The following is a 54,467-nucleotide window of genomic DNA, read 5'->3' on the forward strand; positions in this document are numbered from 1 at the left end:
AAACCTGCCGGGCTTGGAAGATATTGACTGGGCGCATAAGGTGCAAAAGCAGGGGTTTTACGTTTATTACCGGGCCGATGCCGTGATCGTCCACATCCACGATGAGAATTACCGGCGCATCTATAACCGCTTCAAGCGCGAATCGATCGCTTACACGGCGATTTTTCCTGACTCTATTTATGATAAAAGGCAGGCGGCGCTGCTGTTCGCCTTGCTTACTTGCCGCGATTTTTATTATGGGTTGGCCCGGGGAAAGTCGCCGCGCAAGATCGCCCAGGCGCCATTTTACCGCTTCTTTCAGATCAAGGGGCTTTATGACGGCCAGCACAGTGCCGGCCAGCTGACTAATGAATTAAAAACCGAGTTGTATTTCCCGGAGAGCAACCGGAGCGTAGTGATCACCGGGACAAACCGGCATCAGCTCCAGGTCAGGGATATCCCTACTGTCGACGGCGATGAAGTGCTCATCAATGTCAAATATGTCGGCGTCTGTTCGACCGATCTGGATATTCTTAGCGGTAAACTTGATTATTACAAGTCCGGCTGGGCTAAATATCCGATCGTGCCGGGCCACGAATTTTCCGGGCTAGTGGCTGGGAAAGGGAAAAACGTCAAAGACTTTGAGGTTGGCGATAAAGTTGTCGGTGAGTGCATCTTAGGCTGCGGCGACTGCCAGCCCTGCCAGGAGAATAATCCGCTTGGCTGTGCCGAAAGGAAAGAGGTCGGCGTCCTTAACTTTAACGGCGCCTACGCGCAGTATCTGAAGCTGGCCAGCCGGTTCGTCCACCGTCTTTCCCCGGGCGCCCAGCTGGAAAAAGCCTGCCTGATCGAGCCGCTGGCGGTATCCCTGCGCGGCGTCAGGAAGCTGACCGCTGGCGATGCCGGCCGATCCCGGAAGGTCGCGGTCGTCGGCTTTGGAACGATCGGCAACCTCTGCGCCCAACTGATCGTCCTGGCCGGTTATGAAGTTGATGTTTTTGACCGGAACAAATTAAAGACCGGCGCGATCCGGGACAAAAAGATCCGGGGTTTTAATGAGCTGGCCGGGCTTGACGCTTACGATTATTTGATCGAAGCGACCGGTCGGCCGGAAGCGCTCAACCGGGTACTTAACGAAAGCAAAGCCGGGGCAAAGATTTTATTGCTCGGTTTGCCTTACGCGAAACTGGAATATGATTTTGAATCGTTAGTTTGTTTCGATAAGAGCTTGATCGGTTCGGTCGGCAGTACCAAAGAGGATTTTGCCGAAGCGGTCAAAGTCTACGGCCGCCTGGACCTGAGCGCTTTGACGCAAAATATTTTCAGTCTTGATGATTACCATCTTGCTTGGGAAAAGCATCTGAAAGGCGCGATCGGCAAAGCGATCATTAAAGTCGGGTAGGAGGATTTATGGATAGTGAGCGCGATATTATTGGTATTATTCCCGCCCGGATGGCTTCTTCCCGTTTTCCCGGTAAACCTCTGGCGCCGATCCTTGGCGTCCCGATGCTGGGCCATGTTTTCCAACGGAGTAAAATGAGCCGGTCCTTAAAAGAAGTTTATGTCGCGACTTGTGACCAGGAGATAGTTGATTATATCGGCTCGCTCGGCGGCCAGGCGGTCATGACTTCGGCTAAGCATGAACGGGCTTCCGACCGGACCGCCGAATGTTTGCTCAAGGTCGAAGCCGAGACAAAGAAAAAAGTTGATATTGTGGTGATGATCCAGGGGGATGAGCCGATGATCCGGCCGGAGATGATCGATGCCGCTGTCACTCCTCTGCTTGAGGATGATTCGCTTCAGGTGGTTAATTTGATGACTACCTTGAAAGAACGGACCGAACATGATGACCCTAACGAGGTCAAGGTGGTTGTCGACCGGAATAACTTCGCTCTTTATTTTTCCCGTGAACCGATCCCGTCGTGGAAAAAGGGGGCCAAATCGCTCCTGATGCTGAAACAGGTCTGCGTGATCCCGTTTCGCCGGGATTTTCTGATCAAGTTCAACCAGCTGGCGCCAACGCCGCTGGAGATCGCCGAATCGGTCGACATGTTGCGGGTGCTGGAGCATGGCTATCAAGTTAAGATGGTCATGTCGGAGCATGAAACCTATAGTGTTGATAACATAGAGGACTTGAAAAAAGTCGAGAAAATCATGAGGAAGGAGAAAAATCAATGATCTTAGTGACTGGCGCGAACGGAATGGTCGGTTCCTACGTGCAAGAGGTCTTTAGGAATGAGGAATTGGCGCTGACCGATCTGCCCGAAATGGATGTGACCGACCGTGACAAAGTCTTTACCCTGATCTCAAGGCACAAGCCGGCCGTTGTGCTCCATCTGGCGGCGGAAACGGACGTTGACAAATGTGAAAGTGAGATCGACCACGCTTACCGGTCCAATACCATGGGAACGCAAAATATAGCTCTGGCTTGCCAGAAGTATAAAGCGGTCATGATCTATATCAGCACAGGCGGGGTTTTCAACGGGCGGGAGGGGCAGGTCCATACGGAATTCGACCGGCCCGAACCGCTTAACGTTTACAGCCAAGCAAAATACCAGGGGGAATTGATCGTCCGCGATCTGCTGACCGAGTTTTATATTTTTCGGGCGGGCTGGATGATCGGCGGCGGACCGGCCAAAGATAAAAAGTTTGTGGGGAAGATCATCGAACTCTGCCGGACCAGGCCGGAGATCGAGGTTGTCAATGACAAATTCGGCAGCCCGACTTTCGCCCGCGATTTTTTAGGCGGGATTAAAGAAATTATCGGCCTTGGCGCTTATGGTTGTTATCATCTGGTTAATACCGGGTGCTGTACGCGTTATGAGATAGCGCTGGAGATCGTCAAGGTCCTCGGCACGAAAACAAAGGTCAAACCGGTCGGTTCCGATCGTTTCCCGCTGCCGGCGCCGCGCTCTGCTTCGGAAGCGATGAGAAATTATAAACTAGACTTGCTGGGGATCAATCCGATGCCGGAGTGGAAAAGCGCGCTGGCTCAATACGTTAAAGAATGGCAGGAGAATGGATAAACCGGCCTTTTCGGTAATTATTCCGGTATATAACGGCGAGAAATTTATTGCCGCGGCACTCGACTCCGTTGCCGAACAAACTTTTCGCTCGTTTGAGATAGTCATTGTTAACGATGGTTCGCCGGACGGCTCGGAAGCGGTGATCGAACAATACCGGCGCGATCACCCGGAAATCAAAATTGTCTACCTAAAGCAAAAGAACAAAGGCCTGGGCGGGGCCAGGAATACCGCGATCAGGAACGCCAGTGGTCGGATCATCTCTTTGCTTGACCAGGACGATGCCTGGTATCCGGAAAAACTGCGCAGGGTGAATGAGATCTTTGCCGATCCAGGAATCACTCTTGTGTGTCACGATGAAGATGTTTGCGGGCAGGCCATAAAACCCAGGGTTGCTAGATATGGCCCAAACAGTCAAGATATCTTCCGCGAGCTGCTCTTTAAAGGGAATTGCCTCTCGACTTCGGCCACTTCATTCCGCAAAGAAATGATCGAAGCGGTCGGTTTTTTTTCCGAAGAGACAAATCGGGTCCATTTTACGGAAGATTACGACCTGTGGTTTAGGGCCGCCAAGGGCGGCTGCCGCTTTTATTTTCTTCACGAAGTCCTGGGAAAATACTTTATCCATAGCGGCAATTTTTCCTCCCTTAACGAAGAGATGATGTTGAAGCATACTATGAATGTGTTGGATTCCCAATTTGCCGATTACGCCGGGAAGCGATCGTTTGATTGGTTCAGGATAAACCGTCATAAGGGGCGGCTTTGTTTAAGCACGGCTTTTCGGATTTTGAAGAGCGGCAACTGGGGGAAGGGCCTGCAATATGCGGCTGGCGGCGTTTGGCTCGATCCACTATGCTGGGCCGGTCTTCCGGGAAAACTAATAAATAAAATGCACAATGTACATTCCTAACTACGCAGTAGCCAATACTTACGGGCCCAATACGTCCGTGATTTTTCGGGCAATGACCTTGACGGCCAGTGGCCGGGTCGCGATCGAAGAACTGCTTGAGCGCTTGAAATTATCCGGTGGAGGAGAAGCGCTTCTCCCGTCCTTTATCTGTGCCGCGGTGATTGAGGCCTTTAACAGGCAAAAGGTAAAAATTCGATATTATAGCGTTAATAAAAACCTTGAGATAAATATAAACGAGTTAAATTCAAGGATAAATAAGAGCACTAAATTGCTTTATCTTGTCCATTATTTCGGATTCCCGGATAAATTGTTTGAGCTCCAGGCGATGGCCAAAGCTAAAAATATTTTGCTGATCGAAGATTGTGCTCATGCTCTTTTTAGCAAAGCGGCAGGGAAATATCTGGGAACCATAGGCGACGGAGCCGTTTTTAGCCTGCGCAAATTCCTCCCGCTTCCTGACGGCGGCGGGTATATTTTACGGTCCGGTACCGGGTTAGGGGGCGCGAGCCGCTCCGCTCACAGCTTCACCGGCAATAACTGGCCGCACTTGAAGTTATTATTAAAAGAAGTCATGTTCCGTTTGGGGCTCAACCCGATGATCGTAAACGGCGGGCCGAAACCGGCGCGCCCGGACCCGGCCAATAAGTTCATCTCCTTTTCCTCCGTCAAAAAGATCGAGCAAACGGATGAAGCGCGGCTAGTTGCCGGCCGCAGAAGGAATTTCCAGTTCTATCTTATGAACATCGCTAATCTTGGGGGCGTTAGCCCGATCTTTAACAGCCTCCCCGCAGGGGTCGATCCGTTCGCCTTTCCCGTATTATTGAACGGCCGAGACCAAGTTGTTGATCGGCTGAAGAGAAAAGGGATCTATCTGGAAGCGACATTTTCCGACTCACCGTCTTCTGATCCTGGGGCAAAATATCTAGCCGATCATTTACTCTCTTTACCGGTCTATCAGGGCTTAGCGGATAGGCAATTGCGTTGTGTTTTGTCCGAATTGGGAAAAGCGGTTTGCTTAGTGGGTGCCGCTTAATGGAGCTGGAGATCAGGGATTTTCCTCGGGATGAATGGAATGAGCTAGTTGCTCGTTTTGACGGCCTTAGCCCGATCCAGACCTGGGAATACGCGGAAGCTAAAAGGATTACCGGCGGCTGGAAAGTAGCCCGCGCTATTTTCCGTAACGGCGATCGGATCGACGGAGTGGCTCAATGCCTGCTTAAAAGAGGGCTGGTCCGCATAAATCGCGGCCCTTTATGTGAAGACGCGTCGCTGGCAGCGATCCTGACCGAATTGAAGCGTTATTGGGCTGGCAATAAAAAGGCCTTTCTGCTGGTCGCTCCAGTCCTAGCTGATCGGGCTAGGAAAGACGCTCTTCTTAAAGCGACAGGTTTTTCGTCCTTTAGCGATCGGCCAAGCTGGTCATCAGCGATCATCGATCTGACTGGCAGCGAGGCAGCGATCAGGAGGGAATTGCGGCAGAAATGGCGCAATTGCCTGAATCGGGCCGAACACGCCGGCTTAACGTGTAAATTTGGGAACGACGAACCATTATTTGCCGGTTTTCTTTCGGATTACCGGCGATTACTGAAAGAAAAAAGACTGCGGACAGGCCTAACGCCGGAATTCTTAAAAGTCTGGCAGGACCTTTTGCCGGAAAATAGTAAGCTGGTGGTTTTTGAGGCGATCAGAGGGCGGGAAAGATTGGGCAGCATCTTGCTCGCGCAATATGGGCGATCAGTTATCTATCTTTGTGGGGCGGTCAGCGCGGCGGGAAAACAAATCAACGCGAATTACTTCCTCCTTTGGCGGGCGATTTGCGAGATGAAACGCTCGGGACGAAGGGCTTTTGATCTGGGGGGGATGGACGAGAAGCTGACGCCCCCTGGTATCTTTCACTTTAAGGCCGGTTTGGGCGGCAGGCCCTACCAACTGGTCGGCGAGATCGAGGCCCACGGAAGGAGCCTGATCAATAGCTTGATCGGCTTGGGCTTGAGGATATATGCGCACGCGAATAATTAACGATTTTCAATCATTAAATAAAGACGACTGGGATACGTTGCTGAAAAAGAGCGGCGCGGATAATCTTTTTTTGACTTATGAATGGCTCGCCGCTTGGTGGGAGACGTTTGGCGCTGGCCAGCAGCTCTTCATTGTCGTGGTAGAAGAAGAGAACAGCCTAGCGGCGATCGCCCCCCTGATGATCACCGCTCAAAGAAAACTACAGTTCATCGCGCCGGAGATCTCGGATTATCTGGATTTTATCGTTGTCGGTGATCCGGCCAAATGCTTCTCTCTAATCTTTAAGGTGCTGCTCGATAATTTGCGGGCCTGGGACTGGGCCGAATTTCTTTATCTCCCGGGCGATTCGTTGAATCTTCCGTACTGGGAAAAGAGCTTGGCCAAACTGCCGGTTTTCGGCCGGACCTTAAAAAAGGCCAGCCTGGCTGTCCCGCTCCAGATGTATCGGGGGACAAATAACTGGGAAGAACTGGAAAAAACATTACCGAGCAAACGGCGCTTGCGTTATGAGCTTAGGAGAAAATATTCGAAAATGGTCCGTGAACAGGGCGCACCGGTCCTCAACCGTATCAAAGATCTGCCGGGGATCCGCTCGGAATTTGATCACCTTATTAAACATCATTCGCTGCGTTGGGCGGCCGGGTCCGGCAGCCAATTCGTTGCCCCTTTAACGCTCAAGCATTATCTGAATGTCGCCGCTAAGTTCGCTCCCCGCGGCTGGGTCGAGCTTTCCGGCCTCAAATTGGGGGAAGAATATGTCGCCCTGGTCTTCGGTTTCAGCTATAACGGAAAGTACTATTATTACACGCCGGCCTATAATCATAATTTCTGGGAATATTCTCCCGGTAACCAGCTGATCAAACAATTATTGATTGCTTTTTACGCGGAAGGGAAGATCAAGGTCTTTGACCTGTTGCGGGGAGATGAAGCGTATAAGTTCGATTGGTCGAGGGATGAGTTGCCTCTTTACCGCGCTCGGATCTATCCTTTTAAGCCCAGAGGGGTATTTTACTTTTTGAGCCATTGGCTGATCTCAAAAATCCCCCGCCGGATAAAGCGGCTAAAAAGCCGGCTGCCCAAAGCGCTCAAGATTGATTTTGGCGATCTGTTGAGGCGGAGAGCAAAGGTCTTAGCCGGTTATTTATTTTCTTCTGACCTTTTTATCAGGCTCTACCTGATGATCAGGAAAAGAGGCCCGCAAATCTTGTTGTATCACGGAGTTTCCGACCGGACCAATGAGAAGATATCATGCGGGACGGTCGATTACAGTATGTTTGAGCGGCAATTAGAGTATTTAAAAAAGTATCATGTCAATCTGCCGCTGGCTGAAGTCGTTGCGGCCAGGCGGGAGGGGCGGAAACTTCCCGCCAATGGGATTTCCATCACTTTTGATGACGGCTATGATAATCATCACCGTTGTGCCGCTCCACTGCTTAAAGAATATGGATTTACAGCCGCATTTTTTATCTGTTCTGAATTCGCCGGAATGGCGCAAAAGGGAGGACCGGTCGTATTTTGGTGGGACATTATTGATTATATTATGAGCCGGGACAATCAGCGGGATTTTATCGCGGCCTATGAAAAGAACGGCCTTGTTCTCCCGCAAATTGAAGATTATTCAAAAATGAAACTATATTTGGAAAAGTCGATCAAGCTGGCGGAGCCAGCTGTCGCTCGGCGGATCGCCGCTGACCTGACCACAAGATTTAAAGAAGAAATCAGATCGGCCAACTTACCCGCGGTGCTGAATTGGGACAAGGTCAGGGCAATGAGAACAATGGGGATGGAGATCGGCGGACATACCGCTTCCCACGTTACCGCCTCAAAATTACCGGGTGAAAAATACCGGGAAGAATTAGTTGAATCTAAGGCCGAGATCGAAGCTCAACTTGGCGAGCCGATCGGCCTTTTTGCCTTTCCGTACGGCGGGCGGGACCATTATTCCCCGGAAGTTGTCCAGGCGGTAAAGGACGCGAACTACGATTGCGCTCTGCTCGCCCTGGGGATCAGTGATGCGGAAGAAACCGACCCTTTCTGCCTCAACCGGACGACGATCGCGAAAGATGACGATTTTCTTACCTTCAAAATAAAGGCGTCGGGAATATATAATGACCTCAAAATAATGTATAATTGGTCAAAGGGATTATGGGGAAAAAAACAAAAAAAGCTTTGATCCTGGCCGGGGGATTGGGCACTCGCTTGAGGCCGCTAACCTTCGCGGTCCCCAAGCCGCTTATCCCGGTTAGAGGCCGGCCGATACTTGATTATATTATCTCAAGATTGAGCCGCTTTGGTTTTAATGATATCTACATTTCGCTCAACTATCATGGGGACATGATCAAACTGTATTTGGCGCAAAAAAACTTCAAGAAACTCCAGTTAAATTATTTATCAGAATCTTCGCCGCTGGGGACGGCGGGCCCGCTTTCCCTGTTCAAGAAGAATGGCATCAAGATCGGGCGTGACGAATCGCTCCTGGTGATGAACGGTGATATTATGACCGACCTTTCTTTTGCCGATTTCCTCTCCTGCCATGAGCGTTCCGGAGCCGATCTCAGCGTAGCGATGATCAACTTTGCTCATCAGCTAAGCTACGGGATAATCGACCTGGATGACGATAACCGGATCGTTGACATCAGGGAAAAACCAACCTTAAATTACCGGGCTAGCGCCGGGATCTACTTGGTCAAGGGGAAGTGCGTTGAGCTGGTGCCAAGTAAACGTTATACGATGCCGGAATTGATCGAATCCGCCGCCCGGCAGGGACAGCTGGTCAAGGGATATTTGATCAAGGAACATTGGCTGGCGATCGAACAGATCAAAAATCTGGAAGAGGTTAATGACGAGAAAAAGGGTGATTGGATCTCAAAATTACGGAGGGAGAAATAATATGGATCTAAAAGGGAAAAAAGTATTAGTCACCGGAGGGGAGGGGTTTGTGGGGAGCCATCTGGTCGAGGAATTGGTCAGGCGAGGCGCCAAGGTAACAGCCTTCGTCCTTTATAACTCCCAAAATAAATTGGCGAACCTTGATTTTCTGCCAAAAGATATCCTCGCCCAGGTCAAGATATTTTCCGGTGACATCGTCGACTTTGGCGCCGTCAAGGAAGCGGTCAAAGGGCAGGAGGTCGTTTTCCATCTGGCGGCTTTGATCGCCATTCCCTATTCTTACCTGGCGCCCGAAGCGTACGTCATGACCAATGTCCTGGGGACGCTCCACGTGCTTCAGGCCTGCCGTGAGCACGGTGTAAAAAAGATCGTCCATACTTCGACCAGCGAGACCTACGGCACGGCCCTCTACACGCCAATCGATGAAAAACATCCGCTGCAGGCGCAGTCGCCTTATTCAGCGACCAAGATTGGCGCCGATAAGCTGGCGGAGAGCTTTTATTGCTCATTCAATCTGCCGGTGGCAACTATCAGGCCGTTCAATACTTATGGACCGAGGCAGTCGGCCAGGGCGGTGATCCCGACCGTTATTTGCCAGGCTTTAGCCGGCAAGGCGGAGATCAAACTGGGTTCGCTTTCACCGGTCCGGGATATGAATTACGTTAAAGATTCGGTGCTCGGTTATATCCAGATCGCGGAGAGCGAGGCTGCGGTGGGGGAGGTCTTCAATATTGGTTCGGGTCAGGGGATTACCATCGGCGACCTGGCCAAGAAGATACTGGAGCTGACCGGCAGTCAGGCCAAAATTATCAGCGATGAAGTCAGAATTCGGCCGGAGAAGAGTGAAGTCAAACAACTGCTTTGTGATTATACCAAGGCCAAAAACCTCTTTGGCTACCAACCACGCTATTCCCTGGAAAGCGGCCTCAAGGAAACCATCGAGTTCGTCAGGGAGAACCTCAATATTTACCGGCCGGAAGAATATACGATCTAGCTGATTATTATTATCAATGCGCCACAACGAAGCCAAAAGCAAAAAGACGAAGGTGCTGATCTTTTATTATGGCACTAACTATGGCGGGACGGACACTTTCTTACGAACTCTCTTGCCGGCTTTTTTACGAGAATTCGAGATAGTGATCGCTTCCACTATGGAAAGCAACGGCTTTAGCGAATTGAACGGCGGCCGGCCGATCAAGCATTATCAAGTACCCTTAAAAAAGTGGTATTTGGCTTTTGGCTCTTTTCATCTGATCAGCATAATTCTTAGGGAAAAAGTCGATGTTTTATTCACGCAGGAAATAATTACCAGTATCATGAGCCGGCATCTTAAGATCTTTTTTCCCCGGCTTAAGCACGCGACTTCCATCCTTTCCAACCTGCGCGCTTTTAAGCTGAATTCACCGCTCTACATCAACACCTGGCTGATGCTCAATCGGCTGACCTGGTTTTTGGTTGATAAATACATTTGTATTTCTAATTATTTGGTCAATGATTATCTCTTGAAAGAGGGGATACCTCGCGAGCGGATCGCTATGGCCTATTGCGGGCTGACCCCAGGTCGCACGGTGGTCAAGAAATCTGTTGTATCGCCGCAATGGAAAGTTGGCTATATTGGACGATTATCTTATGAAAAGGGCTTTGATCTCTTCTTACAGATCGCCAAGGAGTTTGTTCCTGTCCAGCGAGAATATCAATTTGAGGCCTTTGGGGGTTGGGGGTTTCAGGCCGATGAAGCGAAGGAAATGGGAGTGAAATTACCCGGTTTCTTTAAATATAACGGTTATGTGAAAGATATTGACCGTCATTTTTTCGAGTTAGATGCGATTATCATTCCCTCAAGAGACGAAGGGTTCTGTTATGTCGTGTTGGAGGCCTACAATTTTGGTGTTCCGGTGATCTGTTCCGATGTTGGCGCTCTGCCCGAACTGGTTACTGATGGCGAGACTGGAGTCCTTTGCCCGCCGGAAAACATTGGCGCTTTCGTGGCGGCGATAAAACAGCTGAAAAATGACCGGGTATTCCGTGAAAAGATCATTGACGGCGGACGGGAAAGAGCCAAGCTGTTCACCGCGCAAAAAATGCAAAACGAGTATGTCGCTTTGATCAAAGGGTTATTTGCTCATGATTGAAGTAATATCTGTAATATTATTCATGTTCGCCGTCATTGTTTTGGTGCTTGGTCGGCCAAAATATGTTTTATATGGGTTTCTTATCTTTGCGCCCCTTAGTTATTATTATGCTTATTTAACCCCAAATTCATATGAGGCCGGAACATTCCTGCAAAAGAGCTCTCGTGATATTTTTATCGGCCTAATATATCTGATCTGGTTGCTATATATCTTTGTTCGAAAAGAAACAAAATTGAAAATCATGAATGCCTCGATCGTTGCCATATTATTTTTGGCTATAATTATTATTCAATTATTTTTTGCTTTACCCAAAGAGAACTATTCCTTCATGATCGGGATGAGGAATGCGATCGAGTTTATCCCCTTAATGTTCATCGTCCCGTCATTTTTTGCCGCTAGTGACCTGAAGAAATTTACCAACATCATGTTATCCCTAAGTCTTATTGTCGCTTTGCTCGGCCTGATCCAATTGCTCTTCTTTTATATGGGTTTTGTTTTTATGTTTAATGAAATGGGCTCCGGGATAGCGATCGCGCGTATCTATTCGACTTTATTTAATCCGAACAATCTCGGTATTTATTTAGTCACATTCCTGCTGCTGTTCTTTGGATTATATGTGAATAATGTTTATCTTATCAATAAAATCTTTTCGCGTTTATCAATGATTTTGTTGGCCGTTTGCCTTTTTTTTACTTTTTCTCGCGGCGCACTCCTGGCTTTAATGCTGGGGGTTATTTTCCTTTTATTCCGAAAAAAATATTACCGGTCGATAATGCTGTCATTTATTGCCGGCTTGCTGATCATCTTCGCCGTGACGATTTATAATCCCGGCATTTTATTCAGATATGTCAGGGCGTTTTCTTCCGAAGGCGGTAAAAACGAGATCGCTTACCGGCTCATATCCATACCCCAAAAAGGTTGGGAACAAATGTCAAATAAGCCCCTCTCGATTATTACCGGAATAACGCCTGAGGATTGGGCTAATGGACCGGATAGTTTAGAATTTAAGAAAGATAATTACACGACTGGCAATGAGAAATGGAGCGGGCAGGGGATCAGCATGGATAATTACTATGTCCTGCTTTTCTTTACCAGCGGGCTTGTGCCGTTCATTACGTTTATTGTTTTGATCTATCTGTTGTTTAAAGAATCGAATCTAACGGCGAGTTTAACCCGGGATCCTTTTTATTCCGGCCTGATCGCGGGCATTCTCTCGGTTTTTATATCATATATTGTTCTTGGGTTTGTGACGGACCTGTGGAACCTTTTCCCTTCCAATTTTTATTTTTGGTTTTTGGCGGGAATGTTGGTTTTGATCAACAAAGTTGTAAAACAGGAAAGGGCCCAGTATGAAAATAGGGATTAACGCCCTCTCGGTAACTATCGGCGGCGGGGTGACTTTCATGCGGAACCTTGTGCCATTATTGGCCAAGCTGGACAGCGCTAACGAGTATTATCTTTTTGTGGCCGAAGAGAATTATATTAAGATATTTGACTTAATAACTTGGCCGGCAAACGTCAAGCTGGTCAAGATGAAAAAACACAATCTTCTTATTCGTATATTTCAGGAACAATTTGTCATTCCTTTTCTTGTTTGGCGATTGAAGATCGGTCTTTTAGTCTGTTCGGCCAATATCAGCTCTATTCTTGCCCCCTGCAAAAAAATGTTGTGGGTCTTGAATATTTATCCTTACTTTATCCTTAATATCAAGGGGGAGTCATTTATTGCCAGGCTGCGCTTTAAAGCCTTGAGGGTCCTAACTGATCTGTCGATCAGGCATAGCGACTTATCGGTCCATATCTCCAATTTTTCGCGATTATCCCTGCTGGCTAAATTAAAAGTGCCTGACAACCGCATGGTTACGATATATCTTGGCGCGGATACTGATGCTTTGCTGGTGAAAAGCCAGGCTGAACGTGAAACGGATTCCCCTTATATTCTTTCTGTCTCCAGCATTTCTAAAAGGAAGAATTATGAGGTTTTAATGAAAGCTTATAATAAATTGCCTCGAGAAATCAGAGACAGATACAAAATCGTCCTGGTTGGCGAGGTAACCGAAGAACTAAAGGCGTATCTCCAGAACTTTATCAGCGACCCGGCGGGCAGACCAAGGGTTGTCTTTACGGGCAAAACTACTTTTGCCGAGCTTTATGCTATTTATAAAAGGGCTTCGATCTTTGTCATGCCGTCGTTGGTGGAGGCTTTCGGACTACCGGTGATCGAGGCCATGGCGGCCGGACTGCCGGTCTTGGTCGCCGATGCTACGGCCCTACCAGAGATTGCCGGCGAAGCGGGGCTGATATTTGATCCGCATGACCCGGTTGACCTGGCCGGCAAGATCGAACTCATCTTGACCGATAAAAAACTTGCGGAGGATATGTCGGTTGCCGGGATCAAAAGGGCCAAGTTGTTCACCTGGGAAAGGACGGCCAAAGAAACCTTAGCTTGCTTTGCTGAGATCATGGCGAGAAACGAAAGGAAATGAGTTTATTATGATAAACTATCTATTAGCAAACCAGGGGAGGGAACGGCATGAGCCATAAAGTATTTATTGAAGCGCTTAAAAATGATGAATTAGAGAAGCTGGCTGCCGGCTTTAAGTGGGTAGGCCTCGACCAAGCGGTAAAACCGGGGATGACAGTGTTGTTGAAGCCAAACTTGACCTATCCAAAATTTAAGCCTGGTGTTACCACGACACCCAAGGTCCTGGAAGCGACCATCAAACTTCTCAAGGATCTCGGCGCGCGGATCGTGGTTGGCGAATCAGACGGCGGTTATGATTCGTATGAAGTCAAAGATGCTTTCCATGATTATGGCTTATATGATCTCGAAAAGAAATATGGGATTAAAGTCGTGAATTTCTCCCAGGATAAAAGTTCCTGGCGCTATTTGACTATTAACAAGTATTTCAAGCAATTCAAGGTCGAATACCCGGCTTTGCTTGAGGACTGTGACCACTTTATTACTTTCCCGGTGCCAAAGGTCCACGCGATGACCGGCATCAGTCTTTCTTACAAGAATCAATGGGGCTGCGTGCCGAATACGATGCGCCTGCGCTATCATCCGGTCTTTAACGAAGCGATCTTTGCCATTAATCAAATACCTAAAAGCAAATTTACGATCATTGACGGTACTTACGGCCTGACCCGCAGCGGTCCGATGGTTGGCGATGTTTTTGCCTGGGGTTTCATTTTGGTTGCCAATAATTTTGAAGCGGCTGACCTGGTTGTCAGCCAGATGATGGGGGTCGATCTAAAAAGGGTCCTTCACTACCGCTTGCCTTATAAGAACAAATTGGTTCCCAAAATCTCCGAGATCAGTTTGAACCAGGATTTCAAAAAGTTTGCTTCCGGTAAGTTCTATTTAAAACGTGATATCTGGAATTACCTGGCGCTTTCCGCCTGGCTCCATCCCTGGATCAACCACTTCTTTTATGAATCTTTTGCCGCCGATCTGCTGCATAAGATCATGTACACTTTCAGGAAAAGGCCGATCAGCGAATGAATGAACAGGCACTAGCTGGCGCTCTCGACAGGACTGCCGCCGAATTCGGTCACCCGGCGGAAGAAACAATTCGCCAGGAGAACTGGGGTAAGCATTTGTTGGAGATGAAGCTGATCCTTAAGTCAAAGGGCCGAAGGATACTTGATGTTGGAGGGGGAATGGGAGTCAATTTGATCGCGGTAGCAAAATTAGACAAGGAGATTGAAGCTCATTTGATCGACCGTTTTGAAGAATATAGCGCAGAGTTGGGAAATCGGATGGGGAACAGTGAGCAAGCGCTGAAATTGCTGAAACAATATGGGATCAAAAGTGAAACTGGGAATCTCTTAGCGGGTAAACTCCCATACAGCGACGGCTATTTTGATGCCGTGACCTGTTTTGACGTCCATTGAACATCTGCCCGTTAACCCGGTGGGCCTACTCAAGGAGATCAAGCGAGTCCTTAAAATAGGAGGGGAATTTATTCTCGGCGCGCCGAACGCCGTTTCTTTTTTTAAAGTTATGAAAATTATGCTGGGACAGCACCCCTATATCCCTTTTGCTGAATGGATGTCCGGTCATTATTATGGGCATTTTAGGGAATATAATGCTGATGAATATCGGTCATTGTTGGCGGCGGCCGGCTTCAAGAGGATTGAGGTCACGCTGGTAGCGGAACCAACCAGAACCAGGGCCAAAAGAGCGGTCAATCCGGTGACAAGAGTGGGGTTTTCACTGCTCTCCCTGTTGGAAAACTTGGTCCCTCGATTACGTCCCTCCGTGTATTGTGTTGGCAATAAATGAAAGGATCGGTCAAGGTCATATGAAACAAGTAATTCAGGATTATAAATCAGGAGAGTTGAGGGTTGTCGAAGTCCCCGCGCCGTTGGTCAGGCCGGGGGGGGTGCTCGTGCGAACCTTGAATTCCGCTGTTTCCGTCGGGACGGAAAAGCTGATGGTCAACCTGGCCCAGCAGAACCTGATCGAAAAAGCGCTGTCGCGGCCCGATCTAGTGCGCAGAGTTATTGATAAGATCAAGACCGAAGGGATAAGGGAAACTTATCAGGCGGTTAAAGGCCGCCTGGAAACCCTCCAGCCGCTCGGCTATAGCTCGTCGGGGGAAGTCATTGCCATTGGGGCAGGGGTCGATGAGTTCAAGGCCGGCGACCGCGTCGCCTGCGGCAGCGACCTGTTTGCCACCCATTCCGAAGTGACCTGGGTGCCGAAAAATGATTGCGTAAAGATCCCGGATGGTGTTTCTTGCGAAGACGCCGCTTTTTCTTATATTGCGGCGATTGCTATCCACGCCATCCGTTGCGCCGAGCTGACCTTCGGGTCCAAGGTAGCTGTTATCGGCCTGGGCATGCTCGGCCAGCTTTCTGTTCAGATATTGAAAGCCTGGGGCTGCGAGGCTTTCGGTTATGATCTGGACAGGAAGAAAGTCGATCTGGCGATTAAGCTGGGGGCAAAAGACGGTTCAACCGATTGGCACGAAGCGGTGACAAAAACAAAACTGCTGACCGGCGGTCACGGCTTTGACGCGGCGATCATCATGGCCTCGACCGGCAGCAATGATCCGCTGAACCTCTCCGCCGAGATTACGCGGGAAAAAGGGAAGATCGTCGCCTGCGGTTTGGTCAAACTTGATGTGCCGCGCAATGTCTTTTTTGATAAAGAGCTTTCTCTGATAGTATCGAGGGCGACCGGGCCGGGAAAATATGACGCCAATTGGGAATTCAAGGGTAATAATTATCCGATCGGACTGGTCCGCTGGACCCAGGCCGGCAACATGGAAGAATATATGAACCTGATCGCCTCCGGCCGGGTCAAAATGGGTCCGATCATCACTCACCGCTATAAGATCGATGAAGCGCTTCGTGCCTATGAACTTTTGCTTGGCAAAGAGCATCCTTATTATCTGGGCGTCCTGCTCGAATATGATGCGGCCAAAGAGCATGAAAATAAAGTTATTGTAAATCCCCCGGTCAGCTATGCGCCTGGAGAACCGGTGGTTGGCATGATCGGGGCCGGTCTCTTTTCCAATGTCACGATCATTCCCTGCTTGAAAAAGATCGAAGGGATCGCTTTGCGAGGCGTCGCGACGGCGACCGGCTCGTCGGGACGCAATGTCGCCAACCAGTTCGGTTTTGAATACTGCACTACCGATTATAAAGAGATACTCAAAGATGCGCAGATCAACACGGTGATCATTGCCACTCGGCACGATCTCCACTGCCAGATGATTGTCGAAGCTCTGGAAGCCGGTAAGGATGTTTTTGCCGAAAAACCGTTAGCGCTTAATGAGGAAGAAGTAAAACGGATAACCGAGGCTTATAAACGCAGCGGTAAACGGCTGATGGTCGGGTTCAACCGCCGGTTTTCTCCGTTGGCCGTCAGGGCGAAAGAACTAATGGGGGAAAGCGGAGCCGTCACCGTCAATTGCCGGGTCAATGCCGGGTTCGTGCCTAAAGCGCACTGGGTGCTGAACAAGGAAGGGGGCGGACGTGTCATCGGCGAAGTCTGCCATTTTATCGATTCGATCCAATACGCGACTTCTTCCGTTCCGGTCCGGGTTTTTGCCGAAACGATCTCGTCCGACAATGGCCAGGTAACGAATGAGGATAATATTGCCATCACGCTGAAAATGAAGAACGGCTCGGTCGCGACCCTCCTTTACACCTCGGTCGGGCATAAAGGGATCCCTCGCGAGCGGATCGAGGTCTTCGGCAATAACCAGAGCTACGTGATCGATAACTTTACCGAGCTGACATTCATCCGGGACGGCAAGCGCGAGCACAAGAGGAAGTTCAATATCGATCGTGGTTATCAGAACGAATTCGACCTGTTCTTTAACGCGATCAAACAGGGCCGGCCTGTGCCAGTCGATTATTCGGAATACCTTTACACCACTCTGGCGACTTTCGCCGTCATGGAGTCGCTCCAGACGGGAAAGCCGCAGGATATTCATGATAATCGACTTATTTAATAACTTAAATATATATTTAAAGCTAAATCCCCGCCTCGAGCAAGCGTTTAAATACCTGCAGACGAACGATCTTTCCCGTCTTCCGCTGGGACGTTTCGAGATTGATGGTGATGATCTCTATGGCACAATAAATGAATATGAAACTATACCTAGGGGAAAAGCGCTCTGGGAAGCTCACCGGAGATATTTTGACGTGCAACTCGTCATCCGGGGAGAGGAGATGATAGGTTACGCGCCGCTTAGTTCTCTAAGGGTGACTTCTGAATATAAGTACAAAGAAGACTACGTACTTCTGGATGGCGAGGGGAGCTACTTCACGATCAAACCGGGAATGTTCGTCGTTTTCGGTCCCGGAGATGCTCACCGGCCAGGTATTGCCTTGGAAGCCCCGAATCGCGTTAAAAAGGCTGTTTTAAAAGTGCTCGATCCTTCACTATCCAAAGGTATTTAAAAAATGCGCATTTTGATCCTCTCCGAAGCCTTCCCGCCGGAAACCAAATCCGCTTCGACCCTTTTCTTTGAATTGGCGGAGTCGCTCGTGAAAAGGGGGCATCAAGTCTCGGTCATCACCCGGATGCCGCGCTATAACGTGGCCGACGGGACAGATCTGGCCAATATTCCGGCGCAAGAAACGATGTCGGGGGTAAAAGTTCGGCGGTTTAAAACGCCTCCTTTGGCGCGCACTATCCCTATTATCAGAGGATTTGAACATTTTATCCTTGGTTTGATCTTTTTCTGGGGCGGTCTTTTCCTGGAACGGCCTGATGTTATTCTGGTCTATTCGCCCCCTTTGCCGCTTGGCCTTACCGGCTTCTGGCTGGGTAAGCTCAAACCTTGTCCGGTCGTCGTCAATATCCAAGACCTCTATCCGCAGACGGTGATCGACCTTGGCCTGTTAAAGAACAAGTTCCTGATCGCCGTATCGCGTTGGATGGAGCGGTTTATTTACCGGCGGTCTGATGCCATTACTGTTCATTCCACCGGTAATCAGGAATATGTCCGCTCTTACGGGGCTAAAGATAATCCGGTCGAAGTGGTCCACAACTGGGTCGATATAGACGGGATCAAACCGGCCGGAAAAGAGAATGATTTTTACCGTAAATTCGAGCTTAAAGGGAAATTCGTCGTCTCTTTTGCCGGAGTGATGGGATTTGCGCAAGGGCTGGAGGTCGTCATCGGCGCCGCGGAGAGATTAAAAGAGAACAAGGATATCCAATTTGTTCTCGTTGGTGACGGGGTCAAGAAGCCGGAGTTAGAAACGATGGCCAAAGAAAAAAAACTGACCAACGTCCTTTTTGTCCCGACCCAGCCGTTAAGCATTTATCCCCAGATTCTGCATGCTTCAGACGTCTGTCTGGTCACCTTAAGGAAAGACCTGGCTACTCCGGTCGTCCCGGGCAAGATGCTAAGCATTATGGCTGCCGGCAAACCGGTGGTAGCGAGCCTGGCGCTGGCCGGGGATGCCCCCAAGATCCTGGCAGAATTCAATTGCGGCCTGGCGGTTGAGCCAGATAACCCGGCCGAGCTTGCCGCCGCTATCAGAAAATTGTATAATGACTCGTCATTGCGCGAGACCATGGGCCGGAACGGCCGCCTCGGAGCGGAAGCGGCCTTTTCCCGGGAGAAATGCGTGGTCCGATACGAAACGATCTTCAAAGAAGTTCTTTCAAGGAGAAAATAATGGACTATAAGAACGAATACAAAGGGAAAAAGGTCCTGGTCACCGGTGGGGCCGGGGCCATCGGCTCAAACCTGGTCCGGGCCTTGTCCGAAGCCGGGGCGGCCAAAGTCATTGTCCTGGACGACCTTTCCTCCGCTGAAAGATGGAATATTCCGTCACTCTCCAATGTCCTCTTTTCCGAGGGGGATATTCTGGACGAGATCAAGCTGAAAAGGGTCTTCTTTGAAGGGCCGGAATATGTTTTCCACCTGGCCGCTTTCTTCGCTAACCAGAACTCGCTTGACCACCCGGAAAGTGACCTGCAAGTCAATGGGATGGGGACCCTCCGGCTCCTCGAATATAGCGCGCTGACCGGGGTTAAGCGGTTCGTCTACGCGTCCTCCGGCTGTTCGATCTACGGTAGCCACGCCCCGATGCCGTTGAAGGAGGATTTTATGTCGATGCACTTGAGCACTCCTTACCAGATCACCAAAATGCTGGGCGAGCTCTACTGCAACTTCTTCCAACACCAGTATGAGGTCCCTTGTGTTAAGACCCGCTTTTTCAACTCCTATGGCCCGGGTGAGATCCCCGGCCAATACCGCAATGTCATCCCCAACTTCATCTACTGGGCGATGAGCGGCAAGGCGCTTCCTATTACCGGGACCGGCGAAGAGACCCGTGACTTTACCTTTGTCGGCGATATTGTTGACGGCCTGCTTAGGGCAGGGGTCAGGCCGGAAGCGATCGGCCAGGAGTTCAACCTGGCGTCGGGCCGCGAGATCCAGATCAAACAGCTGGCCGAAATGATCAATAAGCTGACCGGGAACAAAGCCGGGATCAATTTCGCCCCGCGCCGCAAATGGGATACTAAATCCAGGATCCTCGCTTCGGTCGAACGGGCGAATAAGCTGATCGGCTACACGCCAAACACCACCTTCGAAGAAGGATTGCCCAAGGCGATCGAGTGGTTCAAGGCGAACTGGGACAATATCCAAAAAGCAGCCAGTTTCGCGCCTGGCGCCTCTTCCGCCGTCAGGCAAATAGTGAGCAAGTGATCTTCCTGGCATTAACGATCGCTTTGATCGCGGCTTTAATCCTGACCCCGCTGGCCAAGCTAATTGCGACCAAGCTCAACATCCTCGACAAACCCGGTTTCCGCAAGATCCATCACAAACCTATTCCGCTAACGGGTGGGATGGCCGTTTTCTCCGCCTTTGCCCTTGCTTTATTGACGGTAGGGGGGCTTTCCCGGGAAACCGTTGGACTGACCGTGATCGGCCTCTTATTCGTCCTTTTCGGTACGCTCGACGACGCCGGCATCAAGGTCCGCGCCCGCAGCAAGATCATAGCGCATCTGGTCTTGGCCGCCGGCCTGGTCTATCTGGCCGGGGTCCATTTCACCTTTTTCAGCACCCCCTGGCTTAATTGGCTCCTGACCATCGGTTTTATTGCTTTTATGACCAACTCGATGAACATGCTCGACGGGATGGATGGCCTGGTCTCCGGCGTCTGTTTCATCGCCGCGGCTATTTTCCTGGCGCTCGGGCTGAATAGCAGCCAGCCGGAGATACTCTTGGCAGCGGCGGCGGTCATGGGAGCAACGCTCGGTTTCCTCCGCTACAACTTCAATCCCGCCTCGATCTTCCTGGGGGAGGCGGGTTCAACATTCCTCGGCTTCATCATGGCCTACCTGGCGATCCGGCTTAACCTCTTCTCGCTGTGGAACGTGGCGATCTCGCTCGGTATCGAGCGCCTCCAGATCGTCTCGTTCGTTGTCCCGCTGATCATTCTCGGTATCCCGATCTTTGACACCTATTTTGTTTTTACTAACCGCTTTCTTCATAAAGTGAAGTTCAGCCAGCCGGGGAAGGACCATTCCCACCATCGGATCAATTTAATGGGTTTCTCCCAGCGTGCTACCGTCTTGACCCTCTACGCCGTTCAGGTGGTCCTGGGCGCGATCGCGGTCTCCATGCTTCGGGCCGATCTCCAGCAATTCATCTCGCTACTTCTGATCGTTGCCGTCTTTTTCGTCGGTTTTACCGTCTTCCTCCTCCGGGTCGACGTCTATCCCGTCCACGGAGACAAAGGAGTATAATTATCCCATGGTAAAAATCGGCGTGATCGGCGGGTCCGGCCTCGACGACCCCCAAATATTGAAACAAGCTGTCGTCAAAGAGGTCGTTAACCGTTTTGGCCAACCATCTTCCAGCTTGACCTGCGGCGAGATCGGCGGGACCCCGGTCGTTATCCTGGCGCGGCACGGCAAGGAACACAACATCATGCCGACCAAGATCAACAACCTGGCCAATATCCAAGCCCTGAAAGAAGAGGGGTGCACCCATATCCTGGCCGCCACCGCGGTCGGCTCCCTGCGCGAAGAGATCAAGCCGGGCAACCTGGTCTTCCCCTCACAATTCATCGATTTTACCCGCCACCGCAACCTGACCTTCTTCAGCGAGAGCGTAGTCCACACGCCGATGAGCGACCCCTATGACAAAGGTTTAACCGATATCCTCTGCGCGACCTGCGACGAGCTCGGCTATAAATACAACCGGGACGTCACGGTCATCACCATCGAAGGCCCCCGGTTCTCTACCCGGGCGGAGAGCCACATGTTCCGGGCCTGGGGAGCGGATATCATCAATATGTCGACCTGCCCGGAAGTTGTCCTGGCCAGGGAGCTTTCGCTAGCTTACCAGACGATCGCCATGTCAACCGACTATGACTGCTGGAAAGAAGGTGAAGCGCCGGTCACCTATGAGATGGTCATGGCGAGGATGAGGGAAAATGCCGACAAAGTGAAAACTTTGCTGATAAAGGTGATCCCAAAGATCTCGAAGGTAACTTCCAAATCTCAATGACGAATGACGAACTAAATCTCAATTTCTCAATAACCAGTTTAAAAATTGTTAGTTGTTGATTAGTTCGTCATTGGAATTTGGTAATTCGAATTTAAGGAGAGAAAATGCCTATCAAATCAAGGATCCGGACCATCCCTCACTGGCCAAAGAAGGGTATCATGTTCCGCGATATCACCACTTTGCTGAAAGATCCGGTCGGCTTCAAGCTTTGCATCGATGACTTTATCAAACGGTATCAGAACAAAGAGATTGATATTGTCGTCGGGATAGATTCGCGCGGTTTTATCATCGGCGGCGCGCTCGCGTTCGTCCTGGGTAAGGGGTTCGTCCCGGTGAGAAAAAAAGGGAAGCTCCCGGCGGCAACCGAGCGGGAAGAATATGCCCTGGAATACGGCACCGACGTTATCGAGATCCATAAAGATGCCATCGAGAAGGGGCAAAAGGTCTTGATCGTTGACGACCTGATCGCCACCGGCGGGACCGCCCTGGCGGCGGCCAAGCTGGTCCGGAAACTTCAGGGTGAGATCGTCGAGTTGGCTTTTATCGTTGACCTGCCTGACCTCGGCGGGCGTAAAAAGCTCGAGGCGGCCGGGTATAGCGTCTATGCCCAGACCGAGTTCGAAGGCGAATAATAGGAGGAAAGCCAATGCGTAAATTGATAGGTCTCTTGGTCTCTTTTGCCCTCTGTCTTGCCCTCGTCGCACCTTCACTGGCCGGTGATCTGTCGGTGAAGGACCTCGTTTCCAAGATCCAGTCCAACCAATCGAGAATAAATGATATGTACGCGGAAACCGTCACGACCATCACTTCCAGTATGGTTATGCCCGGCTCGAAGGGGCAAGGCCCGCAGACAATGACCCAGAAGGGTAAGATCTGGAACAAGGGGAAAGATAAGTCGAAGGTCGAGATGCTCTCCCCGATGAAGCAGATCACCATCACCAACGGCGACAAGATGGCGATCATCAATCCCGAGACCGGCCAGAAGATGGTCCAGGACATGAAGAAAATGCGCCAAGCCAAAGGGCAGGCCGAACCGCAGAAGGAGATGAACTTCGAGAAGGCGCTCGATTATTTCAACCTGACCATGGAAAAGAAGGGGAACGATTACGTTATCACCGGCACCCCTAAGGAAGCCAACAAGTTCTTTGGCCGAATGGAGTTCGTGGTCGACTCTGGCAAGATGATCCCGACCTCGATCATGATGTACGATCCCAAAGGCCGGCTCGTCAGCCAGTCGGTGATCGAGTATCAAAAGATTGCCGATATCTGGATCCCGGTCAAGAACCTCTCCAACGTTACCACCCCGGCCGGCAAGATGAAGGTCGAGATGCAGTTCCAAAACATCAAGGTCAATAAGGGGATAGGGGACGACCAGTTTAAGGTGGAGTAGGCGGTCTGTGGATATTTATTAATGATAATTTATATAATCCTCTTAATAAATCAAGAAAAGCAGAAGTCAGACAGAAGATAAAGTCTTATTATTAGCATGCTAAATATAAAAGAGTTGTTTTTTAGAGAAATAAATATTGACTTTATTTTACGTCGATTGTTGTTTATAATTATTTTAGCGACACTAGTTACTTTTTCTCCAAAATATATCCAAAAACAAGAAATTATGCAAGCAGCCTTTTGGGGTGCCGCTTGGGCCGGCATTTTTACTTTTCTAGTAACATCTCTTTTTGATTATTATAAAAAAGAAAGAGATGATTATAATAGCAACTGGCTTCTTTACCAGGAGCTGATTATGGCGCTAGATACATTAGCAGATAACAGAAAAGATTTCGAAGCATTGTCTAAAAATGTAGATAAGAGGTGGCTTTTTAATCTAAGACCAATACAGTGTGATTATATAAATCTTAAATCATTGAAATATTTGGAAGTGCTAAATGAAATGCACGGTGTTTACTTGGACTTCCATAGATATAATAAGGATATTTCAATAATTGAGAAGATGTATTATGAGAACTTTCAATTGTTGAAAGAACAATCAAAAGATATTAAAGATAATATTATAAAATTTAATAATGAAATAATTGAATATCTAAAGCAATTCATCGATAGAAATAAAAAGCTTGAAGAGCATGTAATAAATGCTTATTCAATAATGGATTATTTAGCATTAAAAGACAACGTTAACTGGTTAAATGCTATCTGCCATCTTTGTTTTGGTTATCTTTATAATAAGAAAATATTTGAAAAAGGCAGGGAAATAAGGAAGGCCATTCTATTAAAATGTCGCGAGAAAATACATTTATAGTAATTTCCTCATAAAATAGCTTTTTATTTTGATTGTTAAACAATTCGTTCTATTGCATTAATCCGGATATTAGGGGTAGAGTCTAGAATAAAAGGGATTTTATTGATTTATAAATACCCTGAAATTTCTCCCCAAACCTGCCGATAGATGTATGGCAGGAATGTACTATGATCAGTAACGTTAATTCATTAATTAATCCATTAAATAAATTGGCTCAAAGGGCAGGGGCTAGTGCTCGTGAGGTTAATAAGACCACCGAGACTAATTCCAACTCTCCTCTTGACAGTTTGACCAGTCAGATGAGCGCCGTTTTAGCGGCTCTAAGACTTCCCAAACCCCAAGTCGACATAACTGTCTAAACCACCACCATTTCATTGCTTCAGCCCCCATTCGTTGCTACAATTCGTCTATATGCCAGCCCAAGCCCAGCTTAATGAGCTCTTTGCCTCAATCCAGGGGGAGGGGCTGTACGTTGGGGTGAGGCAGATCTTCGTCCGGTTTGCCGGTTGTAACCTCTCTTGCCAGTATTGCGATTCACCCCAGGCCCTGGTTATATCCCCAACCTTCAAGTTTGAGCCGGTTCCTGGTACCCATAAGTTCGAAACACGGAATAATCCGGTCGAGGTCGGTCAGTTGGTTGAATTGATAGCCTCTTTGAATAAACCGGCCGGGGCCTGCCATTCGGTTAGCCTGACCGGTGGCGAGCCGCTCCTGCAAGTCGATTTCCTCAAGGAATTCCTTCCGGCGCTGAAAAAAGAGGTCAAGCTCCCGGTCTATTTAGAAACGAACGGGGTCTTGCCGGACCACCTGGCTGAAGTGATCGAGCTGGTCGATATCATTGCCTTGGACCTTAAACTGCCAAGCGCGACCGGCCTCTCTCCATATTGGAAGGAACATAAGAAGGCCTTGGAGACGGCTTACCTTAAAGATGTTTTTGTGAAGGTTGTTTTTGCTAAGGAATCCACTATCAAAGAGATAGATGAGGCGGCCTCTTTGATCGCGGCGGTGGATGATAAAATCCCCTTGGTTTTACAGCCAGTCACGCCGCATGGGGCGATCAAGCATCGGCCATCGGCCGAACAGATGCTAGCTTTTGAGGCGACAGCCAAAAGGAAGCTAAAAAGAGTGTTGGTGATACCTCAAACTCACAAGTTGGCGGGGTTGAACTAGTTCTCCGGCTTGGCCAATTTGTCGATGACCTTCCGCAGCCATTGGACGCTGTCATTTTTCCTGTCATCATAATGCATCGACTGCAGTGACTTTAACAAGTTAAGCTTATATTCCGCCGCGCCTCGGGTCAAGCCATCAAGCTGGTGGTCCAGCCAATCCCGGGCTTCTTCCCGGACCGAAGCGAGCGTTTCGCGCTTGATCTCATCAGAGAACGATTCGAATTCCGCCCGGCTGCCGGCCAGGAGCCGTTTCAGGTGGAGGTCTTTGATCTTGGCGACCAGGGAGAATAACTGGGATTGCTCCAGGGCAAACTTGTCGAACAGCTCGGCCGGGTTGAGGTTCAATTCCTTGGCGATGGCGGTCGTTTTAGCGATCATTTCGGAGTGGGGCTGGCTATCGACTGGCGGGGTTGCGGTCTTGGCCGGGTCGGTTGTTGGCCGCTCCTCGGCGGCTAGCTCGGCTTCCGGGGTTATCCCGGTTATCTCGACCCGTTCATGGGGCGCGGTAATATTTGAGTATTTAATGATCCGATCATGGTCTTTGATCCTTCTTTTTAGCCCTTTGACATCCTGGGGTGGTTTAACGCCAATCTCTACGTGGGAATTAACCTCGGAATGCTCATCTTCGATCCGGTCGGTAATTGACTGCTTCTTAGACATCGCCTCCAGGAACGTGCTGGTCTTGTTGATCTCGGCTCCGGTGCGGTCCTCGATGAGCTTCCGGTCAGTAGCGGTAAAAACAATGCCCTGCACCCCGGCCATAGCCGCTTCCGTGCTCCCTGCGGCAGGTATTAAAGGTACCCTAATAGGTTCAGCCATGGCTGTTATTCTACTATATTTATCGTAAAAAAGGGTTATTTTCTTGCGGTGGGGGGTGGGGGAACTAACTTGTGCCAAGGCCGGATAGTAACCTCCAACCTCAAACATCCAACATCCAAACAAATCAGAAAGATCAAAGATCAAATGCCAAGAGATTGGGATTTGTTTATTACTTTTTGGGTATTGTTTTGAGGTTTGAGGTTAGAAGTTTGAGGTTAATGAGCCGCAGGGTAGCCCTAAAAAGCGTTCTTTTTAACCAAGATGTAGTGTCGCATAATATATCTTATGTCAAGATACGAAGGGGTGACGAATAGCCAATATTTAGCTCTGGTGGGCCAAAAAAATCACCACTTGCCCTGTTATGCACAGTTGTTATTCAGGTTAATTGTCCGGACTAAGGAGATTTAAAAGGTTTTACCGATATTGAAGTCAAACTGGCTGACAGGACCCTGCCCGCTGATCGAATTTATAAGGTACTTGGGGGTGATCAGAACACCCCAATCTGGCATAAGATAATCCAGCGAGATGCCACAGTAACTGCCCATGGTCAGTTGGTCGGCAACAATTGTCTGGCTATTGCCCGCAAGGTCTTTATATATGATGTTTTTGCTGGACCGGAACTGGCTATTGCCATAATGGCCGTTTATATATATGTTTTCATCTATCTTTAGATTTAATAATAAGCCAAGTTTTAGGCCGTGGATCATAGCTGAATAATCGACATCGGTGATCAATTGTTCAACTTCTAGGCCGGGTTTTAGGTTTCCAGGCAAGAATCTGGCCGAAACCCCAAAGTTGAGCCCGGTGCCGATACCGGTGGTCAGGCCGATATGGAAGTCGGAAACAGCATCGATCTTATCCAATCTAAAGGCAAAACACGGCGAAAGAAGAGAGAGAAATAGCGCTACCGCCAGCAATCGTAGACCAATATTCATTTATAGCTCAAGATAGACTGGAAGATCGCTAAACCGTCTTCCGAGCCAAGCAGCTGCTCTGAAACGCGCTCCGGGTGCGGCATCATCCCCAGGACATTGCGCTTTTTATTGCAGATACCGGCAATTTTGGCGACAGAGCCGTTCGGATTCTCTCCCTGGTAAGTGAAAACGATCTGCTTGTTCTTCTTCAACTCGGCCAGGGTCGCTTTATCGCAGATATAGTTCCCTTCGCCATGGGCGATCGGAATGGTCAAAAGCTGGCCTTTTTTGCACTTTTTCGTGAACGGGGTCCGGTCGTTTTGCACCTTCAGCCGGACCGGTTTGCAGATAAATTGGAGGTTATCATTCCGCTTCAAGGCGCCGGGGAGGAGTCCGGCCTCGGTCAGGATCTGGAAACCGTTGCAAATCCCGATCACCAACCCTCCCCTATCAGAAAAAGATTTTACCGATTCCATGACCGGGGAGAAACGGGCGATCGCCCCGCAGCGGAGGTAGTCGCCGTAGGAGAAGCCGCCGGGGAGGATCAGGCAGTCAAAACGCTTGAGGTCGGTCTCGTGGTGCCAGACATAATCGACCGGCTGCTTCAGGACGTTCTTAACGACGTTGTAACAGTCGCTGTCGCAATTCGATCCCGGAAAAACGATGACCCCAAATCTCATTAGACGATGACCTCGAAACGGAAATCTTCGATAACCGGGTTGGCCAGGAGCTTCTGACACATCTCATTGACCTGTTTCTCGGCCTTTTTGACATCCTGCCCGCCCAGGTCGAGCTCGATATAGCGGCCGATCTGGAGGTCGTTGACGTTCTTATAACCGAGCGAATGAAGCGAGGCCTCGACCGCCTTCCCCTGCGGATCAAGCACCCCTTTTTTCGGGGTGATATAAACTTTGACTTTTGCCATTATAATCCAAACCTCCTGAAGATGACGTCAATGTTCTTGAGATGGTTGCGGATATCGAATATAGCGTCGAGCTCGGCCGCGGAAAGATGCTTCCGCGCGTCGCGGCTGTCGAGCAACTCTTCTTTCAGGTTGCGGCCGGAAGCGCGCGCCTTCATCGCCGCCGTCTGGACGATCTTATAAGATTCTTCCCGGGTCAGCCCTTTATCGGTCAAGAGCAAAAGGATCTTTTGCGAGAAGATCAGCCCCTGCGACTTGTCGATATTTTTCTTCATGTTCTGCGGGAAGACGACCAATCCATCCATGACCCAGCAGAATTTTTGCAGTATATAATCGAGCAACAGGCAGCTGTCGGGAAAGATCACCCGCTCGACCGAGGAATGGGTAATGTCGCGCTCGTGCCAGAGGGCGACATTTTCGAGGGCGGCCAGGGAGTTCCCCCGGATGACCCGGGCCAGGCCGGCGATCCGCTCGCAGGTGATCGGGTTCTTCTTGTGCGGCATGGCCGACGATCCTTTCTGTCCTTTGCCAAACGGCTCTTCCACTTCCCAGATCTCGGTCCGCTGGAGGTTCCTGATCTCGGTGGCGAATTGCTCGAGCGTCGCGGCGACAATCGCCAGCGTCGCCATGAACTCGGCATGGCGGTCCCTTTGTAATATTTGGGTCGAGGCCGGGGACGCTTTCAGCTTCAGTTTCTTGCAGACATATTCTTCGACCCGCGGGTCAACCGAAGCGTAGGTGCCGACCGCTCCGGAGATCTTGCCGACCGAGATGACTTCCCGGGCGCGGCGCATCCGGTCGAGGTTCCGCTCCATCTCGGCTACCCAGACGAGTAGTTTTAAACCAAAGGTGACCGGTTCGGCGTGGACGCCGTGGGTCCGGCCCATCATCACCGTGTGTTTTTCTTCTTTGGCGCGGCGTTTCAGGATCTTGATGGCGTCCTCAATATCCAAGATGATCAGATCGGCCGCATCGCGAAGCTGCATCGAGCGGGCGGTGTCTTCCACATCATATGAAGTCAGGCCAAGATGGATAAAGCGTGAATCCCGGCCGACCTTTTCGGCGACCGAGGTCAGAAAGGCGATCAGGTCATGGTTGGTCTCTTTCTCGATCTCATTGATCCGTTCGATTTCGAAAGAAGCTTTCCGCTTGATCTTGGCCAACGCTTCCCGGGGGATTCTCCCCAGTCCGGCCCAGGCCTCGCAGGCGGCGATCTCCACCTCCAGCCATTTGCGGAACTTGTTCTCTTCCGACCAGATCTCGCGCATCTTGGGCATTGTATAACGTTCGATCACCGGTTTGCTCCCTTCTTGTTGCTAACCATACTTTCGATCTCGTCCAGCAGTGCCTCGACCATCTCGGCCTCGGGGACTCGGCGGACCACCTTCCCTGCCCGGAAGATCAACCCGACCCCATTGCCGCCGGCCAAGCCGACATCCGCGTCGGCCGCTTCACCGGGGCCGTTCACTTCGCACCCCATGATGGCGATGGTCAGCGGCTCCTTGATCTCGCGGGTCCTGGCCTCGATCTCTGTGGCTACACCGACAACATCGATCCCGGTCCGGCCGCAGGTCGGGCAGGAAAGTATCGTCACCCCGCGGTTGACCAGTTCCAGCGACTTCAAGATCTCATAACCGACCCGAACCTCTTCGACCGGATCGCCAGTCAACGAGACCCGAATAGTGTCCCCTATTCCGGCAGCCAGGACTGCCCCTATCCCGGCGGCTGAACGGATGATCCCGATCTTCGGGATCCCCGCCTCCGTCATCCCGACATGGAGCGGATAAGCCGTCTTGCCGGCCATCAACCGGTAAGCTTTGACCGTCAGCGGGACCGAGGTCGCCTTGATCGAGATGACGATCTCCCGGAACTTCAAATCTTCCAGGATCCGGACATTGCGCAGAGCGCTTTCGACTAACCCTTCGGCGGTGACATGCCCCTTATATTTCTTGCGGATATCTTTTTCCAGCGAGCCGGAATTGACCCCGACCCGGATCGGGATACCGTGGTCCCGGGCCGCCTTCACGACCGCCGCGATCTTGGCCGGCGCGCCGATATTACCGGGATTGATCCGGAGCTTATCGACCCCGGCTTCCGCCGCCAGGATGGCATACTCATGGTTAAAATGAATATCGGCCACCAGCGGCAGGCCGATCTGCCGTTTGATCTCTTTTAGGGCCAGGGCCGACTCCCGGTCCGGAACAGCGCAACGGACTATCTGGCAACCAGCCTTGGCCAGTTCGTTGATCTGCCGGACCGTGGCGTCAATGTCCGAAGTTATCGTCTTCGTCATCGACTGGACGGCGACGGGGTTACCGCCGCCGATCACCAGCCGGCCGATAGTTATTTTTTTAGTCTTATTTCGCAGCCTCAGCGTAGGCACAAGCGATGGCTCCTGTCCCCAGCGGCATGGTCAAGATGGCACCGATGCCCCAGGCGATATTCCCGAGGCCGGAAACGAATCCGGCCAGAATGACGAGTAAGAAGACGAGCCACCAATTGTTCTTGCCGACGATCTCCCGGCTGGCCTTCAGGGCGGCGTTGATCCCCAACCCCTTTTCATAGATCAAGAGGAGGGCAAAGAGCCACCCAACGCCAACGTAAATATCCCAGACGATCGCGGCCACCGTCAGGATCATTCCCAGCCAGTTCCAATTGAGCCAGAAAGCGATCGCCATCGGGAAAAAGGCCAGGCAGAGGAGAATAAATATCCAGGCGGCGCCCAGGGCGAGCGGGATGAATTTGCTGAAAGGGGCGAAAATATCATTGAAAGAGATCGCTTCACCGCGTTTGGCTTTGACGAACATCATCTGAAAACCGACCAGCGGAGCGACCAGGATGCCGAGGATCATGGCGACGATCCCGGCCAGGATGATAATGACGAAATTCTTGACGTAAATATTCCAGGCGTCAACAAAAGCTTTGCCGATATCCATGGTGAACCTCCTAAAGTTCTTTCTTACCTGTCAGTTTAGTGTAGGCCTCGAGATACTTTTCCCGCGTCTTTTGCACCACCTCCTCGGGTAGTTTTGGCGCTGGCGGTTCCTTGTTCCATTTGATCGATTCCAGGTAGTCCCGGACGAATTGCTTGTCGTAGCTTGGCTGGGATTGGCCAACCTTATAGAGCGCCTGCGGCCAAAAGCGGGATGAGTCGGGGGTCAGCATCTCATCAATAATGATGATTTCGCCGTTATGGAAGCCGAACTCAAACTTGGTGTCGGCGATAATGATCCCTTTTTGCAGGGCATACTCGGCGCAGGCCTGGTAAAGGGCGATCGTTTTGGCCTTGATAGTGTCGGCGGTCGCTTTGCCGACCAGTGCCTCAACCTCTTTCTGGGTGATATTAAGGTCATGCCCCTGCTCCGCCTTAGTGGTCGGGGTGAAGATCGGCTCGGGGAGTTTGGCTGATTCCGTCAGTCCGGCCGGCAGTTTGATCCCGCAGATCGCGCCCGACTTCTGGTAATCTTTCCAACCGGAGCCAGAGAGATAACCGCGCACAACACACTCGACCGGGATCAATTCGGCTTTATGGCCGATAACCGAGCGCTTGGCCAGTTTACTCTTGAAAGATTGCAGTGCCGCCGGGTATTTATCGGCATTCGCTTCGATGATATGGTTTTTGATGATGTTCTTAGTAAAGTCGAACCAGAAGAGTGAAATCTGGGTCAGGATCGCCCCTTTATCGGGAATACCGTTCGGCATGACGGAATCGAAAGCGGAGATCCGATCGGAAGCAACGAGGAGAAGCTCATCACCCAGGTCAAAAACATTGCGGACCTTCCCTTTTTTGAACTGTTTTATCCCGGGCAGATCTATGTCCAGTAAAACTTCGCTCATGGACGGATTATAACATGAGATGAATTAAGAATAAAGGTAACTATTCAGCCCTCACCCTATCTATGCCAAAGTGTAGCCCCCTCTCCCAAAGGGAGAGGGGGGATTGTTAAGGAAAAAACCTTCTCCCGCCGGGAGAAGGGCCATAGCCTAAAACGAAACTAGATGAGGGCAGTGATACCTGAATAGTTACGAATAAAGCTTGATTAAAGCCGGGTAAGTTGTATGGCTTAGAAGAAATATTTCAAGCCAAGGGTAAGATAAAATCGAGTTTTAGGAACGATAAATGGGTATGGCTGCTCACCATAAATACTTTTGATGCTTGGGAAGATCAATCCCAATTCGACATTGGCCAGTAACGGATCTATTATTTGTTTTTCCGAACCGATAAATATTGATAATGATTGGGAAATAGCCTCACCTGTAGTTATCCAATTGGGCAGAGCGTAGGAGACTTTTATCGCGTCCCGGAATTCTCCGAGGCCGGCGCCGCAATAGTTCTCTTTAGTTAGTTTAAGTTTATATTTTAATTCAATTGTGCTAATGATGTCGGATTGAGAGCCGTAATAAATATTTAGACCGTGAATATCTTTCCAGATCTCCAGTTCATATCCCCAGGTTGGCCTGGATTCGGCTCTAACGGATAGCCCCAGGTTAAATTGCGCCAGGGTGGTTGCTTCTGTGTTTGCTTCCCTCGTTTGGTTGTTAACTGAAGGTGTCGTTACGACACCAAAAGGCCGATCCTCGGAATAAGCGATGCTTTGGACCGAGGCAATTATTACTATTACGATAGCAATCTGTTTTAGGCGTTTCACTATAACAGTATATCCTTACCGCCGGGTGAACACCAACCATAAAAACTTCGGCAGGGCGAGCTGTCTTTTCCAGCGCTGTGGTTCAGAAAATAAGCGGTAGAGCCATTCGATATAGAGCGCTTGGGCCCATTTGGGCGCCCGTTTTTTCCGGCCGGAAATAACATCTAAACTGCCGCCGATCACCATCCCGACGGTCTTTAGCTCCGCCAGGTGATGATTGAGCCACTTCTCCTGGCGGCTGGCGCCGAGCCCGCAAAAAAGGAGATCGGGTTCGGTATGCATGATCTTTTTCAGCACGGCAGGATCATCACCGCCGAAATAACCGTGCTGGGTGCCGACTACTTTCAAGCCCGGGAACAGCGCGGTTAATTTCTTGGCCGCTTCTTCGGGGACGGCCGGCGCACTCCCCAGGAGAAATATCTTATACCCTTTGACCGCGCTGACCTCGCATAACTTAAGCATCAGGTCGATCCCGCTGACCCGCTCCTGCAGCGGCGTCCCCAGTATCCGGGAAACGACGACCATGCTGATCCCGTCGGGGATGCGGAGGTCGGCTTTATTGAGGATGTCACGCAGCTCCTGGTCGTCCTGGGCGGTGACGATCATTTCGGGATTAGGGGTGGCGACTAAATGCGGCTGGCCGGAGGCAATGAACCCCTCGACCTTGGCGACAGCCTCAACCAGGGTAACGTTATCAACTATTAAACCAGCCAGGTTAACTGTTTGTTTCACGCTAATTACCCCTAGATTATAACCGAATCGAAAGCGAAATGGTATAATAGAAATCAAATGACTAAGACACCAGAGATAATTCCCGGCCAAAAAGCTCCGCCAGAGATGCAAATCGATATCAGTCAGCTGGTCGCGGCCTATTATGACCTGAAGCCGACGCACCCGGTCGAATTCGGCACCTCCGGCCACCGCGGTAGTTCTCTGACCGGCTCTTTCAACGAACGGCATATCGCGGCGATCAGCCAGGCGATCTGCGAATACCGGGCAACTCAAGGAACGACCGGTCCCCTCTTTATCGGTTTTGACACCCACGCCCTCTCTTTTCCGGCGTTCAAGACCGCGCTGGAGGTCTTGGCTGCTAACGGAGTTGAAGTCGTTTGTCACAAAGATGATGAATTCACTCCTACCCCGGTCATTTCGCGCCTGATTATCAATCATAACCACGGCAGGTCAAACGGACTGGCGGACGGCATTGTCATCACTCCCTCTCACAATGGGCCGCAGGATGGTGGTTTTAAATATAACCCGACACATGGCGGTCCGGCGGACACCGATGTCACCGGCTGGGTTCAGGATCGGGCCAATCAGCTAATTAACAATAATAACGAAGGGGTTAATGCAACCCCATTTGAAACGGCCAGAGGTGCCGGTACAGTCAAGGAAACAGATTTTATCACCCCGTTCGTTGCCGACTTGGCCAGGGTAGTTGATTTTGAAGCGATCCATGCCGCGAAAATTAAGATCGGCGCCGATCCGATGGGCGGCTCTGGGGTCCATTATTGGGCTCCGATCGCGGAAAAATACGGTCTCGATCTCACGGTCGTTAATGATGTGGTTGATCCGACGTTTGGCTTTATGACTGTTGACAGCGATAAAACGATCCGTATGGATTGTTCTTCCAAGGACGCCATGGCAAGTTTGATCAGCTTGAAAGATCAATATCAGATCGCCTTCGGCAACGATACCGATTTTGACCGACATGGGATCGTCACTCCCGACGGGCTGATGAATCCGAACCATTATCTCTCCGTCGCCATCTGGTATCTGCTGCAGTACCGGCCGCAGTGGTCAAGAAACTTGAAAATAGGAAAAACGATCGTCAGCAGCAGCATGATTGACAGAGTTGTTAAAGGTTTTTTAAACCATGAGCTTTACGAAGTCCCGGTCGGCTTCAAATGGTTTGTTAAAGGGTTGTCAGAAGGTTGGCTGGCTTTCGGCGGCGAAGAGAGTGCCGGCGCCTCTTTCCTCACCCTGGACGGCAAGACCTGGACGACCGATAAAGACGGATTTGCCCTGGCGCTTCTTTCGGCCGAGATCGTGGCCAGAATAGGGAAAACGCCTTCGCAAATTTACAGAGAAATCCTGGTGCCGCGCTACGGTGACCCGTTCTACAAGAGAGCCGACATTACTTTGAATACGGAAAATGTTACCGCGTTCAGAAAGAATGTCAAAACTCTGGCTAACAGGTTGAGTGTCGGAGCCGAGATTGCCGGCCGCCGGATCGTTCAGATACTGACTACCGCTCCCGGCAACGGTGCCGCTATCGGCGGCACGAAAGTGATTTTAGATGACGGCTCCTGGTTCGCGGCCCGCGCTTCCGGTACCGAACTGAAGGGTAAGCTTTACATCGAAAGCTACCAGGGCGAAGAGCACTGGCAGACAATCCACGATCAGGTTTATCCGATGCTGATGGGGGTCTAAATCTGCTATAATTTAAAACTATGGCGGATAATCAGCACTTCAATCTGGTTCAAAGTTTTCTCGAGCTCAAGAATTATCAAAAGTCATATAAGCCTGACCTCAAGACCTCATTTATAAGACGCGCGGTTAGGACCGAGCATCTCTATTTTGACTATTCTCGCCAGTTAGTCGATGAAACCGTGATCGGCCTGCTGCTTCGTTTAGCCGAAGAGACCGGCTTGCGAGCGAAGATCAAGGACATGTTCAACGGCGGAAAGGTCAACGTGACCGAGGGACGCCAGGTTCTTCATGTCGCCTTGCGGGATCCGGACCATCATCCGGAAGTCAAAGAAGTCCTGGCCAAGATCAAGAAATTCGCCGCGCAAAATAAGTTAAATAATATCGTTGCCATCGGCATCGGCGGATCATATCTCGGACCGGAGTACCTGGCGGAAGCTTGCGCCCCCTATGCGATCAAAGGGAAAAAACTGGTCTTCATTGCCAATGTTGATGGGACCGATTTTGCCCGGAAAACAGCCGGTCTTGACCCTGAAGATACGCTGGTGGTGGTGATTTCCAAAACATTTACCACCGCCGAAACAATGAAGAACGCCGAAACCGCCAAGCAATGGCTGCAATCGTCACTCGGTTCTTCACCCGACGTTATTAAAAAACATTTTGTCGCGGTTTCGACAGCCAAAGATAAAGTTGAGGCCTTTGGGATCGACCCGGAGAATATGTTCGGTTTTTGGGACTGGGTTGGCGGCCGCTTTAGCGCGACTTCGGCCGTCGGCGCGGTGCCCCTTTCACTCTATCTCGGTTACGATAATTTCGAACAAATACTTAAAGGGGCTAACTGGCTGGACACGCACTTTTTGCATGCCCCCTTTGAAGAGAATATCCCGGTCCTCTCGGCCCTGCTCGATATCTGGAACATCAACTTCCTGGGGGTCAAGACCCGGGCGCTCCTCCCCTATTCCCAAAGCTTGGGCAAACTGCCGGCGCATACCCAGCAGGTCGAGATGGAGAGCAACGGCAAGTCGGTCGATCTGGATGGCAAATCTTTATCGTTTGATACGGGCGAGGTCGTTTTTGGCGAACCGGGGACGAACGGCCAACATTCTTTTTATCAATTAATTCATCAGGGAACGCAGATCGTTCCCTGCGATTTTATCGGCTTTATTAAACCGCAGTACCAGCTTGGCGAATCGTCACCCACTTCGGTCACCCATCATGAAGAATTGATGACCAACTTCTTTGCCCAGCCGGACGCTCTGGCATTCGGCAAGCAAGATGATTATTTGCCAAAGAACTTCAGCGGGAACCGGCCGTCAAGTTCTCTTCTGCTTAAAGAACTTACCCCGTTCACTGCCGGCTTACTTCTAGCCTGGACGGAGCATCGCGCGGCAGCCAAAGGCTTCATCTGGGGTATCAATAGCTTCGACCAGTTCGGAGTTGAATTGGGAAAGAAACTGGGAGTTGAGCAGCGGAACAGGATATTGAAATATCACGCGACAAAAACGATCGATATTGACGGGCTTAACGATTCGACGGCGATTTTATTAAAATCTTTCCTGACGGAGAAGCTCCCCGGCTAAGATCAAATAAGCTTACCGGTGGTAAGTTCGAACTTGCTTTTGGTGATTGGATCGGCCGGATATTCTCTTAAAAGAAAGTTGTTAAAGGCGACCAATAACTTTAAATTTTTCCGGACTTTTACTTCAATTAAATAGGGGCTGGCCGTGTCTTCTTTTCCTGACCTGTCAGGGATATCGATCGTTACCAAAAGGCCCTTTGGATCGCTGGCTCCGCAACGCCAGAATTTAACTTCATGATAATCGCCTTTCCCCTCAATACGCTTGATGACCCTTCCTACTCTTTGTTCAGGGATTTCAGCCGCCTGCCAGTACATTCTATTATCAGGAAACAAATAATAATGTTTCCATTTTTCCACCGGAAAACAATTATAGGCCCCCCTTTTTTCGCGCGCCAATTCAAATGGCTTGGTAAAAACAACCTGGACACTGCGCATAAAGCCCTTCCCGTTTTCCGTCGGCCGGTCTCTGAAGCGAGTTGAAGCGCCCCAATCATTAAATCCTGCCAGGGTGGCTTCCCGGACATATTTGTCATGATACCGAATGCCAACATCAAACCTCGTTAGGCCGAATTTATCGGCGATATTTTGCAAGACCGCCGTTGGATCGTTGGCCGGCCGGTCCGGGACGATCATGTACCTTAATTCATAATATCGTTCCGATTCGAACCCTATCTTATGTAATTTCCGGCTGTAAAGGACGTGTTTAAGAGTAACACTTTTGACTTCAAGAAAGACCGCTTCCAGGAATGCCGTTGTAAATGAAACTGCTTGTAAAATAGCGGCTTTTAACCAGCTGGTCTGGGGATCGAATAAACAAGTTAATATCCCCATGTTAATCGCCTGGTTGGAATCATGGTAAATGATGTCGGCCTTTAGCGTCGGCCAGCCGTCCTTTAAACCTTTTTTCGCTATCCCAAGGAGCCAGCTCAAATCATGTTTACCGGCCGGCTCGGCATTATCATAAGCGTTTTTTATATGCCGGAAGACCAGCATCGGTTTTTCCACGACCGGTTGAACGACCGCCAGTATCGGCGCTTTGATATGCAACGGACAATGACCGTCATAAAGCCAGTCCAATAAAATATTGGCCAACGCCGTTGCCCCGGCTCCGACTCCCAGAGCCAATAGTTCATCTTTCCCAAACTCTCTGCCGAAATGAATGTAGGGACTTTCCGGGATCACAATAAGGTCCACGGTTTCTTTGGCTTGTCTTGTTGTTCCGGCTGAATCGGCAGTCAACGCCATTAATTGTTGATTATAGAGATGAGATAGTTTTCTATATCCGCCTATCTCATAGCTTGGTTTTACTGTCCTTTGAATTAAACTGCCAGCTGCGTTGGTAAGGCCACCGGAGACTTTCTGCAGAGGCATCGGCGCCGTCCTTTTTGCCCAGGCTAAAGCCCTAATGCTGATAGATGGATAAGTCATGAAGATTTGTCGGCATGATTAGACGGAAATTTCAATAAAAAGGCTGCGATCTGATTACCGGGAAGAGCAACACTGCCGGCTTGAATCAGTCTACGGCCGAACTGCTTCGGGCGTTCCTGACGAGGAAACTACCGGGATAAAATCGCTCAAGGGGACGATCCGGTACTTTTTGTTCCGCTTTAGCCAGGCGATAAATTCGTCGACCACCCCCGCCCGTTCATTGCCGTTGCCATGAATAAGGATAATTGAACCAGCCTTGATCCTGCCGCCAACGAAGCGGTGCCACCAGTGTATCTTCCCCAGCCAGGCATTGGAATCAACGGAAATATAACCGAGCGCGGCGAGTTGTTCCAGGCGCTGCCGGTTATGCCGGAGGCCGGGAAAGCGGAAGTAGCGGGAGGGTTGAAGGCTGAACTTTTCCATGGCGGTGATATTCTTCAGCATTTCCCGCCGGAAATTTACTTTCGGGTTGTTCAGAAAGTCGTCCGCGACCGGGTGAGAATACGAATGGTTCCCCCAGGTAATGTTCAGGTACATCTTTTTAAGCACTTTGAGCTCGTCCTGATGCCGCTCGATCCAGCGGCCGGAGACAAAGATCGTCACCGGCAGAGGTTGGCCGGCCCTTTGTCCCAACCCTTCCAGGGCCTTGAACAGTTTGGCTTCGTAAGGTTTGCTGGACGGGCAAAGATCGATCGTGATGGTGACGGCGTTCTTGACGGTTGGATTTTTATTGCTGGAGATCGAATGTTCGGCGCAGCCGGTAAGGTAAAAACAGATAATTATTGGCCAGAAAGCGATTAAGACGCGATTTATCACTAAGGTTTGATCAAGGCCAGGGCTTCGGAGCGGACCTTGGCGTCTTTCCTGAAGACCCCCCTGACGGCCGAAGTGACCGCGGTAGTCCCGGGTTTTTTAACTCCCCGCATTGACATACACAGGTGCTCGGCCTCGATCACGACCAAAACGCCATGAGGCGCCAGCTTTTCCATGATCGTATCGGCGACTTCGGAAGTTAAACGTTCCTGCACCTGCGGCCTTTTCGCATAGCCCTCAACTACCCTGACCAGCTTGGACAGTCCCGTTACCCTGCCCGATCTCGGGATATAGGCGACGTGGGCCTTGCCGACAAAAGGAACAAGATGATGCTCGCAGATGGAATAGAAAGGAATGTCTTTAACAATGACCATTTCCTCATGCTCGCCCTGCTTGAAAGTCGTCAGTTCTTTGGATGGATCTTTATGCAGGCCGGAGAACAGGTCGGCATACATCTCGGCGACGCGTTTGGGCGTTTCCTTCAAGCCCTCGCGGTTTAAATCCTCGCCGATCGCGATCAATATATCTTTTACGGCTTTTTCGATCTTTTTCTGGTTGATCATTGAATATCTTAATTATACCCCAGGGGTCAAAAATTCGCTACGATCTGACGGAGGACTTCAGGATTATGATAGAACCAGTCTTCGATTACGCTAAGTTTATGCAAGGTGCTATTTAGGACTTCAACATGATTTTGCCTGTCTTTAACTGGAAATCTTTGATTATCGGAATTTTTTCCTTCCACGACCACCCGGCTAAGATTGACGCCATTGAACAATCTTTCAATCAGTACTTGCCAAGCTTCCGGATCTTCAGGTGATTTATATTGCAATCCGACATTGCCGCATTGAATTTTCAGGGCCTCACTGCATTTAATTTTCAACACCTCTTCTTTGAGATGAAAATCGGCCTCTTCCCTATCAAGCTCCGGCTGGTATTTTCCTGTTTCAATCTTCTGCAGCAGAGCACGAAGTGTCTTTTCATACACATAATTATTGCCCGCTTTCATTATGACAGCCGGCCGCCGATAGGTAGAAGTTATTGTGACCATATTATTATATTTGGATGAGAGCCGCTCAATTAATTGTCAATAAAATTAGAAGGAAATTTCAGGGGTTTTAAAACAATCCGACGATCTTACCGTCTTCGGTAATATCCATGTTTTCTGCCGCTGGGTGTTTTGGCAAGCCCGGCATCGTCATGATATCACCGGCATAGGCAACGATAAATCCGGCGCCAGCGGACGGTTTCAGCTCACGGATAGTGATCTTGAAGCCGGCTGGCCGGCCGTAAACTTTCGGGTTATCACTTAAAGAATACTGGGTCTTGGCGATACAGACTGGCAGATCGGCTAACTTCTGTTCATTCAAGAACTTAATGTCTGCCTCCGCCTGCTCTGTCCACTCAACCCCCTCCGCCCCGTAGATTTCAGTGGCGATCTTATTGATCTTCTCCTTAATTGGATCTTTCAACGAATAAAGCAGCTTAAAGTCTGACTTGTTATCAGCCGCTGCGATCACCGCTTTCGCCAGCTCCTTCCCCCCGCTCCCGCCTTTGGCCCAAACATCAGAGACAACCACAGGAACGCCGAGCTTGGAGCATTCACTTTTAATAACAGCCAACTCATCAGCCGTATCGTTCTCTTTCCTATTGATAGCGATAACCGCCGGCAAACCATAATGGCGAATATTCTCAAGATGTTTTTTGACGTTCTCATAGCCATGGCGTTCGATCGCCTGTTTAGTCACCACCAGGACCGCGGCTGACGGCGAGAAGCCCGCTACCCGGCATTTGATGTCAAAGAACTTCTCCGCGCCTAGCTCGGAGGCAAACCCGGCCTCGGTGACCACGTAATCGGCCAGCTTTAAAGCGAGCCGGGTAGCGACGATCGAGTTACAACCGTGCGCGATGTTGGCAAACGGCCCGCCGTGGATAAAAGCCGGGCCTCCTTCAAAGGTCTGGACCAGGGTCGGCTTGAGCGCGTCCCATAACAGGAGTGCCATCGCCCCATTCGCTTTGAGGTTGGCGGCAGTGACCGGCTTCCCTGTTTTATCATAAGCCACGATGATCCGCCCCAGCCGTTCTTTCATATCGGTTACGCTTTCGGAAAGACAAAGGATCGCCATCACTTCGGAAGAAGCGGTGATATCGAACATCCCGCGGAGCGCCCGGTCGTTCATGTCCATCGTCCTTTTCCAAACTATCCGGTGCTCATCTATTCCTAATTCATTACCCTGGTAGATATGGTTATAAAGCATGGCCGACAACAGATTGTGGGCAGAGGTGACCATATGCATGTCGGAAGTTAAGTGAAGATTGATGTCTTCCATCGGCAGGACCTGGGAATATCCGCCGCCGGCCGCCCCACCCTTCATCCCCATTACTGGCCCCAGCGAAGGTTCCCTGATGCAGACAAAAGCGCTCTTCCCCAAATTATTTAAGGCCTGGGCCAGTCCGATGGTCGTGGTGGTTTTCCCTTCCCCCCGCGGGGTCGGCGTCATCGCGGTAACGAGGATCAATTTGCCGTCTTTTTTCTTATTAAAGCGCTTTAAGGCTTTAAGATGTATCTTTGCTTTGTAACAACCGTGAAGTTCTACGTCATTCAAGTCAAGGCCGGCGTGTTTGGCGACCTCGACGATCAGCTTGAGTTTAGCTTTTTGGGCGATCTCGATATCGGACTGCATAAGTTGATTATAACTTATTTAGCGGGAGGTGGGCAACTGTGAGAATGGTTTTGCCGCCAGCGCGCGACGAACTCGGGGAACTGGTTCTCGATCGCTGCCAAGCTCTTGTTGATCAGGTCAAGGCGCGAAGCAGACGAAGAAAAGTTGCGGAGATAATAGTTGCTGAGCTTTCCCCGGGAAAGCAGGTCCAGGGCCTTGATTCCCCGCTCAAGGTCGAGCAGCATCAGGCCGATCTTCTCCAGCGTTTTAAAGTGGGCAAGGTTGTTGTTGTCGAGATCAGCGGCCGCCATGATCAGCACGTCTTGCGCCGCGGCCGTATTTTCGTGGTCGATCAATTTTTTCGCGATCGCGACCAATTGGCCCGTGCGGACCATCAGATTCGGGCTGGCCTTGGCGATCTGGACGCAATTGACTGACAGGGTTTTTGTCGCCTTTTCCGTTTCACCTGATTTTAAAAAAGCATCCGCGATCGCCAGATTGGCGGGCAGTTTATCTTTTCTTTCATAGCCGCGGACGATCGAGGCGGCTTCATTTATTTTGTATGAACCCAAGCAGACATTGGCCATCCGCTCCCTGACCTCATCCCGTAAACCCGGCGTCAGCAGATTGTCAATAAATTGCCTTATCCGGCCGAAGATCTGCGCGGCGGTTTGGTCGTCGGCGTTTTTAAAGGAATGATCGGCGACCCGGACGGCCAAGACAAAGCAATCGGTAGTGGTCGCTTCTTCAAGCAACCCGGTGTTGAGCACGATCCCGGCCGCTTCGGCGATCAGCCTTTCCTTATGCTGTGGATCATGAAAACCAAATTGTGGCTTTAACTGTTCTAAAATGGCGCCCAGGCGCGAGCTTAATATGTCGGATACGCTTCTTTCCCCGCCTCCTCCCCCTATCCGGCAGATCCCGGGATGGCTTAAATAATCAGGACGCATAGTTGTTCTATAATTAGGCAGTGCTTTCATTGGTTTATCTTCGTAAGAAAATGATCGCGATTTCAGTTATTTGACTCTAAAAATGGTTTTTGATCGTCTGAGCTATCTTTTGGGGGGATAAGCCGTAGCTGTCCAGGATCTCGTCTCGCTGGCCGTGTTCGATGAATTTTGACGGCAAGCCCAACCTGCGCACCGGGGTGGTAACACCGGCCTCGGCCAGCAGTTCTATGACCGCGGAACCAAAACCGCCCTCAAGAACTCCCTCTTCGACCGTAACGATAAGTTTGGCAGCCTTAGCTTCTTTGACGATCAATTCCTTGTCCAAAGGCTTAACGAACCGGGCGTTGATCACTCTGGCGTTGCCTAACTGTTTGGCGGCTTCGATTGACGGAGCGACCATTGAGCCAAGAGCGATAATGCAGATCTCGGAATGCGGAGAGCCGAATACCACCTCGGCCTTGCCCAACTCTATTGCGAGTGATGATTTTGCCTCGACCCTTTTTGCCTCGCCTCTTGGGTAACGTATAGCTATCGGGCCGTCATGTCTGACGGCGAACGCGAGCATTTTTTCGAGTTCGGAATCGTCACTGGGCGCCAGGACGACCATGTTCGGCAGACAGCGCAGGAAAGCCAGATCAAAAATGCCGTTATGCGTTGCCCCGTCTTCGCCGACGATCCCCGCCCGATCGATCGCGAAAACGACCGGCATATTTTGCAGGCAGACGTCATGGATGATCTCATCGTAAGCCCGCTGCAGGAAGGTCGAATAAATAGCCACGACCGGCCGATAACCCCCTTTAGCCAGCGCCCCGGCAAAGGTCACCGCGTGTTCTTCGGCGATACCGACATCAAAGAACCGTTTAGGGAATTTACGGGCGAACTCCTCCATCCCGGTCCCGTCAAGCATGGCGGCGGTCACGCCGACTATCGCGGGCTCGCGCTCGGCCAGTTTGACCAGGGTCTGGCCGAAAACCTGGGTATAGCTCTTGCTCCCGTTGCCGTTCAGCGGTTTGCCGCTCTCAATGTTAAAAGGACCGGTGCCGTGGAAACGGGTCGGGTCCTTTTCGGCCGGCGGATAGCCCTTCCCCTTTTTCGTTAGGACATGGATCAGCACCGGCCCCTGGATCTCACGGGCGTGCTGCAGCGTGCTCATGATCAGCGGGATATTATGGCCGTCGATCGGGCCGAAATACTTGAAACCGAGCTCTTCAAACATGACGTCGACCTTGAAACTGACGACGATATGCTTGGTCCGGTCTTTTAATTTCTTGGCCGCCGCGAAAAGAGGGACCCCGACCCGCGGCACCTTGGTGACCAGCTTCTCGATCCGGTTGCGCAACTCGACGTAAGCGCCGCTGGTCGAGACCTGGGTCAGATAGTTGGAGAGCGAGCCGACATTGCGCGAGATCGACATCTCGTTGTCGTTCAGGATTATTATCAGATTACTTTTCAGGCCGTCAACGTTATTGACCCCTTCCCAGGCCAGCCCTCCCGACATCGAGCCGTCGCCGATCACCGCCACAACGTTATATTTCGCGCCGCTCAAGTCGCGCGCCTTGACCAGCCCAAGCGCCTGGGAGATCGAAGTTGAAGCGTGGCCGGCCGTAAAGGGATCATGAGCGCTTTCCGCGGCGTTGGGGAAACCGGAGATCCCGCCGGCCTGGCGCAGGGTGTCAAATCGTTCCAGGCGGCCGGTCAAGATCTTATGGGCATAGGCCTGGTGGCCGACATCCCAGATGATCTTGTCTTTGGGGCTTTCGAACGCGGCGTGAAGAGAGACGGCGAGTTCGACCGCACCCAGGCTGGACGCGACGTGGCCGCCGGTGACCGCGGTCACGCTAATGATCTTTTGCCTGATCTCGCCGGCGATCTGTTCCAGCTGTTTAGCCGAGAGTTCGCGCAGTGTTTCCGGCAGTTTTATCTTATCGATCAAAGTAGACATAGTAAGTGAGGAGCGTGATGACCAGGGCCAGGGTCGCCCCGGCCACAACTTCTATCGGGTCGTGCCCCAGTATCTCCTTTAATTTCTCCAGGCGGACCTTGCCGTTGGCGTAGATGTCATCGACGATCTTATTGAGCATTTCCGCCTGCTTGCCGGCGGCCCGGCGGACGCCGGTCGCATCGTACATGACAATGAGGGCAAAGACCAGCGAGATCGTGAACAAGGGAGAGTTCCAGCCCTGGGTCAGGGCAATGCCGAGGGTCAAGGCGGTGACCGACGCCGAGTGGGCCGAGGGCATGCCGCCGGCCTCAAAAAAGTGCCAGAGGTTGAACTTTTTCTCGGAGATCCAGTAGAGGACCACTTTGATCGACTGGGCCAGGAACCAGGAGATGACCACGGCGACGAAAGTGAAGTTGTTAAGCAGCGCCCTGATTATATCGATAAGATAGTGCAAGTTATTTGCTCCTTCCCGCTAGAATGGCGGACATGATCTTAAGATCTTCGGGGGTAGTCACCTTGAGGTTCTCGTACGACCCCATGACCATTTTAACCTTTATTCCCGATTTTTCAACCAGCATCGCGTCATCGGTCGCGCGGCCGGCCGGTTTGGCGTAAGCTTTTTTGATTATCTTGACCTGGAACGCCTGCGGCGTTTGGGCTTGCCAGAGATCGCTACGGTCAACTGTTTTCGTAACGCGTAATTCGTAACGCGTAACGCGTTTTATAGTATCCTTGACTGGGACGCCGACCACAACTGCCCCATGCTTCCTGGCGCCCTTGATCGAGGCGGTGAGCAGTGCCGGAGTAATGGCTGGCCGGGCGCCGTCATGGATAGCGACGATCTCCGCCGAGTCAGGCAGCCAGTCCAGCCCGTGCCGGACGGAGTCGGGACGTTCCCGGCCGCCGGCGACGATGGCGATGACCTTTTTCTGATCAAGTCGTTTGGCTAGTTTGATCTGGTCCGGCGAAACGACCAGGATGATGCCGTCGATGTCCGGGCATTTTTGGCAAGCGGCCAGGGTCCAGGCAAGCATCGGCCGCCCGTTCAGCTTAAGGAACTGCTTGCCCCGACGACGAAGGTGTCGGGGCTTGGGCCGGCCCATCCGTTGCCCGCTGCCGCCGGCGGTAATGAGAGCGATGTTCTTCATGTGAGTAGCTTACAACCTTTTTTCGTCACCAGGACCATGTCTTCGATCCGGATCCCACCCCACCCCTTGATATAAATGCCCGGTTCAATGGTAATGACCATGCCGGCCTTCAGCTTTTTCCGGCTCTTCATCGAGATCCGGGGGTGCTGATGGATCTTAACCCCCACCCCATGCCCGGTCGTGTGAATAAAGCAGTCGCCGGGACACTTCTTTTCAGAGATATGGCACGTTTTAAAGCAATAACGTTTAATGTGCTCCCGCGCGGTGATATCAACTTCGCGGCATAAGACGCCGTCTTTGACCGTCCGGATAGCTTTCGCTTGCGCGGTCTTGACGAGGTCATACAGGGCGAGGAATTTCTTGGTCGGCTGACCGACAAAAAAAGTCCTGGTGAGGTCAGAACACTGGCCTTTGTATCTTGCGCCTAAGTCGATCACCACTTGTTCGCCTTTCCTTAGGCGGTGGTTACCGGGCCGGGCATGCGGGTCAATGGACCGTTGGCCGGCGCCGACGATGATCGCAAAGGAAGGGACCGCGTTAAAAGTAGCCAGCTCATGCTTGATCCAATTAGCCAGTTCTTTTTCCGTTTGTCCGGCCTTGATCCGCAGGGAATCCATCACCCGGCAGGCTATCTCAACGGCTTTTTTCTGGGCCGGGTTCATTTCTTGATGAGACCGATAGCGGCTTGCAGCCCGAGCAGGTAGCTATTGATGCCGAAACCGGAGATCTGTCCGGCCGCGACCGGGGCGATGACCGATTTATGGCGGAACTCTTCCCGCGCGTAGATGTTGGAGAGATGGACCTCGACCGTAGGGATTTCGACCGCCGCGATCGCGTCACGGATCGCCACACTATAATGAGTATAACCAGCCGGGTTGATGACCAGCGCCTGGCAAGTCTTCCTCGCCTGGCCGATCTTTTCGACGATCTCCCCTTCGCTGTCCAGCTGGACGATCTCGAGTTCCACCCCCGCTGTCTTGGCTAGAGCGGTCAACTTGGCGTTGATCTCGTCCAAAGTGAATTTACCGTAGATCGAGACTTCCCGCTCACCCAGCAGGGCGAGGTTCGGCCCGTGGATAACTAATATTTTTGTCGCCATGATCCACCTCCTCGACTTTTAGTTTAACATATTATCAAGTCAGAGGGAAGGTGATATAATGCCTGCGGATGAGAAAAAAACGCCTCAAGCTGGATAAACTCTTCCTGGTGCTCGCCCTGGTCGTGGTCGCGGCGGTCGCCGGCCTGGCGCTCCAGATCCTGACCCAGCTGCCCGATATCGACCAGTTGAGCAGTTACGTCCCGAGCGAAAGTACCATCCTTTTCTCCTCTGACAGCAAAGTGCTGGCCCGTTTCCACCAGGAAGAGAACCGGCAGGTGGTGCCGCTCTCCAAGATCTCCCCCTACTTCCAGCAAGCGGTCATCGCCACCGAAGATCCCAACTTCTATAGCCACCACGGCCTCGATTTCTACGGCATCCTCCGGGCGACGATCAAGAATCTGGCCTATGGCCGGATCATCGAAGGGGGGAGCACCATCACCCAGCAGTTGGCGCGCAACCTTTTTCTGAACAAGCGGAAGACCTACGCGCGTAAGCTGGCCGAGGCGCTCATTGCCCTGCAGATCGAGCGGCGTTACACCAAGGAAGAGATCCTCGAGATGTACCTGAACCAGGTCTATCTCGGGCATAACGCTTACGGGATCGAGTCGGCGGCCAATCTCTATTTCGGCCGGACCGCGGCCGATCTCGACCTGGCCGAATCGGCCATGATCGCCGGCCTGATCCGCGGGCCGGAACTCTATTCTCCTTACCGTAATTTTAAGGGGTCGAAACTGCGCCAGATCGTCGTGATCAATAAAATGCTGGAGCACGGTTTTGTCAATGAGCGCGACGGCAAGCTGGCGGCGATCGAAGTGCTGGAATTTTCCCCCAAGAACCTGAAAGCGCTGGGCGAGACCGCCCCCTACTTCATCAGTTATGTCCTGCAGCAATTGACCGAGAAATACGGCGAAGAGCTGGTTTATCACGGCGGGCTCAAGGTCTACACCACCCTGGACACGAAAATGCAGGCGGCGGCCGAAGCGGTCGTGACCAAGTTCGTTTCCGGGGAAGGCAAGAGCTATAACATCTCCCAGGCGGCGCTCGTCTCCCTCGATCCCCGGACCGGCTATATCCAGGCGATGGTCGGCGGCGTGAGCTATTTTGACAGCAAGTTCAACCGGGCGGTCCAGGCCAAGCGCCAGCCGGGTTCCTCTTTCAAGCCTTTCATCTACACCGCGGCGATCGAGCAAGGGATCATGCCGGGTGAGGTCATCATGGACGTGCCGACCACCTTCCGGGTCTGGCCGAACCGCTGGAACCCTTTCGGGACCTGGGCGCCGAAGAATTTTGACGGCAAGTTTAACGGGGCGGTAACGATGCGTTACGCCCTGGAGCGATCGCTCAATATCCCGTCGATCAAACTGCTGGAGCGGGTCGGCATCCAGAGCGCGATCGATGTCGCTCATAAGATGGGGATCGCCAGCCGGCTCGAACCGGCCTTGTCCCTGGCCCTGGGCGCATCCGAAGTTTCACTTTTGGAGATGACCTCGGCCTTTGGCGTCCTGGCCAATCTTGGGCTGCGGGTCGAGCCGGCTTCCATTATTAAGATCGAGAGCCGCGACGGGGTCCAGCTTTACGCCAACAAGATCATCGAGCGCCGGGTGCTCGACGAGAACGTGGTCGCCATCATGATCGACCTGATGCGCGGCGTCCTCTCCCGCGGTACCGGTTTCCGCGGCCAGATCGACCGGCCGGCCGCCGCCAAGACCGGGACCTCCCAGGATTTCAAAGACGCCTGGTTCGTCGGTTTTGTCCCGCAGCTGGTGACCGGGGTCTGGGTCGGTAACGACAACAACGCGCCGATGCGCGGCATTGCCGAGGTCCAGATCTGTCCCCGTATCTGGAAAGCGTACAACCAGATCGTCCTGGCCGGCGTGCCGGTCGTCTCTTTCCCGCCGCCGGAAGGTTTGACCGCGGCCGACTATTTACTGGTCGTACCGAAAAAAGAAGAGGTGGTCAGCGAAGAGTCGATAACAGTGGAAGAGACGGAGCCAGGAACAGAGCCGGAGGAGACGGTCGAATGATAAAATTCGGCACGGACGGTTGGCGGGCCAAGATCGCCGAAGAATTTACTTTTGGCAACGTCCGGCTGGTCGCCCAGGCGCTGGTCAAATATCTGCAAGACGAGGGCTTGGCGGCCAAAGGGATAGCGATCGGTTACGATAACCGTTTCCAGTCGGAAGAGTTCGCCCGGATCGCGGCCGGGATCTGCGCCGGGGCCGGTCTCCGGACCGTCCTGACCGCGCACTCTGTCCCCTCACCCGTGCTCTCTTACGCCGTCAAACAAGGCGGTTATGGCGCCGGGATAATGATCACCGCCTCTCACAACCCCCCGGAATGGAACGGGTTCAAGATCAAGGAAGGGTTTGGCGGTTCGGCTTTCCCGGAAACGACCCGGGGGGTCGAGAAAAATATCTCGGACAAGCTTTCGATCATCCCCTCGGAAGCCGCTTTCAAAATATTCGATCCCGATCCCGCTTACCTGGCCAAGATCTCTTCCCTGGTCGACCTGGCGGCGATCAAAGGGGCCAACCTTAATATCGTGATCGATCCGATGTTTGGCAGCGGGACCGGTTATTTTGCCAAGCTGGGCTTAAACGTCACCGAGATCAGGAACGTCCGCGATCCGCTTTTTGGCGGGATCAATCCTGAACCGCTCCCGGTCAACCTGGAGGAATCGTTCTCTTTTGTCCGGGAGTCGGCCCTGGCTAACCGGGAGAAGCTGACCGCCTGTATCATTCTGGACGGCGACGCCGACCGCCTGGCGGCGATCGACGCGACCGGCCGTTTCATTAACACGCATAACGTCTTTGTCCTCCTCCTCTGGCACCTGGTGAAGAACAAGGGAATGACCGGCGAGGTCGTCAAAACCTTCAATCTAAGCAAACTGATCGATAAAGTCTGCGCCAAGTTCGGGCGGCCGCTGACCGTGACCCCGATCGGCTTTAAACACATTGCCAAAATGATGATGGCCAAAGATATTCTTTTAGGCGGGGAAGAGAGCGGCGGCATGGGGATCAAGGGTTTCATTCCCGAACGTGACGGCGTTCTCGCCGGGTTAAACCTGCTCGAACTGATGGCTAAGGAGCAAAAGACCCTCGGGGAGATCCTCGACGGGATAATGACCGAACTAGGGTTTTATTACTATGACCGGGCCGACCTGCACACGGACCAAGCCCAGGCAATCGTTCTAGACCTGACCGCCAACCAGCCCAAGGAATTTGCCGGGATGGCAATCAGCCGGGTAGAGACGCTGGACGGCTTGAAGTTCAATTTTAGCGACGAGAGCTGGATACTCTTCCGCGCTTCCGGGACCGAACCCCTGCTGCGCGTCTACGCCGAAGGCCGGAGCGACGAGCAGGTCAAGCGCCTGCTGGGTGCCGGCGAGAACCTTATTGCCCGCCCCTAAGCTCTTTTTCGAACTTCTCCTTCTTCTCGATCCGTTTTAGTTCGGACTGTTCCAGAGCAACTTCCCGGGGCCGTTTTAATTTCTGGAAGAGCTTGAGGAGCCGTTCGTGGACCGCTTTAGTGTCGCCGGCGACGAGCGAAGCCTTCTTGTACTGGCTGGCGGCCAGCTCCCCCTGTCCGGTCGCTTCATAAGCTTTGCCGAGAACCAGGTAGAGGTCGGGATTGCCGCCCTCCAGCCTGACGGCCGACTCGTATTCCGAAATAGCCAGCGCCTTTTGGCCGATCGTCATAAAAGTGTCGCCGAGAAAGACGTGAAGGAGCGGACTCGCCGGGTTCTCCGCGATCGCCTTCTTGTACTCGGTGATCGCTTCACCCAGCTGGCCCTTGAAGCGGAGGTTGTTCGCCTTGAACTCGGGGCTGATCACTTCTACCTTGGCTTTGGCGGTGACTTCGCTGTACCAGTTGCGGAAAGTTTTCTCCTGCTTTTCCTGGAGGGCGATCTGCTCAATGCTCTGCCCATTGGCCGGAAACTTGCGGAGACGGGAATCAACTAGCAAGATGATATGGTAACCGAACGGGGTCTTGACCAAACCGCTCAACTGGCCTGGTTTAAGTAAAAAAGCGGTCTGTTCGAAAGGTTTGACCATGCTGCCGGTGGCGAAATAACCGAGGTCCCCGCCTTTGGCCGCCGAACCTTTGTCCAGGGAATATTCTTTGGCTAAAGCGGCAAAGTCGCCTCCCGCCTGAAGTTTAGCCAGAATGGTCTTCGCGGCCGCTTCGGTCGAGAGGAGGATATGGCTGGCGCGGACCTCGCGCAGGTCATCGGGCGTGACCTTGACCTCTTCGCGCAGTTTGGCCTGGAGCTTTTGGATGAGGAGATCATCCTGGATCAGGTCGCGGAATTGCCCCATGGTCAGACCCATCTGCTTGAGAGCGGTCTCCAGCTGGCGTTTGGAGGCGACTTTCTGCTGTTTCATGATACCGTCGAGGGCTGAATCTATCTCCCGGCCGGAAACTTTGACCTTGCGGCTAGCTTCGCTCGCCATCAGGGTGAACTCGATCGTCTGGCCAAGCGCCATATTCTCGATAAAAGCGAGGTCCGACGGGGTGAACTCCTGGCCAAAGCCCTGCACCACCCGGTTCATGATCTCGCGGAAACGGAGCGGGTCGATCTCCTGCCCGTTAACTTTGGCGATGACCCGGCTTCCCTGGCCGGGGCCACCTTCAGAGCCGCCGCTTAAGCCGCTGTAACCGAGGCCGTAAAACATCGAAGCACCGAACAAGATCGCCACCACGATCATGATCGTCTTCATTTTTTTTCTAAACCAGGTCAACATGTGATTTCCCCCTTCTTAAGTTTCGTTTTTCAGCGCCCGTGAGACGGAAATGTAGCCGCCGAGCAGTCCCAACCCCATGCCGCCAATGACCATGGCGGCGTAGACGCAAAAGAGGAGCCACGGGTCGTTGACTATGGGAAGAAAGGGCAAGGCCTGGACGACCTTGACCGCGGCCGAGTCATAAGAGAATTTTAGGATGAGGAACGAAGCCCCGCCGCCGATCAGGCCGATCATGATCCCTTCGATGATAAAAGGCCATTTGACGAAAGTGTTGGTCGCGCCGACCAGTTTCATTATATAAATGTCCGTTTCCCGGGCGATCACCGTCAGCCTGATCGTATTAACAACGATAAGGAGAGTGGCCAGTGATAATAAGACGACCAGGGCGATGCCGGCGATGCGGACCGCGCCGATCAGCGAACGGAGCTGTTCGATCAGCTTGCCGCTGTAGCGGACCTCGTCGATCACTTCCATATTGGATATTTCCTTGGCTAGAGCGGGCAGGCTCTCGGGATTGCGCACCCGGACGGCAAAAGTATGCGGCAGAGGGTTCTCGTAAATGATCTCCCCCAGCGCCAGCTTGCTGCCGAATTCGCTCTTGAACGTGTTCCAGGCCTCGGTCTTCGAGGTGAACTCGACCTTCTCCACTCCGATTAGACGGGCGATCTTGACCTGGATCGCGGCCGCATCCTCCAGCGAGAGGTCTTTATTGGTGTAAGCGACCAGGTCGAGGCGCGAAGAGAAAGAGCCGACGATATTTCCCATGTTAATAATGAGGAGGAGAAAGAGCCCGAAAATGGTCAAAGAGACGGTAATGGTCGCGATCGCGACCGAGCTCATCAGCGCCTGCCGGCGAAACGAGCGGAAAGCCTCGATGATAAAAAATTCGATAGTGCTAAACATTGTATGATCCGAGCTGCTGATCGCGCACCAGCCGCCCCCCTTCCAGTTCGACCACTCGCCGTTTCATCTCGTCGACGATGCTCTTGTTGTGGGTAGCGATGACCACGGTGGTGTTCCGCTTGTTGATCTTGTCGAGGAGCTGCAAAATTTCCCAGGAAGTGGTCGGGTCGAGGTTGCCGGTCGGCTCGTCAGCCAGGAGGATCGGCGGGTTATTGACGATCGCCCGGGCGATGCAGACCCGCTGTTTCTCGCCGCCCGACAGCTCGTCCGGAAAGGCGTTGGCCCGCCGGAGCATGTTGACCAGTTCCAGAGATTGCATCGCTTTGCGCCTGATGGTGGAACGCGGCGCGCCGGTCACCCGGAGGGCAAAAGCGACATTCTCGTAAACGGTCCGCCTGGGGAGAAGTTTAAAGTCCTGGAAAACGACGCCGATGTTCCGCCGGAGGAAGGGGACCTGGTTCGAATCTAGCTCGGCAACATTGACCCGGTCGACGACCACTTTACCGCTGGTCGGCCGCTCTTCGCGGTAGAGCATCTTGAGGAGGGTCGTCTTGCCGGCGCCGGAAGAACCGACCAGGAAGACAAATTCCTCCTTGCCGATGGTCAGGTTAATATTGTGCAGGGCGTCGATGCCGCTGGGAAATGCCTTGGAAACATTGATCAGCTCGATCATTGTCTAAGCGTACAACGGGAACTGCTTAGCCAGGCTGGCGACTTCCCCGGCGACATCCCCTCTCACTTTCTCGTCCGCGACGTTCTTCAACACGCGAGTGATCATGGCGGCGATCTTTTTCATTTCAGCCTCTTTCATCCCCCGGGTCGTCAAGGCCGGCGTGCCGATCCTGATCCCCGAGGTTACGGTCGGTTTTTCCGGGTCAAAGGGGATAGTGTTCTTGTTGATGGTGATGCCGACCTGGTCGAGTACTTCCTGGGCGACCTTGCCGGTCGTCTGGAACGGCCGCAGGTCAACGAGGACCAGGTGGGTATCAGTCCCGCCGGTGACCAGGCGCAAACCGTTCCTGACCAATTCTTCGGCCAGGGCCTGGGCATTTTTAACTATCTGCGTCTGGTAAGCTTTGAATTCCGGAGTCATAGCTTCTTTGAAGCAGATCGCTTTAGCGGCGATGACATGTTCGAGCGGTCCACCCTGCGTTCCCGGAAAAACAGCCTTGTCGACCGCTTTGGCGTAGGCTGCTTTACAAAGAATAAGTCCGGAGCGCGGCCCGCGCAAGGTCTTGTGGGTCGTCGAAGTGACCACCTCGGCCAGTGGGATCGGTGACGGATGCAAACCGGCGGCAACCAGGCCGGCGATATGGGCAATATCGACCATCAGGACGGCCCCTACTTCGTCACAGATAGCGCGGAACTTGGCGAAATCGATCGTCCGGGGATAAGCGGTCGCCCCGGTGACGATAAGTTTGGGTTTATTCTCTTTGGCCAGTTCCCGTAAACGGTCATAATCGATCGTTTCCGTATCCGGTTTGACCCCATAAGGGATGAACTTAAAATACATCCCGGAGACATTGACCGGGCAACCGTGAGTCAAGTGCCCGCCGTGGGAAAGATCGAGGCCAAGGACGGTATCCCCCGGCTTGATGAAGGCGACATAAGCGGCAAAATTAGCCTGGGAGCCGGAGTGCGGCTGGACATTAGCGTGGTCGGCGCCAAAAAGCTTTTTCGCCCGTTCGATGGCCAGCGATTCGGAGATGTCAACGAACTCACAGCCGCCGTAATAGCGCTTGCCGGGATAGCCCTCGGCGTATTTATTGGTCATGACCGAACCGCACGCTTCCATCACGGCGCGGGAGGTGAAGTTTTCGGAGGCGATCATCTCCAGCTTGTTCTGCTGGCGGGCCAGCTCGTTGTCGAGTGCCTGGGCTATCTCGGGGTCAACCTGGCGGACATGATCAATGTTGAAATGCATTTGGATCTCCTTCCGAGAATTTAGTATACCACAACACTGCTGAATTCAACATTGTAACGCAACACCTGTCTCCTTAAAGAATACCTCATAAGGGGTCCGTCCTGCAAACCGTTTACGAGGCCGACTGTTTAATAAATATTCTACGCGAGCCACTTCTTTGTTGG

The 54,467-nt window shown here is 51.8% G+C and carries 54 protein-coding genes (1 of these 54 only partly in view); 29 read left to right on the forward strand and 25 right to left on the reverse strand.

From position 1 onward, the window contains the following. From WC903_06775 to WC903_06895, 25 genes are all read left to right on the forward strand, one after another. Positions 1-1,381, forward strand: partial view of a glycosyltransferase gene (locus WC903_06775; GenBank protein MFA5893639.1) — the 3' portion only. Its footprint begins 503 nt before the window's first position; only the last 1,381 of its 1,884 coding nucleotides appear in the window; its start codon lies beyond the left edge, outside the window; the stop codon is at positions 1,379-1,381. A gap of 8 nt (positions 1,382-1,389) precedes the next feature. After that, positions 1,390-2,157, forward strand: coding sequence for a 3-deoxy-manno-octulosonate cytidylyltransferase (gene kdsB / locus WC903_06780; GenBank protein MFA5893640.1), 768 nt, complete (start codon positions 1,390-1,392; stop codon positions 2,155-2,157). Beyond that, positions 2,154-3,005, forward strand: coding sequence for a dTDP-4-dehydrorhamnose reductase (gene rfbD / locus WC903_06785; protein ID MFA5893641.1), 852 nt, complete (start codon positions 2,154-2,156; stop codon positions 3,003-3,005). The genes kdsB and rfbD overlap by 4 nt, the downstream gene beginning before the upstream one ends. Then, complete coding sequence (locus WC903_06790; GenBank protein MFA5893642.1) at positions 2,998-3,912, forward strand: glycosyltransferase; 915 nt, start codon at positions 2,998-3,000, stop codon at positions 3,910-3,912. Before rfbD ends, WC903_06790 begins: the two co-directional genes overlap by 8 nt. Before the next feature lie 52 nt (positions 3,913-3,964). Then, a complete protein-coding gene (locus WC903_06795) occupies positions 3,965-4,945 on the forward strand; it encodes a DegT/DnrJ/EryC1/StrS family aminotransferase (protein MFA5893643.1) in 981 nt (326 codons plus the stop codon). Continuing rightward, complete coding sequence (locus tag WC903_06800) at positions 4,924-5,931, forward strand: GNAT family N-acetyltransferase (protein ID MFA5893644.1); 1,008 nt, start codon at positions 4,924-4,926, stop codon at positions 5,929-5,931. The genes WC903_06795 and WC903_06800 overlap by 22 nt, the downstream gene beginning before the upstream one ends. Further along, entirely contained in the window at positions 5,912-8,104 is a 2,193-nt protein-coding gene (locus tag WC903_06805; protein ID MFA5893645.1) for a GNAT family N-acetyltransferase, read from the forward strand. The genes WC903_06800 and WC903_06805 overlap by 20 nt, the downstream gene beginning before the upstream one ends. Further along, positions 8,077-8,820, forward strand: coding sequence for a sugar phosphate nucleotidyltransferase (locus tag WC903_06810; GenBank protein ID MFA5893646.1), 744 nt, complete (start codon positions 8,077-8,079; stop codon positions 8,818-8,820). The genes WC903_06805 and WC903_06810 overlap by 28 nt, the downstream gene beginning before the upstream one ends. Before the next feature lies 1 nt (position 8,821). Further along, a complete protein-coding gene (locus WC903_06815; GenBank protein ID MFA5893647.1) occupies positions 8,822-9,814 on the forward strand; it encodes a GDP-mannose 4,6-dehydratase in 993 nt (330 codons plus the stop codon). Positions 9,815-9,830: 16 nt separating this feature from the next. Beyond that, the gene (locus WC903_06820; protein MFA5893648.1) at positions 9,831-10,952 is read left to right on the forward strand and encodes a glycosyltransferase family 4 protein; all 1,122 of its coding nucleotides are present in this window, start codon (positions 9,831-9,833) and stop codon (positions 10,950-10,952) included. Then, on the forward strand, positions 10,945-12,318 hold the full coding sequence (locus WC903_06825) for an O-antigen ligase family protein (GenBank protein MFA5893649.1): 1,374 nt from the start codon (positions 10,945-10,947) through the stop codon (positions 12,316-12,318). Before WC903_06820 ends, WC903_06825 begins: the two co-directional genes overlap by 8 nt. Next, a complete protein-coding gene (locus WC903_06830) occupies positions 12,302-13,438 on the forward strand; it encodes a glycosyltransferase family 1 protein (GenBank protein MFA5893650.1) in 1,137 nt (378 codons plus the stop codon). The genes WC903_06825 and WC903_06830 overlap by 17 nt, the downstream gene beginning before the upstream one ends. 47 nt (positions 13,439-13,485) lie before the next feature. After that, positions 13,486-14,457, forward strand: a complete 972-nt coding sequence (locus WC903_06835; GenBank protein ID MFA5893651.1) for a DUF362 domain-containing protein — start codon at positions 13,486-13,488, stop codon at positions 14,455-14,457. Then, positions 14,454-14,849, forward strand: coding sequence for a hypothetical protein (locus tag WC903_06840; protein ID MFA5893652.1), 396 nt, complete (start codon positions 14,454-14,456; stop codon positions 14,847-14,849). The genes WC903_06835 and WC903_06840 overlap by 4 nt, the downstream gene beginning before the upstream one ends. Positions 14,850-14,868: 19 nt before the next feature. Next, entirely contained in the window at positions 14,869-15,240 is a 372-nt protein-coding gene (locus WC903_06845) for a hypothetical protein (GenBank protein MFA5893653.1), read from the forward strand. Between the two features lie 19 nt (positions 15,241-15,259). Then, positions 15,260-17,422 carry a bi-domain-containing oxidoreductase gene (locus WC903_06850; protein ID MFA5893654.1) on the forward strand — a complete coding sequence of 721 codons (2,163 nt, stop codon included), beginning with the start codon at positions 15,260-15,262 and terminating at the stop codon, positions 17,420-17,422. Beyond that, entirely contained in the window at positions 17,403-17,873 is a 471-nt protein-coding gene (locus tag WC903_06855) for a YhcH/YjgK/YiaL family protein (protein MFA5893655.1), read from the forward strand. The genes WC903_06850 and WC903_06855 overlap by 20 nt, the downstream gene beginning before the upstream one ends. 3 nt (positions 17,874-17,876) lie before the next feature. Beyond that, the gene (locus WC903_06860) at positions 17,877-19,103 is read left to right on the forward strand and encodes a glycosyltransferase family 4 protein (protein MFA5893656.1); all 1,227 of its coding nucleotides are present in this window, start codon (positions 17,877-17,879) and stop codon (positions 19,101-19,103) included. Continuing rightward, positions 19,103-20,140, forward strand: coding sequence for an NAD-dependent epimerase/dehydratase family protein (locus WC903_06865; GenBank protein MFA5893657.1), 1,038 nt, complete (start codon positions 19,103-19,105; stop codon positions 20,138-20,140). The genes WC903_06860 and WC903_06865 overlap by 1 nt, the downstream gene beginning before the upstream one ends. Continuing rightward, a complete protein-coding gene (locus tag WC903_06870) occupies positions 20,050-21,183 on the forward strand; it encodes an MraY family glycosyltransferase (protein MFA5893658.1) in 1,134 nt (377 codons plus the stop codon). The genes WC903_06865 and WC903_06870 overlap by 91 nt, the downstream gene beginning before the upstream one ends. 7 nt (positions 21,184-21,190) lie before the next feature. Beyond that, a complete protein-coding gene (gene mtnP, locus WC903_06875) occupies positions 21,191-21,949 on the forward strand; it encodes an S-methyl-5'-thioadenosine phosphorylase (protein ID MFA5893659.1) in 759 nt (252 codons plus the stop codon). 104 nt (positions 21,950-22,053) lie between these two features. After that, a complete protein-coding gene (locus tag WC903_06880) occupies positions 22,054-22,581 on the forward strand; it encodes an adenine phosphoribosyltransferase (GenBank protein ID MFA5893660.1) in 528 nt (175 codons plus the stop codon). A 14-nt stretch (positions 22,582-22,595) separates the two neighbouring features. After that, positions 22,596-23,339: an outer membrane lipoprotein-sorting protein gene (locus tag WC903_06885; GenBank protein MFA5893661.1), complete on the forward strand. Its 744-nt coding sequence runs from the start codon at positions 22,596-22,598 to the stop codon at positions 23,337-23,339. Positions 23,340-23,435: 96 nt separating this feature from the next. Then, positions 23,436-24,206, forward strand: coding sequence for a hypothetical protein (locus tag WC903_06890; protein ID MFA5893662.1), 771 nt, complete (start codon positions 23,436-23,438; stop codon positions 24,204-24,206). 411 nt (positions 24,207-24,617) lie between these two features. Beyond that, entirely contained in the window at positions 24,618-25,376 is a 759-nt protein-coding gene (locus WC903_06895; protein ID MFA5893663.1) for a 7-carboxy-7-deazaguanine synthase QueE, read from the forward strand. Here WC903_06895 and WC903_06900 read toward each other — a convergent pair. The 10 genes from WC903_06900 to WC903_06945 all read right to left on the reverse strand — a co-directional run bounded on the left by WC903_06900 (position 25,373) and on the right by WC903_06945 (position 33,411). Beyond that, the gene (locus tag WC903_06900; GenBank protein ID MFA5893664.1) at positions 25,373-26,194 is read right to left on the reverse strand and encodes a hypothetical protein; all 822 of its coding nucleotides are present in this window, start codon (positions 26,192-26,194) and stop codon (positions 25,373-25,375) included. The genes WC903_06895 and WC903_06900 overlap by 4 nt on opposite strands. 404 nt (positions 26,195-26,598) lie before the next feature. Beyond that, positions 26,599-27,129, reverse strand: coding sequence for a hypothetical protein (locus WC903_06905; protein MFA5893665.1), 531 nt, complete (start codon positions 27,127-27,129; stop codon positions 26,599-26,601). Next, positions 27,126-27,788, reverse strand: coding sequence for a phosphoribosylformylglycinamidine synthase subunit PurQ (gene purQ / locus WC903_06910; protein ID MFA5893666.1), 663 nt, complete (start codon positions 27,786-27,788; stop codon positions 27,126-27,128). The genes WC903_06905 and purQ overlap by 4 nt, the downstream gene beginning before the upstream one ends. After that, positions 27,788-28,033: a phosphoribosylformylglycinamidine synthase subunit PurS gene (gene purS / locus WC903_06915; GenBank protein MFA5893667.1), complete on the reverse strand. Its 246-nt coding sequence runs from the start codon at positions 28,031-28,033 to the stop codon at positions 27,788-27,790. The genes purQ and purS overlap by 1 nt, the downstream gene beginning before the upstream one ends. Next, complete coding sequence (gene purB / locus WC903_06920; protein ID MFA5893668.1) at positions 28,033-29,325, reverse strand: adenylosuccinate lyase; 1,293 nt, start codon at positions 29,323-29,325, stop codon at positions 28,033-28,035. The genes purS and purB overlap by 1 nt, the downstream gene beginning before the upstream one ends. Continuing rightward, positions 29,322-30,398, reverse strand: a complete 1,077-nt coding sequence (gene ispG / locus WC903_06925; GenBank protein ID MFA5893669.1) for a flavodoxin-dependent (E)-4-hydroxy-3-methylbut-2-enyl-diphosphate synthase — start codon at positions 30,396-30,398, stop codon at positions 29,322-29,324. Before ispG ends, purB begins: the two co-directional genes overlap by 4 nt. Then, on the reverse strand, positions 30,388-30,966 hold the full coding sequence (locus WC903_06930; protein MFA5893670.1) for a hypothetical protein: 579 nt from the start codon (positions 30,964-30,966) through the stop codon (positions 30,388-30,390). Before WC903_06930 ends, ispG begins: the two co-directional genes overlap by 11 nt. A gap of 10 nt (positions 30,967-30,976) precedes the next feature. Continuing rightward, positions 30,977-31,867, reverse strand: a complete 891-nt coding sequence (locus WC903_06935) for a phosphoribosylaminoimidazolesuccinocarboxamide synthase (protein ID MFA5893671.1) — start codon at positions 31,865-31,867, stop codon at positions 30,977-30,979. Between the two features lie 227 nt (positions 31,868-32,094). Further along, positions 32,095-32,679, reverse strand: a complete 585-nt coding sequence (locus WC903_06940) for a hypothetical protein (GenBank protein ID MFA5893672.1) — start codon at positions 32,677-32,679, stop codon at positions 32,095-32,097. A gap of 15 nt (positions 32,680-32,694) precedes the next feature. Beyond that, entirely contained in the window at positions 32,695-33,411 is a 717-nt protein-coding gene (locus tag WC903_06945; GenBank protein MFA5893673.1) for a WecB/TagA/CpsF family glycosyltransferase, read from the reverse strand. Between the two features lie 57 nt (positions 33,412-33,468). Here WC903_06945 and WC903_06950 point away from each other — a divergent pair, with 57 nt between their 5' ends. After that, positions 33,469-35,112 (forward strand): phosphoglucomutase, alpha-D-glucose phosphate-specific, encoded by a 1,644-nt coding sequence (locus WC903_06950; GenBank protein ID MFA5893674.1) that lies wholly within the window; start codon positions 33,469-33,471, stop codon positions 35,110-35,112. Positions 35,113-35,132: 20 nt separating this feature from the next. Continuing rightward, on the forward strand, positions 35,133-36,689 hold the full coding sequence (pgi, locus tag WC903_06955) for a glucose-6-phosphate isomerase (protein ID MFA5893675.1): 1,557 nt from the start codon (positions 35,133-35,135) through the stop codon (positions 36,687-36,689). Between the two features lie 2 nt (positions 36,690-36,691). Here the strand turns inward: pgi and WC903_06960 are convergent, their stop codons facing one another. The 11 genes from WC903_06960 to aroQ form a co-directional block, all read right to left on the reverse strand. Continuing rightward, positions 36,692-38,116, reverse strand: a complete 1,425-nt coding sequence (locus WC903_06960) for a hypothetical protein (GenBank protein ID MFA5893676.1) — start codon at positions 38,114-38,116, stop codon at positions 36,692-36,694. Between the two features lie 90 nt (positions 38,117-38,206). Beyond that, complete coding sequence (locus WC903_06965; GenBank protein ID MFA5893677.1) at positions 38,207-38,932, reverse strand: polysaccharide deacetylase family protein; 726 nt, start codon at positions 38,930-38,932, stop codon at positions 38,207-38,209. Continuing rightward, complete coding sequence (gene folE / locus WC903_06970) at positions 38,932-39,492, reverse strand: GTP cyclohydrolase I FolE (protein MFA5893678.1); 561 nt, start codon at positions 39,490-39,492, stop codon at positions 38,932-38,934. Before folE ends, WC903_06965 begins: the two co-directional genes overlap by 1 nt. 26 nt (positions 39,493-39,518) lie before the next feature. Further along, on the reverse strand, positions 39,519-39,938 hold the full coding sequence (locus WC903_06975) for a hypothetical protein (protein MFA5893679.1): 420 nt from the start codon (positions 39,936-39,938) through the stop codon (positions 39,519-39,521). Between the two features lie 109 nt (positions 39,939-40,047). Next, on the reverse strand, positions 40,048-41,613 hold the full coding sequence (locus tag WC903_06980; protein ID MFA5893680.1) for a formate--tetrahydrofolate ligase: 1,566 nt from the start codon (positions 41,611-41,613) through the stop codon (positions 40,048-40,050). A 14-nt stretch (positions 41,614-41,627) separates the two neighbouring features. Next, a complete protein-coding gene (locus WC903_06985; GenBank protein MFA5893681.1) occupies positions 41,628-42,572 on the reverse strand; it encodes a hypothetical protein in 945 nt (314 codons plus the stop codon). Positions 42,573-42,618: 46 nt separating this feature from the next. After that, positions 42,619-44,484, reverse strand: coding sequence for a 1-deoxy-D-xylulose-5-phosphate synthase (dxs, locus tag WC903_06990; GenBank protein MFA5893682.1), 1,866 nt, complete (start codon positions 44,482-44,484; stop codon positions 42,619-42,621). Further along, positions 44,465-44,938, reverse strand: coding sequence for a divergent PAP2 family protein (locus WC903_06995; GenBank protein MFA5893683.1), 474 nt, complete (start codon positions 44,936-44,938; stop codon positions 44,465-44,467). The genes dxs and WC903_06995 overlap by 20 nt, the downstream gene beginning before the upstream one ends. A gap of 1 nt (position 44,939) precedes the next feature. After that, positions 44,940-45,632 carry a 2-C-methyl-D-erythritol 4-phosphate cytidylyltransferase gene (ispD, locus tag WC903_07000; protein ID MFA5893684.1) on the reverse strand — a complete coding sequence of 231 codons (693 nt, stop codon included), beginning with the start codon at positions 45,630-45,632 and terminating at the stop codon, positions 44,940-44,942. Beyond that, positions 45,629-46,294 (reverse strand): M24 family metallopeptidase, encoded by a 666-nt coding sequence (locus WC903_07005; protein ID MFA5893685.1) that lies wholly within the window; start codon positions 46,292-46,294, stop codon positions 45,629-45,631. The genes ispD and WC903_07005 overlap by 4 nt, the downstream gene beginning before the upstream one ends. Beyond that, a complete protein-coding gene (gene aroQ / locus WC903_07010) occupies positions 46,291-46,731 on the reverse strand; it encodes a type II 3-dehydroquinate dehydratase (GenBank protein MFA5893686.1) in 441 nt (146 codons plus the stop codon). Before aroQ ends, WC903_07005 begins: the two co-directional genes overlap by 4 nt. 68 nt (positions 46,732-46,799) lie before the next feature. On the opposite strand from aroQ, the gene WC903_07015 reads away from it, so the two are divergent. Together WC903_07015 and WC903_07020 are read left to right on the forward strand one after the other, a co-directional pair. After that, positions 46,800-48,755, forward strand: a complete 1,956-nt coding sequence (locus WC903_07015; GenBank protein ID MFA5893687.1) for a PBP1A family penicillin-binding protein — start codon at positions 46,800-46,802, stop codon at positions 48,753-48,755. Beyond that, complete coding sequence (locus WC903_07020) at positions 48,752-50,140, forward strand: phosphoglucomutase/phosphomannomutase family protein (GenBank protein MFA5893688.1); 1,389 nt, start codon at positions 48,752-48,754, stop codon at positions 50,138-50,140. Before WC903_07015 ends, WC903_07020 begins: the two co-directional genes overlap by 4 nt. On the opposite strand, the gene WC903_07025 is transcribed toward WC903_07020, so the two are convergent. Genes WC903_07025 through glyA form a run of 4 tightly spaced genes read right to left on the reverse strand, consistent with a single transcriptional unit; the run spans position 50,124 to position 54,303 of the window. After that, positions 50,124-51,476, reverse strand: coding sequence for a peptidylprolyl isomerase (locus WC903_07025; protein MFA5893689.1), 1,353 nt, complete (start codon positions 51,474-51,476; stop codon positions 50,124-50,126). The two genes, WC903_07020 and WC903_07025, sit on opposite strands and share 17 nt — an antisense overlap. 15 nt (positions 51,477-51,491) lie before the next feature. Beyond that, entirely contained in the window at positions 51,492-52,379 is an 888-nt protein-coding gene (gene ftsX, locus WC903_07030; protein ID MFA5893690.1) for a permease-like cell division protein FtsX, read from the reverse strand. Continuing rightward, a complete protein-coding gene (ftsE, locus tag WC903_07035; GenBank protein ID MFA5893691.1) occupies positions 52,372-53,052 on the reverse strand; it encodes a cell division ATP-binding protein FtsE in 681 nt (226 codons plus the stop codon). Before ftsE ends, ftsX begins: the two co-directional genes overlap by 8 nt. 3 nt (positions 53,053-53,055) lie before the next feature. Next, the gene (gene glyA / locus WC903_07040; GenBank protein MFA5893692.1) at positions 53,056-54,303 is read right to left on the reverse strand and encodes a serine hydroxymethyltransferase; all 1,248 of its coding nucleotides are present in this window, start codon (positions 54,301-54,303) and stop codon (positions 53,056-53,058) included. Positions 54,304-54,467 lie beyond the last annotated feature (164 nt).

The sequence above is a fragment of the Candidatus Margulisiibacteriota bacterium genome, assembly GCA_041658645.1.
In the GTDB taxonomy this organism is placed as follows: Bacteria; Margulisbacteria; WOR-1; order O2-12-FULL-45-9; family XYB2-FULL-48-7; genus JBAZZV01.

Coding starts and splice junctions, on each gene's coding strand:
- kdsB (MFA5893640.1), top strand. CDS start 1,390: ATGGATAGTGAGCGCGATATTATTGGTATTATTCCCGCCCGGATGGCT.
- rfbD (MFA5893641.1), top strand. CDS start 2,154: ATGATCTTAGTGACTGGCGCGAACGGAATGGTCGGTTCCTACGTGCAA.
- WC903_06790 (MFA5893642.1), top strand. CDS start 2,998: ATGGATAAACCGGCCTTTTCGGTAATTATTCCGGTATATAACGGCGAG.
- WC903_06795 (MFA5893643.1), top strand. CDS start 3,965: ATGACCTTGACGGCCAGTGGCCGGGTCGCGATCGAAGAACTGCTTGAG.
- WC903_06805 (MFA5893645.1), top strand. CDS start 5,912: ATGCGCACGCGAATAATTAACGATTTTCAATCATTAAATAAAGACGAC.
- WC903_06810 (MFA5893646.1), top strand. CDS start 8,077: ATGGGGAAAAAAACAAAAAAAGCTTTGATCCTGGCCGGGGGATTGGGC.
- WC903_06815 (MFA5893647.1), top strand. CDS start 8,822: ATGGATCTAAAAGGGAAAAAAGTATTAGTCACCGGAGGGGAGGGGTTT.
- WC903_06820 (MFA5893648.1), top strand. CDS start 9,831: ATGCGCCACAACGAAGCCAAAAGCAAAAAGACGAAGGTGCTGATCTTT.
- WC903_06825 (MFA5893649.1), top strand. CDS start 10,945: ATGATTGAAGTAATATCTGTAATATTATTCATGTTCGCCGTCATTGTT.
- WC903_06830 (MFA5893650.1), top strand. CDS start 12,302: ATGAAAATAGGGATTAACGCCCTCTCGGTAACTATCGGCGGCGGGGTG.
- WC903_06835 (MFA5893651.1), top strand. CDS start 13,486: ATGAGCCATAAAGTATTTATTGAAGCGCTTAAAAATGATGAATTAGAG.
- WC903_06840 (MFA5893652.1), top strand. CDS start 14,454: ATGAATGAACAGGCACTAGCTGGCGCTCTCGACAGGACTGCCGCCGAA.
- WC903_06850 (MFA5893654.1), top strand. CDS start 15,260: ATGAAACAAGTAATTCAGGATTATAAATCAGGAGAGTTGAGGGTTGTC.
- WC903_06855 (MFA5893655.1), top strand. CDS start 17,403: ATGATAATCGACTTATTTAATAACTTAAATATATATTTAAAGCTAAAT.
- WC903_06860 (MFA5893656.1), top strand. CDS start 17,877: ATGCGCATTTTGATCCTCTCCGAAGCCTTCCCGCCGGAAACCAAATCC.
- WC903_06865 (MFA5893657.1), top strand. CDS start 19,103: ATGGACTATAAGAACGAATACAAAGGGAAAAAGGTCCTGGTCACCGGT.
- mtnP (MFA5893659.1), top strand. CDS start 21,191: ATGGTAAAAATCGGCGTGATCGGCGGGTCCGGCCTCGACGACCCCCAA.
- WC903_06880 (MFA5893660.1), top strand. CDS start 22,054: ATGCCTATCAAATCAAGGATCCGGACCATCCCTCACTGGCCAAAGAAG.
- WC903_06885 (MFA5893661.1), top strand. CDS start 22,596: ATGCGTAAATTGATAGGTCTCTTGGTCTCTTTTGCCCTCTGTCTTGCC.
- WC903_06890 (MFA5893662.1), top strand. CDS start 23,436: ATGCTAAATATAAAAGAGTTGTTTTTTAGAGAAATAAATATTGACTTT.
- WC903_06895 (MFA5893663.1), top strand. CDS start 24,618: ATGCCAGCCCAAGCCCAGCTTAATGAGCTCTTTGCCTCAATCCAGGGG.
- WC903_06900 (MFA5893664.1), bottom strand. CDS start 26,194: ATGGCTGAACCTATTAGGGTACCTTTAATACCTGCCGCAGGGAGCACG.
- WC903_06905 (MFA5893665.1), bottom strand. CDS start 27,129: ATGAATATTGGTCTACGATTGCTGGCGGTAGCGCTATTTCTCTCTCTT.
- purQ (MFA5893666.1), bottom strand. CDS start 27,788: ATGAGATTTGGGGTCATCGTTTTTCCGGGATCGAATTGCGACAGCGAC.
- purS (MFA5893667.1), bottom strand. CDS start 28,033: ATGGCAAAAGTCAAAGTTTATATCACCCCGAAAAAAGGGGTGCTTGAT.
- WC903_06930 (MFA5893670.1), bottom strand. CDS start 30,966: ATGGATATCGGCAAAGCTTTTGTTGACGCCTGGAATATTTACGTCAAG.
- WC903_06935 (MFA5893671.1), bottom strand. CDS start 31,867: ATGAGCGAAGTTTTACTGGACATAGATCTGCCCGGGATAAAACAGTTC.
- WC903_06950 (MFA5893674.1), top strand. CDS start 33,469: ATGACTAAGACACCAGAGATAATTCCCGGCCAAAAAGCTCCGCCAGAG.
- pgi (MFA5893675.1), top strand. CDS start 35,133: ATGGCGGATAATCAGCACTTCAATCTGGTTCAAAGTTTTCTCGAGCTC.
- WC903_06960 (MFA5893676.1), bottom strand. CDS start 38,116: ATGACTTATCCATCTATCAGCATTAGGGCTTTAGCCTGGGCAAAAAGG.
- folE (MFA5893678.1), bottom strand. CDS start 39,492: ATGATCAACCAGAAAAAGATCGAAAAAGCCGTAAAAGATATATTGATC.
- WC903_06975 (MFA5893679.1), bottom strand. CDS start 39,938: ATGAAAGCGGGCAATAATTATGTGTATGAAAAGACACTTCGTGCTCTG.
- WC903_06980 (MFA5893680.1), bottom strand. CDS start 41,613: ATGCAGTCCGATATCGAGATCGCCCAAAAAGCTAAACTCAAGCTGATC.
- WC903_06985 (MFA5893681.1), bottom strand. CDS start 42,572: ATGAAAGCACTGCCTAATTATAGAACAACTATGCGTCCTGATTATTTA.
- dxs (MFA5893682.1), bottom strand. CDS start 44,484: ATGTCTACTTTGATCGATAAGATAAAACTGCCGGAAACACTGCGCGAA.
- ispD (MFA5893684.1), bottom strand. CDS start 45,632: ATGAAGAACATCGCTCTCATTACCGCCGGCGGCAGCGGGCAACGGATG.
- WC903_07005 (MFA5893685.1), bottom strand. CDS start 46,294: ATGAACCCGGCCCAGAAAAAAGCCGTTGAGATAGCCTGCCGGGTGATG.
- aroQ (MFA5893686.1), bottom strand. CDS start 46,731: ATGGCGACAAAAATATTAGTTATCCACGGGCCGAACCTCGCCCTGCTG.
- WC903_07015 (MFA5893687.1), top strand. CDS start 46,800: ATGAGAAAAAAACGCCTCAAGCTGGATAAACTCTTCCTGGTGCTCGCC.
- WC903_07020 (MFA5893688.1), top strand. CDS start 48,752: ATGATAAAATTCGGCACGGACGGTTGGCGGGCCAAGATCGCCGAAGAA.
- WC903_07025 (MFA5893689.1), bottom strand. CDS start 51,476: ATGTTGACCTGGTTTAGAAAAAAAATGAAGACGATCATGATCGTGGTG.
- ftsX (MFA5893690.1), bottom strand. CDS start 52,379: ATGTTTAGCACTATCGAATTTTTTATCATCGAGGCTTTCCGCTCGTTT.
- ftsE (MFA5893691.1), bottom strand. CDS start 53,052: ATGATCGAGCTGATCAATGTTTCCAAGGCATTTCCCAGCGGCATCGAC.
- glyA (MFA5893692.1), bottom strand. CDS start 54,303: ATGCATTTCAACATTGATCATGTCCGCCAGGTTGACCCCGAGATAGCC.